Source organism: Novipirellula herctigrandis (assembly GCA_007859835.1).
Classification (GTDB): Bacteria; Planctomycetota; Planctomycetia; order Pirellulales; family Pirellulaceae; genus Novipirellula_A; species Novipirellula_A herctigrandis.
In genome coordinates this window covers 1,487,095-1,544,765 of record SJPJ01000001.1, presented here as the reverse complement: position 1 = coordinate 1,544,765, position 57,671 = coordinate 1,487,095, and the positions used below count along the sequence as shown (strand labels likewise).

The window sequence follows — 57,671 nt, the reverse complement described above, 5'->3', positions numbered from 1 at the left end:
TGAGGTCACCCCTTTTTGCATTGAACCCGCGCCGTCAATAGGTTGCTTGGTGCTTTGCAATCACAGCCCGCTCAGTTCGTCCTCACATAGGTCGAGCAATCCGATGGGATTTCTTGTTGGATGTCGCGTCGAAAACGTTTAGACGCATCTGCGACAGAGATCGCACTGCAATGGGCACAGCATACTTTAGTTTCGTCCCACTCGGCGCGAATGCGCATCGGTCGGCCACACGTCGGGCACGGTTGGTCAAAATAATCGGTGGAAAAATACTCGCCGGAAACTCCCATCTCAATCCGCCTTTTTGGTTTCAATATTCTTTATTGGATTTCGATCTACCCCTACGGCGCAACGAAAGGCCAGTCAGATCCAAGTGCCGTGTAGAAAACTCGGTTGGCAAAGTGACTCCTTACTGAAAATCCACCGTGGCCACGTGAAATCCACTGCGCCCACGTGTTTGCTATAGGGACAAAGTAGGCCCTAGGAAGGTTCGTCCGATTCGTTCTGGCGTCTTTTCGCGTCTCAATTCCGGATTTTCGTTGTAATCGGAACGGTCCCCTTGAATCGTTACACTTTTGCCTTAACGCAAACTAGCCTTAGTCAGATAAGTCGCCGATAAGTCGTGTGTTGCAATGAAGACCGCGACCTTTATCTGAATCGGTCGTTCTGCGTTTATTGGTTCCGAGTTGCATTTCTCACCCATTTATACCACCAAGGGAATCGCTGTTTTGCCGGATGCAAAATGATGATGACCTTAGTCGCCCCCGCTTGCGACTTATAGCGGACGACTCACGGGCTGCCCCATCGTAGCGTACACGCTCGGTGAATCGTCGCATTTAATCAGGAGGATTAATCATGAAGATTCAGCTATCCAAACGAATTCGTCGTTTCGTCCTTTCATGTCTGATCGCCGGCACGGCGAGTTACATTCCCGCTACCGGTCTCGCAACCGATATTGATAGCGACGCCAATATGGGAGTCTATGCAATTTTAGATTCCCAAACATTGAGTGGTTTCGATCAATGGTGCGAGTGGGAATCATACAATGCCCACAGGCTCGAAAACCCGACGCAAACGCTGCCTTCCCAATCCGAAGTTAGCGTGAAGGACGAGACACCAAACGACGAGACACCGTTCGTTTCGGATAGTGAATTGAAAGATGAGTCAGCAAGTGAAGAGTTGGTAAGTGATGAGTTGGCCAGTGATGAGTTGGCCAGTGATGAGTTGGCCAGTGATGAGTTGGCCAGTGATGAGTTGGCCAGTGATGAGTTGGTAAGTGAAGAGTTGGTAAGTGAAGAGTTGGTAAGTGAAGAGTTGGTAAGTGAAGAGTTGGTAAGTGAAGAGTTGGTAAGTGATGAGTTGGCCAGTGACGATTTGGCCAGTGACGATTTGGAAGTCGATCGGATCGAAGAGGGCGTTTGTGAGGAGGAGGGGTTAGCTTCGGTTGTCGATGAAGCATTAGCCGAGGAGGCTAGTGAAGAAGAATGGATCGATCCCTATGGTGATTTCTATGACACGTGGTATGCCGAAGCAGTGTCGGAAGAGACGGCCGAGATCCATGAGACTGAAATGGTGGATTCCAGCGAAGCAGAAGTAGCGTCGGTAGAAGTTGCACAGGAAGTGACGGGTGAGGGGGAACCGGTTAGCTCGGCTCTGTTCGCGATTGCTGAAACAATTTGCCGGCGAGTTGGTGTTTCGGTCCAGCAAGTGACAGAGCCTTTTGCGATGGTGACACCCTACGCAAAAAGTACACTTGAAGAGATCGCGGAACTACAAGGTCAATTGGCTGCTGCTGATGATGATGCCGGTTCAGACGCCGTTGTCACCGTCGTTGAATCCGAGATGCCACAAGGCGATTCGGTTCCAGTTGAGAGTATTCGTGAAGAACTTGACTCGCTCGCTACTGCCGAAAAACCAGAGAATGTGATCGACCACTCACCTCATGGGCAAAGCGTCTTGGTGATTGAACCCATTGATACAGTTACCGGACCGGAGCGCCCCAGCAGTGACGCATTGGTCGGAAGCTCGGCTGTTATCGCGACGATCGAAGACGCCTACTGGCCATACGATTTAGCCGCCAGTGATATTCAGATCTGGAATTTCTTTGCAACCGATTCAAGACCGTATTGCATTGTCGATCGCAACAACCAAGTCGAAATGTGGAAAGAAGCACCGGATTTGGATGAGTCTCTGATCGTTGCGGAAGTGGAATCAGTGGTTGTCGCTGAGGCAGTAGAAACGATCGCCGAAAAGCCGTCCCAGGAAAGCGACTTAAACGAAATGGTTTGCAAATTGCAGGCGATCTCAACAAAACTATCGCCGATCGTAAATGACGTTGCCAATCAGCTCACAGGCCAAACCGTAGGAATGGAACTCGGTAGATTTCTTAGCCAAAGCCTCAACAGCACCGACCAGGCGGTCGTTGTGATTTCGAAACAAATCGCTAGTCCAGAACCAGTGGCGGATGTTTCTGACGGAGAATTTGAGTCGAACGCGGAAGAAGCCGCTGTCGAACAGATCGCCGAAGTACCTTCGGAAACCGAAATCAAATAGACAAAGAGATCGGTTGCAATTTTCCACGTCAAAGGACTCCAACAACGGTTGGGGTTCTTTTCGTTTGTCGCCCCATACAACGCTCCAAAGAAATGTTGGTTGCTGCTGTCGCAATCAATACCGGACGCGGATACGCCCAAGTGTTTCCAGGAAAAGTGCTTCACGAAGGTGACGACTGTCGAAGGGACCAGCCGACATGCAGGCAATGTGCTGTTCACATCGATGAGGATGCGTTGCCGGTAGAGTTGGTGGCGAGGCGATCGTTTGTGGTTGTGGGAGTGGCAATCCGCAGCATCTAAATCTAAAACTTCATACTTGCGTGAACATGTTTCCCTCGTTTCTTTGACCGAGCTCGGTCGTGGCACGTGCTGGTATCGGACTGCTCGGTATGCATTTGTTCGGTATGCATTTGACACCGAATCTCTGCGAAAGGGACGCGGTTCGCTTCTGAAAGAAACATCTTGTACGTTTCTAGGTTGAATGGAGGCATTTCGGCTTGAATGGAGGCCAGGACCTGTATTGTCATAGCGGTGTCGGGCCCGGTTTTGGCCTGTGACAACCGCACCTCGATGAGGGTAATGCTCTTACCAAAGACGATTGCTTGGCCCGCAAAAGTGTCCCATGGATGCCTAAATGTCGTACCGCAAATTGGCATGATGTCAAAATGCAACATCTGTAGCGTCAAATAAACAGGCTTGGAAGATTGGTTAACCTACGAGGGTGAACTTGAATGAAAAGTGGCTTTTTTTCGAGGTTTCCCCTACTTTTTCTTCAAGGGCTGCCTAATCTTAAAGATGCAGCGAAATCCTCAATTGCTGCCGTGGTCGGTGATGGAACCGACCTGCTTTTGTTCAGCAGTCCCTCGGATGACAAACACGATGAATCGCCCCAAACACTCTCTGCTAGCTGGCATTGTTGTTCTAGTTTTTGCAACTGTCCTCAGCGGAACTTCCTTTTCGCAGGACGCGTGTTGTTTCGAACCCACTTATCGCCTCCAGTGCGAGACGGTGCTACAGCCTGAAACTGTCCAACGGATGCGTTTGACGTACGAAACCGAATACGTAGAAGAGGAAGTGACGAGTTATCGGCCGGTCCTCAAGACGCGTACGGAAGAAAAAGAATATAAAGTCGCTCGACCTGTGGTTGAAACCTCGTTCCGCGAAGAACGCTATACCGTTTGGAAACCGGTGGTTGAAACTGCCTATCGCGATGAAACGGTAACGCAGACTCGCTATGTTACCGAGACTGCGATGCGAGAAGAGCAATACACGACATTCAAGCCAGTGGTCGAGACTCAGTACTACGAACAACAATACGCCGTCGCACGGCCAGTGGTCGAAACGCAGTACCAACAGCAACAATATGCGGTGCAACGTCCCGTTGTGGAAACACAATACCAAACTCAACAGTACACCACGCTCAAACCGGTAACGACTTACAAATCGCAAACCGTTGACGCGGGCGGTTATGTTCCGCAACAAGTCGTCACGCCTGGGCAAATGCAATATCGGGCACAATACGTTCGCAACGCGTATGCAACACCAGGGCCTTTGGGAATCTTTGCACGAGTTCGCGGTGCGTATGCGGTTACGCCACAATTGACGCCGCCAACGGTCCAAACCCAAATGGCTTATCGCCCGAACTACATTCAACAACAAGTTGCTCAGACGAGCTACATGCCGGAAGTGAAACAAGTTCAGGTTCCGGTTCAAGTTCAAAAGATGCAAACCGAGTTGAGGACGCAAACGGTACCAGTTCAAGTCCAACGGATGGTGACCGAAACCATGACCCAGAAGGTGCCGGTTCAAACCACACGCATGATCCCGACCACCGAAGTCCGCAAGGTACCCTATGTCGTCCAGCGTCCTGTGACCGAGACATTGACCCGAAAGGTGCCTGTTCAACAACAACGATGGGTGACGGAAGAGCAAGTTCGCAAGGTTCCCGTACAATCGACGCGAATGGTTTACGAAACCAAAAAAGAACCTGTACAGGTCCAATATTACGAGCAGGAAGCAATCACACGGAAAGTAATGCGCCCGGTGACTCGTCAAAAGTACGTTCCCTACACGGAAACGAAAATGGTACCCAAGCAAGTGGTCCAGCGAGTCCCTTTGTCTTACTATGATCCGTTCAGTCCGGCGATTGTCAGTGGCTATTCCTCGTTCTCAAACCCAACGACTTCCTCGCCAATTGCCAGTTCGCCAATTGCCAGTTCCCCGATTGTTAGTTCCCCGATCATCAGTTCGCCAATCGTTTCGCAAAGTGCCGAATCGGGTCATTCGGTGTTGATGCCACCGGCGGTTTACGACGGTGAGCCTCAAACAAAATTGAAGGGCGTCGAGATTGATCCGCCAGCGAATGCACCATCAGACGATGATGCCGACACGCCAGCAATCGATCCCGAAGACGAAGAGCCTCTCCCAAAACCGACGCTCAACAGTGCAACCGAGGCGAGTTGGGGATCACACAAGTCGACATCGAGTGTCACCGAAGCGGGCCATCGAATTCGATGGAACCCGATGTTTGCCCGAGAAATATAGAGCATGATTCAAATTGAGGGCACGATTTAAACTTAGGGCACGACCGTCGTATCACTTCGGTCGTATCACTTCGGTCTGGTCACACGATTGGTGATCGGTCACAATTCAATCTCATGAATGGTGCCCGAATTCTATGCCGAAGTGCTCTCTCCGATGACCAAACGACGCTCAAAAAGCAAGCCTGCCCCCACCGCATCGCCGACTCCGGCGCCGCCTGGCCCTCCCGCCCCGCCACCCATTTTCGCCTCCGCTGATACGACGAAGAAACCGCTCTTTACGCGGCTGCCCTCGCTTTCGCGTATTTTGTCAGTCTTGATGCTGCTGCTTGGCATCGTTGCGGTCGGCGCTCTGTTTTACAAAGTCATGGTTGGGTTCTTCGTCCCGCTGTTCTTGGCCGCACTGTTGGTCGTCATTTTTCACCCCGTTTACGATTGGCTCTACAACCGGATCGGCAAGAAGAAGCACGTGGCTGCTGCCGGGACGACATTCATTATTCTGACCTTAGTTTTGATGCCGATGGTGGTCGTGTTGTCGGTCGCGACCAGCCAATTCACATCGATGGTCAGCCAGATGAATTTTTTCGATGTTACTGACGCGCTCGAGCGAGCCCGAAAACAAGTCGGCATTTCACTTCCACAGGCTGAAAAATTCCGCCGGCTCGACGAATTGACCGACTCGCTGAACACGTCGACTCTCTCTGCCAAGGAGTTTGGCGAAATCGATCAGGAAACCTCGCTCTCTGAATTCTTTACGATATTGTCCGCAGTCCTGAATGATCCAGACAATCGAGCTGAAATTAGCAACAACATTGACGAATCGATTGCCTTGATCGCATTCTTGCAAGATAAAGTGGAAGGTCCTGTTACCGCCGAAGCCTTTGCCGAAACAGCGACAAGTCATCTGCAAGGTCTGCAGAAGTTGGTCAAGTCGCAGCATGTTGTGGGAGACCCCGAATTGCAATCGGAATCCCAAACGGTCCAACGTGATGCGCCCCAGAGTACGGCGGGGATCGCAACCGAAGATGCATCCGAAGACGCAACCGAAGACGCAACCGAAGACGCAACCGAAGACGCAACCGAAGACGCAACCGAGGACGCATCCGAAGACGCAGCCGAAGACGCAGCCGAGAGTGAAACCGTTGCACAATTAAGCGCAGAGGAACGGTTTCACGAAAAGAGTGTCGTGGCATCGGCGGCGATCCGTTCATGGATGAAAACGCTTTTGGGCGGGACGTTTCTCAGTCAAGTGAAATTGGTCGCCAACCCCAGTGCCGAGGACTATAAGGGGTTGCTTTCGCATGCACGCGAATCGTTGCAGCCACGGTTTGTAAGTCTAACCAGCGCGACGGGGAGCTTTTTTTTGCAGGCCGTGATTGGGCTGATTGTTTTGATGATTGCGGTTTATTTTTTCTTGGTCGACGGCGCCGGTATGATTCGCACGCTGATGCGTCTGAGTCCGCTCGACGACAATTATGAACGCCGTTTGCTGCTTGAATTCGATCGCACCAGTCGCGCTGTGGTTTTGGCGAGCGTTCTCAGTGCCGTAGTGCAAGGGATTTTGGCCATCTTGGGATACTGGGTTCTCGGTTTTGAATCACTGGTGCTTCTGTTTTTGGCAACGACGCTAATGGCGTTGGTGCCGTTTCTGGGTGCCGCGTCGGTTTGGGTGCCCTGCGTGATTTGGCTCGGGATGGTCGATCAACGGTGGACCGCCGCGATTCTATTAGCCATTTATGGTGTGGTCGCAATCTCATCGGTCGACAACGTGATCAAGATGTATGTATTGCATGGTCGTTCTCAATTGCATCCGCTCTTTGCACTATTGAGTGTGCTTGGTGGCGTCAAGGTTTTCGGGCCGATCGGGATCTTAGTCGGCCCGATGGTGGTTGTTTTCCTTCAAACGCTTTTGGAAATTCTTAACCACGAGTTAGACAATGGACCGGATGAATTAGAAGAGACCGTTGGTTAGAACTTTCGGGTCCAGGGTTTGTTGACGAGCCTATTGGCGTACCGACATTCGGCCTAATTCACGTGGGCCTTCTCATGCTTGGACTAGGAATGGCGGTGCACCAACATTCAAGCCGATGGGGTTGAGCCTATATGCCTATTGGGTAGGTATCATCAAATAGAACTAGATTCGCGGCTTGCAGTAACGTCCCTTTTTCGAATTGAACATTCTTAGCTGCAATTGTGTATTCCGTGAGTGACAAGAAGTAGCGGCTTTGTGCTTCACTGACCCGCCGTTGTGCGTCCAACAGTTGTTCCAAGTTCACCGGCATCCCTGCTTCGCGACTCGTTTCTAGTACTTCGAGCGCATCGCTGGCGGCCAGGTAACGGTTCATGTTTGTCTCCATCTGCGTGAAGGCACGGTCACTCTCGCCCACCACGGCTGCTAAATCGTGCAGCACTTGGCGCTCTTGCTCTTGCAACACCGCTCGATCGCGAACCATTTGCGTCTTGGCATGCCGAACGGCCAAGTATCCTTGGCGAAGTCCAACGGGCAACTTGAATTCCAAGCTGGCTTCGTATTCTTGGAAATCAAACGTTCCAAGTTGCTTTAATGCCGAACCGTCACCCGCTAAATCCTGATCCAAGCCGCGAACACGGTAGATTGTCACTAAATCAAGAGATGGCATCAAATAGTTTTTTGCAGCGAGCGTTTCCATTTCGCGTCGTTTGACAAGCAATCGTTGTTGCTGCAACTCGCTTCGCAAACGGATTGCTTCGACGGAGATTGAATCCCAATCGAATGTCATCGGAGCAATCAGTGGTTCATCCATTGGGCGGAGCAACGATCCGTCTGCTATCGGCAATCCGACCAGTAAACGCAAACGACGTTCAGCCGCCAGGACTCCGCCGAGTCCGGCAAACGTCCCGCCAGAAGTGGAATTGTTAACCTGAGTCCGTTGGATCAATTTCCCTGCGACGGCATCTTGTAGTTCGCTTTGGAATCGGAAGTATTGCTCGCGAGCGAGTGCTTCGGCTGCCCCTGATTTGCGATTGCTCGATTTTTGCGCTTCGTAGCTTTGCCATGTTTGGCGGCTTCGTTCGAGTGCTTCGCGTTTTGCGTCTAAGTCGCGGTAGGCAAAGTACAAATCCCAATAAGCGTTGATCACGTTGCTGACGTAGTCGCGAGTCCCTTGGCGGAATTTGGCATTTGTGATGTCGTTGTTGACTTTCGCAACTAAAACACCGTTGTAAATGCCCGGTTGAGACGCGGGGCCTGCGATTCGGTTGAATTGCAGACCGCCACCTTGCATTAGCGGTTGACGGATCTCGGCATGCAATTGACTCTGCCATGCACTGTTGGTGATGTTGCCGGTTGCGTTGTTCGCGTCGTAATCGGTGACGCTCCGTACTGCAAGTTCAGCACCGGTCGCGGTGCGTTTTGATAATTGGGCAACATAGTCGTGCGAATCTTGTTTGAAGGCGTTTGCACCGCCACCGAAAAACCGGTTATTGAATCGACGGTCATTGTTTTGGAATTTGCCCATCGCGTAGAGTTGGGCGTCAAAGGCGGACAAAGCGGACTCGATACTGGTTTGCGGGTCGAGTTCCGCGAGCGATTTGGTTTGTTGTGTCGTTAGCGTTTGCGGAGCCCGTAGAACGGTCGCACCGAGGTCTCGCATGACTTCGGAATGTTGAAGCGCCGTTTGGATCGTTTCATCGAGCGTCAGGTCACAGTAAGCCACAGCATCAAAATCTTCGATCGTTCTAATGGTGATCGGCGGGATCGTTGTGTCGAGGATCGTCTTTGCCGGCGCCCCAGCGTCGACATGTTGCATGATGGTGTCGATGCACGCAGTGTCGTTGCAGACTGTTTCCGTGAAATTGTGATGACTTCGGCATCCCGTTACCGTCGCTACGGTGATTGCGCACGCCAAAACCGCATGGACGCACGCGCGAAGTCTTCGGTGCCGTCGATGTGTCGAGGAATCGTAGGATTGGTAGGTGCGTGAGGGCACGTTGGCAACAGCTGTCGTTGATGGAGTCGGTGCGCGGAACAACCGCAGGACCGGTACAATCCGTATCCTTTCTCTTATTCGTAAATTTGGAACATGCGGGATCAATCAAATCGCTGCGATTCATCCAACCCAGCCAAGAAGTAGCGTGAAACAGCGGAATGCTCGGCGGAAACATCCGTTTTTTCGTATAAAATGGGTGTTTTCGTTGAAGTTTGAGTCATGAGCCCAACCCCCGCACCCGACGACGTTTGGAAAGACGCCACCGCATTGGTTGACAAAATCGACCAGATGTCGCGGTCGCCGCTGCCTGTTTTGGGAGTGGATGAGGACGACTTCTTTGACTCTTTCGCGAAACAACTGCGGCAAACTGCTTCGGCTCGCTCGGTTGTCGTGCGAGCCAGTGAAACGTTCTCCGGGGAATCTCGCGATATCGAATTGGCGCGTGATGGTATCGAGGTGATTTCACAACCGAGCGAACGGCATTCTGGTGACCCGAAAACACCAACGTGGCGAGATGATCGGCATCTGGTGGCCTGTGTTACGATTGATGAAGAGTCCGAATTTCAAGTCGACGTTCGATGGGGCGAGGCGGTTGCCTTAGCTAGGCATGAACCGTTCGCTCAGATGACGCAAGCCACCGCGGAAATCGCCGCGACAGTCTATCTAAAGCGTGAAGTGTCACGGCTTCGCGGCAAACAGAGTCGCCGGGTCGACCGTGATTCAATCGTATGCAATATGAATCGTGGATCTGGGCTTGCGGATTCATTCCGCCATATTGCACAGACAATCTCGACGTATGTTGATGCTGATCGCGTCTGTTTGCTGAAGCAACATAGCGAAAGCACCTTTTGCCTGATCGCGACGAGTACGTCGACCAGCGTTGACACGCGCACACGGCTTGGCCGCCGAGTGCAAGAGCTCGCCAGTGTGATCGATTCAAGTGACTCTGATTTTGAATTCACCGTCGGCAATGCTGAGGATGTCCCGGCTGCAATCAAAAAGTCTCTCGACCCCTACTTGGTCGAATCCGGCTCGCGTCAAGTCGCTGTATCGAGAGTGGAGTGCGACGGGGATCATCGAGACATCATCGTCATGTTAGAGCGATTCTCGCATCCCAAGCGTCCGGGAATGCTCCAGCGGCTGTCCGAAATACACTTGCTTGTTGATACAGCGATTGCCAACGCTCTCGAACGAGATATCAGCGGTATGCGAGTATTCGTCGATAAAATGTTGCAGTTGCGCACGGCGAAACGTGTAGGGTTGTTCGCTGGTTTGGTCGCGGTTGGCGTGATTGCCATGTCAATCATCCCGATTGACTTTTACGTTCCTGCGGAAGGTCGAGTGGTCGCGGCCGTTCGTCGGAGCATTTTTGCACCAACCAATGGCACTGTGTTAGCTTTGTCGGTCGACAACGGCGACGTAGTTAAGCCCGGCGATTCAATCGTGGTGATACGAAACCGAGAATTGGAGACGCGGATTCAGCAACTTGAAGGTGGGAAGGCGAGGGTGAAAGCGAGTCTCGCGTCCGCACAACGGTCTCGTGCGTCTGGGAACGGGGCGGCTGATTTTTCGGCGTCTGCAACCGAGCAAGTGCTCAAGTCACAACTCAAGGGACTCGATGGGCAACTCTCGCTGCTTCGTCATCAGCAAGCCGAATTGAATGTGACCAGTCCGATCGCGGGCAAGATCGATCATTGGGATATGCGGCAAAGGTTGTCAAATCGACCAATCGAGCGAGGTCAATTTATTGCGGATGTGATTGACCCTGAATCGGGATGGAAGTTGGAAATTGAAATCGATGATTCGGATAGTGGTTACGTTTTGTCTCAACAACATACGAAGCCCTGTCTAATTCGGTTTTCATTGCGTTCACATTCCGATCAAACGTATGAAGCGGTTCTAAGCAATGTTGACGAAGTTACGCATCAAAATGCTCGTGGCGATTGGGTCGTCAAAGGAATGGTCAATTGCCCGGTGGACTTTTCCAAGGGTAATGATTTTGCGGCAAACGACAAAGGTTTACGAGCTGGAGCGACCGCGAAAGTTGAGGTTTTTGCTGGTAGACGGGCCATCGGTTTTGTATGGTTTCGTGGTTTGATCGAGTGGATTCGGGCAAAGGTATAAAATCATGATTCGCTTTTGGACTTATCATCTGCTTGTCATCCTTGCGGGATTGGTTGCTGCGGCCGCGCAAGGTGAAGAGCCATTTAGTGGACTCGACGATCTCATTGTCACCGCGATCGATTCTGCTCAGGTGCCAGCGATGGAAACCGGTATGATTTGCGACGTGGTCGTGCGCGAAGGGGACTCGGTAAAAGTAAGTGACTTGCTCGCGCGGCTGGATGATCGTCAGGCGACGATTGAGCGACAAATTGCAGCCACTCAAGTGACAATTGCGGATGAGAACAGCCGCGACAAGACCGAGGTCGCTCTTGCCGAAAAAGCTTCTACGCGGCAACAACAATTGGCCAAACAGAGACAGATAGAACTGGATATCGCGGTTCAAAACGCGAAAAACAATCTTCGAGTTCTGGCAGCATCCAAATTCGAAAGCGTCGCCAAGAACGAGTTACAGCGGGCTGTTGATGCCAGGAATAAGTATGTCGATAGCGTGTCGGGCTCTGAAATCGAGTCGCTAACGTTAGCGTATGAGCGGTCTAAACTGGAAACTCAGCAAGCCCGGTTCGAGCAACAGGTTGGCGCATTGAACGCTCGGGCGGAACAACAAGCCGTGGCCGTGCAGAAGATCGCCATCGACGAGTCGATCGTTGCCGTGGACCAAGCAGAGTACAAGCAACGGGTCGATCGGCTACAAGCCGAACTGCATTCGCACCGAAAATCGCTTGCCGAGCTGACCGTTTCTCGGCATCAGATTCTGGCTCCTTTTGACGGTGTCGTGGTTGAGGTGATGCGGCGCAAGGGAGAATGGGTCAAAGCCGGTGATCCGGTCGCACGGGTCGTCCGACTCGATCGACTGCGAGCCGAGGGGTACGTTGATGCGATGTTTCGTAATCGTTTGCTAAATAAAAAAGTTTTGCGATTATCCCTCAGCGGTGAAGCAGGAGAGAATGCTTCTTTTCGGGGGACCGATCTTTTTGTGAGTCCCGAGATCGATCCCGTAAACAACCAAATCCGCTTTTGGGTTGAATTCGACAATCCTGGGCAACAGGTGCTACCGGGGATGCGAATGAAGATGATCGCAGGTGGCTCATGAGCTTGCCACGGCTTCGGCCTGATTTGACATGGCGTCAAATTGCGATGGGTAAGGCTACGGTTTGGATTCTCCGTGATCCACTTACGAGTGACTACTTCTATGTGAGCGATCGCGAACGGGCGATCCTCGAACTTGCCGATGGTGACCGCAGCGTTGAGGAAATTGTAAGCGCCTGTTCGCAGCGTTTCGCACCGGACTATGTTGCATCCGAATCGATTGTGCGATTCCTCGGCGATGCCGATCGATCGGGTTTGCTTTGTGCTCGGTTACTCGATCAGCGTCTAGAGCCAAATTCACTCGAAGAGCCGATTCCTGCAAAACCCAAACCATGGAGCCAACCGTTGGCGATACGGCTTCCTGGGGTCGCTGTGGGCCAATGGCTCGATGGTTTGATGCCACGGATTCGGCCGTTTTTGCAAATGCCATTCGCCATCGTAGCGTTATTGTTGATCGTAATCGCGATTGCCATTGGTTTGTTTCAGTTTGACAAGATCGCCGAGCATGTTTCAGTGGTTGCAAGCCGTCGCGTCAGCGATTTGGCAATCTTGCTCTTTTTGGCAATTTCGGCAACGAAACTGGTCCACGAATTGGCTCATGCAATTGCATGCCGTGCGTTTGGTGCTGAATGCCGACAAATCGGAGTGATGCTGCTGTTTGGTATGCCGGTTCTTTATTGCGATGTGTCGGATGCTTGGTTGCTTCCCGAAAGATGGAAACGTATCGTTGTTTCCGCAGCGGGAATGTTGGCCGAGTTGGTGATTGCTGCAGTCGCGACATTGATATGGATATTTATCGACGACTCGTCGGTGCGTGATGTTTGTGTGGTAGTGATGGTGGTTTGTAGTGTCAGTACTATCCTATTTAACGGCAATCCACTTTTGCGATACGATGGCTACTACATCTTTTCGGACTTGATCGGCGTCCCGAACTTGGGCGGCGAAGCGTCGGCGATGATTCGTCGGGGACTAAGGCGTTGGGTTTGGGGTGATGCTGCGGCGAGCCGCTTGATCGATCAAGGACCGAAATTCCAACGCAAAACGTCGAAGCTTTTCTTAGCAACCTACTGGCTTTCCAGTACGATCTATCGCGGGATGGTGTATTTCGCGATTGGCATGATTGCTTTTGGAGCAGCCGAGGCTGCAAATGTGGATGGTTTCGTCAGTGTCGTAATTATGGGGCTCTTGATTACGGCTGTGGTTCGATTTGCCAAACCGATTTTGGAAAAGCCAGCTGGCGTACGACGCGGCGGTTATCAACCGCTTGGAAGTCGGCGTCGGTTTTTTGTCACGGCAATCGGTTCCATCATTGGCGTAGTCGGTTTGTTTTTGCCGTTACCTCGTTCCGTGACTGGGCCTATGTCGGTGGTGCCTCGCGAGGCGAGCGAAGTCTTTGTGACGGTTGCGGGGCGGATCGATGCTTCGGCAACAGACGGGGATCGGGTTAAAGCGGGCGAACCAATTGCCCGGCTTTCCAATGCGGATATGCAACGGGAGCGGATCAAAGCGGAATCGGATTTAGCTAGCCGCCGAGTGGAATTGGCATCCATTGAAAGTCAATTGCGTGGCCAGTTTCGCCAATCCGAAAAATTGCCGGTGCTGCTTGAGTCCATTGAAAGTCTAGAACGACGCATCGAGTTGTTACATCAAGATGCTGAGCGGCTAACAATACATGCACCCACGGCGGGGAGGATCTATTGCACCGAGTCGCGTGTGCGGATGGTCGGATCACGAAATCATCGAGAGCAAATGATGCCAACGTGGTACGCCACACCGATGGCCGCAGAGAATCGCGGTGCTTGGCTCGAAACAGGAACGACCTTGTGTACGATCGGTTCGCCCGACCACTACGACGGAATCACGCTCATCTCGGAAAAGCAAATTGCTTGGGTGCGCCCGGGCCAGGATGTGAAAGTTCGTATGCACGACCGACAACTCGGGGCGGTCAAGGGAACAGTCGTCGAGGTGGCTTCGTCACCGATTGAGCGATTACCGGACGAGTTTGCCAAAGACGGGACGCTGAGTTCGCGTTTTCGTAGGTCGAATGAGTCCTATTATCAGGTGCGGATTCGACTTGATCGTCGCGGCTTTTCCAGTAACGAAAGTGATTCTTCTATTGCGCCGCTTGTCATTCGCTCGACAGCGATGATCGCTATCGAAGTCGACAAGGCGTCGATCTGGCAACGACTATTTTCGTCGGAACGATTTGGCGTCGATCGTTTTTGACTTTCCGCTTGCGCTGGAATTTGGTCGGGGTGACCTTGGTGTGGGGCCAAAACGATCGCTATCGGGTGCTGGATAGGTTGAATCCGTATGCGTTCGCGATTCGAATCCCGATGTTGACGCGGTTGTATTGACGTGGACGTCGACTGCACGGATGTAGCGGCTCAAGACGTACTTTCGGATCAAAGTTCGCCCTGTAGGTATTAGCAGGATGAAACCGAGAGAGTCGGTTAGCAACCCAGGTGTCAGAAGAAGAGCAGCTGCAAAAACGACCATCAAGCCATCTTGGATTTCTTGACTCGGCATGCGGCCTTCGGCTAGCGCACTACGGAAACGGTACCATGCCAACACCCCTTCGCGACGCGCCAACGCTGATCCGATCACGCCCGTGATGATCACGATCGCAAGCGTTGTCATCACGCTAGTGGCATCCGCCAAACGGAGTAACAGAACCAATTCGACGAGCGGGACGACGATAAAAGCGACAAGCAAACGAAAAAACATCACCAAATCCAATTGAGACGTGTACCGATTCTTCCAATGCGGAAAACCGCCAATCTGGCATCGAACAGCTAGGTCATGGTTGATGGTTGCAGTTTCCGTGCCAAGCGTAGAATCAAGCGTTGCATTTCGCCGGACGAATAGCATCATCTCTTAACGCATTGGGCAATTTTACCAATTTCGTCTCCTTTGCATCCATGAAAAGCTGGAAAAGAACGGGGACGAACACCAAGGTAAAAAAGGTCGATACCAGAAGGCCGCCTAGTAGGACGCTGCCGAGACCTCGGTACAATTCGCTGCCGCTGCCTGGAAACAGCACCAACGGGCAAAGCCCCAAAATCGTTGTTGCCGTGGTCATCAGGATTGGTCGAACCCGGGTTCGCACGCTTTCCAAAATAGCGTTTCGCGATGTGTAGTTTTCTTCACGCATCAGATTTAACGACTGATGCACAATCAAGATTGCGTTGTTTACGACCGTCCCAATCAAAATCACGAAACCGAGCATCGTTAGGACGTCGAGCGGCTGTGGCGTTAACCCTTGCCAACTCAAATAGAGGCCCAACAATCGCAATCCAAGAATTCCTCCGACGGCCCCAAGCGGCACACTCATGATGATCACCAGCGGATAGATCCAACTTTCGAACAATGCAGCCATCAATAGATAAGTGATCAATAGTGCTAACAATACATTCCACCGGAGAGCCAACCACGTGTCACGCAGTTTATCAGCGGTTCCGGATAGGCCAATCTGGTAACCGCCAGCAAGTTGACCTGATTTGCGCATCGGATCGATGATTTGCGTCTCGATTCGCTCCAGGGCATCTTCCAACGCTATGTCGGCCGGCGGTGACACTTCAATCGTGATCGCTCGTTGCCGTTCCCGGTGATTCACTTGTTCCGGCCCGCTCGATAAGTCGATATCGGCCAATGACAGTAGTGGAACCAATTGACCACCAGGCGTGGCGATTGGAAGCGACATTAAGTCTTGTGATGAACTCGCTTGTTCGGGATTGCCCACGATCGTCAAGTCGATCTTGTCACCGCCAATATAGTAGTCGGCGGCGAATGCACCGTCGACCAAAGCGTTCACGGCGTATCCCAAGCTTGTCGCGTTGACTCCCATTTCTTCGGCTTGCATGAGTCGCGGCACAATGTGAACTTCGGGATTGCTTAGGTCAAGGCTTGGTATGGGGCGGGCCTGCGCATCAGGAACGACTGGTTCACCACGCGCGCCAACGACTTGGCCAAGTACTTGACCTCCCAAAGCAACCAATTTTTCAAGTTCCGGTCCGGTGATTTCCACATCAATCGTTCGCCCTGCTGTTAAGCCTTGCTCGAACAGACTCGACTGTTTGGCGATCACGAATGTGCCAGGCAATTTAGAGCTAACACTTTGGATCAGCGGGACGAGTTCGCCGCTTCGTTGCGGGTCGACGGATCGAACGCCAAGGAAAACTTGGCGACCACGGGCTACGTAAAAGAAGTCGTAGATCGCAGGATATTTTAATTCTTCGGCATTCGCGTTTTGGGGGTCGATATCCCAGTAGGGTTTCAAATGCTCTTCGACCACTTCGCCAAGACGCGATAATTCGTCGAGGTTGTATCCGGGCGGCGGTAACACGATTCCAAAGACCAAGTTGCGGTTTCCAGTCGGCAGGTATTCGACCTTAGGCCATAACGCATAGCTAACGCATGCTGTTACGGCTAGCAAAACAACGACCATCGCCAATCGGCGGAGAAGGCTTTTTTGAAAGAATCGGTTGGTCGCGACAACGGCACTCACGAACCGCGACGAAAACGCGACCAGCGATTTAACGATACCATTGGCCAATCCAACATGCTTTGTTGAAGATTCAATTTTGGACGGGTCGGGATTGGATGGATCTCTGCTCGGTTTCAACCCGTGAGGTTTCAATAATCGTGCCGTCGCCGTTGGGATCAACGTGATACTGACGATAAGCGACAATCCAACTGCCGCACTAATAGCGAGTGCAATATCACGAAACAATTGGCCCGCTTCTTCTTCGACAAATAAGACCGGCAAGAAAACGGCCAGGGTCGTCAAGGTCGACGCCAACACGGCTCCCCAAACTTCTTTCGTGCCTCGGATTGCCGCTTCGAATGGTTCGTCGCCTTGTTGGTAGTGACGGAAAATATTTTCGAGCACCACGACGGCGTTGTCGACCAACATTCCCACAGCGAACGCCATTCCCGCCAAACTGATCACGTTGAGTGAGCGTCCCCACAAATTCAATAGCAAGAACGTTCCGATGATACTAATGGGAATCGCCAATCCGACGACTAAGGCACCGCGTGCGAACCAGAAACCAGCGAGCAGGATGAGGCCAAGCGTGACGAGTCCAAACCAAGGACTGATTAGAAGCGCGGCGATTGTTGCGCCGACAATCATGGGGACGAATAGAATTGTGCGGATTTGGAGATGCAAAAACAGCATCAATACCAACATCGTGAGTGTTCCACCAACAACGATGTTTTGGTTGACCAATGCGACCGACGCGTCAATGTATTCCGTTTCGTCGTAGACCTGCAAAAGTTGCAGTTTTTTGTCCCGGAGTATGTCGTTGTTCAATTCGCTGACGGCGGTTTTTAGACCGTCCATCACATCGAGCACGTTCGCGCCGGTTTCCCGCAGGGCATTGACTGCGATCGCGGATTCGCCGAAACGTCGAACCAAGCCATCGGGCTTTTTGTACCCAAGCTGCACTGAGGCTACGTCGCGGATGAAGACCGGGACTCCGTCGCGAACCGTAATGACTTGCTTTTCCACTTGTTCGGGATCACGGAATTGGTTCAGCGTTCGAACGACCCAGCGGCGTTTGCCTTCCCAATAATCGCCGCCAGACGTGTCTCGGTTTTGGTTTCGCAAAACGCGCCGAATATCGTCAATCGTTAAGTTTCGTGCGGCCAATCGTTGGGGGTCGACAATGACTTGCATCTCATCGGTCAATCCGCCGAGCACGTTCGCGTTGGAGACGCCGTTGACGCGTTCGAGTTTTGCTTCGATGGAATCTTCTGCAAACCGCCGCATCTGTGGGACGTTCAAATCCGGCGGCAGTAGCGGATGGAGTTCGGGATGCGCTATCGCGATGTCTCGTAATCGCAATAACCGGACGCCGGGGTTGCCAGCCCGGAGAACGGGGGCGAGTGCTTCTTTGGTTTGGGGGTGCTCGTTGGCGAACGCTTCGATTTGTTCGTGCGTCGGTTGTAATGCGCTAAGGATAAACCATGCGATTGGCCGGTCAGATGAATTGCTTGTTGAAATGACTGGCTCGTCCGACTCTTCGGGGTATTCCGGAACCTGCTGCAGTCGGCTGTTGACCTTCAGCAACGCTTCCTCCATGTTGGTCCCGACAAGAAACTCCATCGAAATCGAACCGCTGGAGTCCATCGATTCGCTGGTCATCTTGGTGACCCCTTCGACGCTTTTTAGTTGTTCCTCCTGTTCTTGAATGATTTCTCGTTCGACTTCCTGTGGGCTTGCTCCGGGCCAACGGGTTGAAATAGTTAGTGTTGGCGTTTGGACTTCTGGTGTTAGCTGCATCGGCATTCGCACCAGTGCGATGGTGCCAAACAGAATGAGCAGAAGCGCACCAACAGCGACTTTGACAGGATTGCGAACGCAAGCTTCGATCGGATGCATGGAGGGATATTTGAAAGGTGAAAGGGGATGTCGCGTTTGGAGAGGTTGATAGCCGACAGTGGAGGCTAGTTCGCTAAGGCGGGTTGTTGTTCGTTGATCACGACATCTTGGCCGGGACGTATCCGCTCGTTGCCTCGCGTGATTACCAGGTCGCCTTTGTTTAATTGATTACTAAGTTGTGGCGAAACCGAAATCCAACTTTTCAGCGCTGGCCCGACCTTGACTGGCACAGCCATCGCCTTGTTCTCAACAACCTTAAATACCACGGTGCTGGCTCCACCGAATTGCAGTGCGTCTTTGGGGACCAACAGTCTTGGCTCGAGCGTTCCTGCTGGTAAGGTGACGCGCGCGAGCATTCCGGGCAGTAGCCGATGACGGCCATTTTGTTTCGCATTGGCAACTCGGACACGTACCGGAAAGGATCTTGCGCGATTGTCGGCTAGCGGTACGATGCGTTCAATGGTTCCTTCGAAGGTTTGGTCGGGAAATGCCTCGACCGAGACATTGACTTTTCCGCCAAGTGTGACAAACCGAATTGCCGCTTCCGGAACGTAGACTTCGATTTCCACCGGATCGATCTCGACCACATTCGCGATCGGGTCGGCTTGCCGAACCCATGCACCGGTTTGCGTCATTTCGGCTGATACGAATCCGTTGAAAGGCGCCCGTGCCGTGTACTTTTCCAAGCGGTCCTTTAGCCCTTCGAGAAGTTGTTTTTGGACTTCCACACGCGCAACGGCTTGTTCGATTTTCTCTTTTCGAGGTCCTTCTTTTACGAGACGAAAAGAACTGTTCGCTTCGGCTACCCTGGCCGCTGCGACTAAGGCTTCGGCGCGGGCCGATTCGTATTCGTCTTGTGACATACTGGTAGATTGGTTGAATAGCGTTTTGGCGCGTTCAAGTTTCGCCTTGGCATATTGGCTATTGGCTGCTGCGACTTCGGTCAATGCTTCGGAAAGGGCAAGTTCGTCCGGTCGCGATCCGTTTCGTTGTTCCTCCAGTTCGGCTTGCCGCAGGGTCAATTCGGCTTGGGCGCCAGCGATTTCGATCTCAATCGTTTTTGTGCGAAGCTGAGAAAGGGGCTGACCTTTTTCGATTTCTTGGCCCGCTTTGACCAAAAATTCGAGCACGCGGCCATCGACGGCACTGCCGACTGTCACGCTTCGCCACGGTTTTACATTCGCCACGAAAGCCTGCTCCGCAGAAATATCTCGCTCGATGACGGGAGCTGCCACGACACTGGCGGGGCCACCGGGTTGGGCATTGGATGTCGAGGACAAGGTTATCAAACAAATGATTGGCAAACAGCAATTCAGAATTCGGCTGAACATTGGGTCAAGTAGATTGGGGGATTTGGTGGGGATCGCAGCGGTGATCTTACACCGGATGACATCAATCCGTTAGCTAGTTTATTTTGACTTCTAGAAATCGCAAAAAAACTTGTCGGAAAGCAAAAAAAAAGCGGCCGCGAGATTTCCGAGGAAGTCTCACGACCGCTTTGTTTATAAACCCGCGAGAGAAGTTCCTCGTTTTCACTTTGGCAGCAAACCCACATAAGCTGCCGCGTGTCCTGAGGTACCGCTCGTCTTCTAGCATCGGGTCGTCCACTTGGTTGACCCATGCCGGCAGTAATAGGAATCGACCGGATCGTGCTGATACTTCGGATCGTTCCGCTTCTTTGACGAGGAAAGCGTCATCGAGGTTGAAACAGTAACGATTATGCCGATTGATGCCGACCAAATCAGGTGGCTGTCATCGACCGGAGATTGGGGGGGCGGGAAGTCGGTCGGCGAGCCATCCTCTTTTCAAATTCCGTAGCGGTCAGCCAAACAATTTCGATGCGTTTTAGCTAAAGTGCTTCGCGCTGTTTGATTGGCAAATTTGGTCGCCTCGACAATCTCATCGATCAGCGGCCCGTATTGATCGATCGAATCGATGCCCAAATCCCAACCGGCTTGCATCAGACACTCAATCGACTTTGCAGCCTCATTGGAACGCTCGGCTTGTTTCGCTTGGTTGACCCAATAATCGAAGACACCTTGATGCGAGTGATTGGATTCGCCGCATCTTAACAGCGACAAATAGGGAGAGCGTTTTATGAAGTCCGAATCAAGTTTTTCCATCCGAGCAACTGAAAATTTAGCCGCATTCATTTGCGTCCAATGCGTATGCATGCGGACCGATTGATCGGTAAACGTCGAACGCATTGCACCCTGTTGGTAATAGGTGATCGCATCATGTTCGTTTCCTTGGCGTTCATGGCCGTAACCAACCAAATCCCAAGGCCATGTCAGCTCCGGTGCAAGTTCTCGGCACATCTGACTATGCGCCATGATCGTTTCCCAATCTTGTTTCTTGAAGAAGATGTCGGGAAGCTTTAGCTGTTTTTGGATTTTTTCGCGTGCCTGTTTGGGCATTCGTTTGCCATCAAACATCCATTCGACGATTTGATTCCACGCAAACCCCATTTCGCTAGCGATCTTTTTGTCGATTTTTTCAGCCCATGGTTGATCCATTGCGGCATGAATCAATTCGCATCGCACAGCAATCTCGGCCACCTGATGCGACAATAATGTCTTAGCCAAGCTCTCATCGTTAGGGGCCTCGTCGAGTAATCTGCGGACCGGCTCGGCTTGATGTTCAAATGCCCAACGAACAAGTGGGTCTTCATGGGGACGGAAACCTTCTTTGGCGTCTTCGGCAGGGATCGCCAATCGTCGATGTTTTCCCGGTAATTTGTCGACAAAGGTTTCAAAAACAATCGCATCGGCAAGACGGTTGCCCCATGGCATCCAATCGCCACCGCCATGGTACCACTGCACAATCTGGTTGGCGGCGTTATCTTGGCCGACGCGGAGGCAAAGCCAATTGCCAGCTGAATCGCCAAGAATCGGCAGCATGTCGCACTGCATCAGCCCAGGCCAAATTGCATCGGGCGATTCGCTAAGAAGGTCTTCCGGCGAAACCGGCCGATCGTATTCACTCGTCCCTTCAAGCTTCCAAATCTCGCGGTCAAACCAATCCACCAAATCGTCCGGTAGTACACATTCGTACCGCTCGGAGATCGATGAAGACCATCGTTTCGGCGTGGAATGCGAGCGGGACGTGGTAAGCGACAATGGAGTGTTAGTGTTGGGGGATCGGTGTCAGAGTGGCGTAGGTTAATGAATTGGTCTTGTCGTTCACAAGAGGAATGGGCGCAACGGGAATGGTCACACGCGGAATGAAGCCGTGTTTGCCCCTAAACGACAGTGAATTCACTGTCGCTCCGTCCGTAATTCTAGCGGATTCACTTTCACGCCGGGTCTCGCCGTTGTGAACTTTTTCAGCTGTTCGACGCTGACTTTAGTCCTTTGCACGTCAACAGCCTGTAAATTTGGCAACGACTCGATCGCGTCCATCGTTCGGTCGGAGATGTGTGTGCCAGTGAGCCAGAGCGTTTGGAGTTTTTGAAATTTACCGATTACCGTTGCCAACTCATCGTCAACGGGCGTGAAACTGAGGTCAATTTCCTCAAGGTCCACCCCGGCGGAAATCCAATCGACAATCCGACCGTCCACTGCGGTCGCTTCGAGGCTGAGTTGTTTGAGCGAGTTAACGATCGGAACCAGCCGAATGACCTCATCGCTACCGACCTTTAGCCGCGACAAATCAAGCCACTGCAACTCTTGCTGAGCCGGAATCGATCTGAGTCCCTTCTCGGTCACTTCACAACCGGCCAAACAGAGCCTCGTGATTGGCATTGTGATTGTATTGTCAAGCAAGTGTTGATCGGTGACCGATAGAAAGCCACGCAGCTGAGCGACAGTCACTTCCTGTTCGTTCGGACCGTCCATTGAGCTTTCGATTCCGTAGATCTCTGCCAATCGATGGTAAACCCACTTGCGATTCGAAGGCTTGCCGCCATCGAGCAGGAAATGAGTATGGGTAATCGCATGAGCGTACCAACGAGCTAAGTCGGAGCGTTGCTGCGCGTCGACCCGACCATCGCGTTCTAATTCGTCGAGTGGCATAAAATCGTTTCCGACCAAGATCCGATAACGTGCGTACGCCAATCGTGATGAATCCCAGCCGCCCAACGTGGCAACTCCGTCGCAGACGCCGCTAGGCCTGCCGACTGACATTGATTCAAAGTAACCTGCGATACCTTCGACGAGCCAAAATCCAGAATCCTCGCCTGGCATCTTTTGCCTCGTTGATCGAGACCGGGTTGGGCGAGTTGCTTCGCGGAATAATTGGTGAGTCAATTCGTGTCGTCGCGTCGCCACTGTCTCTTCGTGACCGGCGAAAAGAAAGATCGTTCGATTCTCGTCGCTATAAAAACCTGTCGACCGCTCCACACCGGGCATGTCGCGGCCTAGCGTTGCGATGTATTCCTTTGCATCACGCAAAAGAACCACCTGCATCTTTTTCCGTGCCGACAAGCGACTCGGTCGATGTTCGAGAAATTCGGCGATCGATTGATTGGGATCATAATCGGCCATCGTTACCGCGACTTGTTGGTTCCCTTCCCAGAGAGGGAAAAACATCTGAGTCCAAATCCAGTAACACTGTTCCATGTCTTCGGCGACACTTCGCGTTTCTTGGTCCGCGGCACGACTATAGATCACAAAGTGTGGCGTCTCGAACTCTACATAGCTGGCCCGTCGCCAACGCAGAAACGAAGGTGCCGATCGTCCGGCCGACCTTTTAATTTGGACTTTGCCTTCGAGCGGTAAACCAAAGTACCGCCGAATTGCTTTGTTGGATGGGGCGGCGTAGTGGGCTTTCCACAACCGAATGTAGGCTTGCCAAGACTTGGACAACTTCCCGTCCGAAAGCCCATCGCCAGTGATTTCATCTGCGAATCGGGCGTTGGTCACCGTTTCGACGTTACTCGATCGATTTTCTATCGGTATCACAAACGTGGTGCGGTCCGTTGCCAACGCCGACGAGCACACCAGCGTGAGAACCAGTAACTGCAAAATCGTTCGGTTGCGTGATACCGCGTTGGCCATGCTTTGGTGGATCCATTAGAATTGAAAAACGGACTTTCACTCATTATAGCCATCCCGCCTCCAACCCACCCTTAAAACGAGCGACCCACAATGCGAACATCCAAAACGAATCGGTTTTTAATCATTTTGATCTTTTTGACATGTTTAGGCTGGCTGGGGCACGTCGATGCCGCCGAGCGAAATGTGTTGTTTATTATCACCGACGATGAAAGCCCAACATTGGGGTGCTATGGCGACACGGTTGCTGCGTCCCCTTCCATTGATGCAATCGCTGCAGACGGATTGATTTTTCGCAACGCCTTTGCCACGACCGCCTCATGCAGTGCGAGCCGAAGTGTGGTGATGAGCGGCGTTCATAATCATCGCAATGGGCAATTTGGTCACCAACATCATTACCATAAATTTTCGTCGTTCCATGATGTCGTCACGTTGTCGTTGCCGCGAGTGATGGCTCGAGCGGGCTACCGAACGGCTCAAATCGGCAAATACCATGTTGCGCCGGAAAAGGTCTACCACTATGACACGTACCTCAAAGGCGATACCAGGAACGCCGTGACAATGGCTGAGGCTAGTCGAGAATTTTTGACCGACAAGGACGATCCGCGACCCTTCTTTCTCTATTTCGCAACTTCGGATCCGCATCGCGGCGGAGGTGTCGATAAGCGATCGACTAGCGAGCTGAAGCCGGACCTGTTCGGTAACAAGCCCGAAAGGAAATCTCACGAAAGCGTAAACGAAGTTTTTTTTGATCCCGATGATGTGATTGTTCCCGCGTTCCTGCCCGATACACGCGAAACTCGCGAGGAGCTTGCTCAGTATTACCAATCCTGTGCCCGGATCGATCAAGGTGTTGGACGTTTGATTGAAATTCTCAAAGAAGCGGACCTGTACGATAAGACGTTGATTGTCTTTACCAGCGACCACGGAATGGCATTTTCCGGCGGAAAGACGACGGTCTACGAAGCTGGCTTGCGAGTGCCGATGGTGGTCCGTGATCCGTATCAAACCGAACGAGGCGTCGAGTCAAACGCTTTGATCAGTCACGTTGATATCACGCCGACGCTGCTTGACTACGCAGGAGGGTTGAATGACAAGACAAACGGTCCTACGAATCCGCTCAAGCCAGGAACCTTTTGGATGGAGGAAGATGAGGCCGTTCGCGATAACCGAAATGGAGGAATGCCATTCACAAATTACCAAGGCAAATCTTGGCTTCACTGTTTAGCGAATCCTACTGAAAAGCATCACGACACGATCTTTGCATCGCATACTTTCCACGAAATCCAAATGTATTATCCGATGCGAGTCGTACGGGACGATCATTACAAGTTGATTTGGAATATCGCCCATCCACTGCCCTATCCGTTTGCGTCCGATTTATGGGTTGCCAGTAGCTGGCAGGCTCAATTCCAAAAAGGCCCTGACGCGCCGTATGGGAACAAAACGGTTGATACCTACATCCATCGGCCTGCATTCGAGTTGTATGATATTCAAGCGGACCCCAACGAGATGACGAATTTAGCGGAAAGTACGGGGCACGCGGATTTGCTGAAGAAATACCAGGATAAAATGAAGGCGATGCAAAAGGATTTGCAGGACCCCTGGCTCATCAAATGGACTTACGAGTAGTCGTCGTTCTACTTTAAGTGCTCATCCAAGAATCGCAGCATCCGTTCGCGTAAGTGACGCTTGGTCCCCTTCCGCTCTTTGATCGAATGCGAGCGATTTGGGTACGCCATCATGTCGAACGGTTTGTTCTTTGCCACCAATTCGTCGATCAACATTTCGACGGTCTGATAGTGACAATTGTCGTCGCCGGTTCCATGGATGATTAACAAATCGCCCTTCAAACCGTCGGCAAAATTGATCGGTGAACCTTCGCGATAGCCATCGACGTTCGACTGGGGCAATCCCATGTATCGCTCTTGGTAGATCGTGTCGTAGTAACGCTGGTTTGGTACCGGTGCAACAGCGATGCCGGTTTTATAAACGTCGGGATATTTGAACATCGCATGGAGTGTCGATGATCCACCGCCGCTCCATCCCCAAATGCCAACGCGTTGTGGGTCTAAATAGGGGCGATCGGCAAGGACTTGGCGAACCGCGTCGGCTTGGTCTTTTGGTCCGATGCTGCCAATTTTGCCGTAGACACTTTTGCGGAATTCACGGCCACGAGGGACCTTCGCACCCCGATTATCGAAACTCATCACCACATATCCTCGCTCGGCCAACATGCGGTGCCATAAATAAGTGCTGCCGCCCCATTGGTTTGTCACCGTCGACCCAGCGGGTTCACCATAGACATAAACGAGCAAGGGGTACGTTTTCGATGGGTCAAAACTCGCTGGCTTCATACACCACGCGTCTAGTTGCACATCGTCATTGACTGTGACTCGAAAGAACTCTGTATCGATTGATGGTAGCGCCGCCACGTTTTCGCGTGCTTTGGTATTTTCTTCTAGGACCCGAATCGAATTGTGTGTTGGCAATGAAACGAGATCGACCACCGGCGGTGATCCCGTGCGGCTGAAAGTATGGACGGCAAACTTTCCATCTTGGGCAATGTCGTAGGAATGGGTGCCGTCGGCATCAGCGGGACTGATTCGTTTTAAGCCATCACCACCGAATTTGACTCCGTACAAGTAACGCTCGGTCGCGTTGTTTGGCGAGGCGATGAAATAGAGCCGTTTGTTTTCCTCGTCCACGTGCAGCAATTGGATCACGTCCAAGTCGCCCGGCGGCGTCCATGTTGAAATGCCTGAGGACGCATCGACGATACAAATTTTACGCCAACCGCTGCGTTCACCGACCCAAGTGAATTGTTTTCCCGAATCAAACCAAAGCAATTCGTCGTGAACATCGACCCACGCGTCGTCGGTTTCGGTCATCAAGAGCTTTGTGGAACCCGAATTTGCGTCCGCGATGAATAGTTTGTTCGTATTTTGAAGCCGGTTGAGTTGTTGGATCAGCAGTTGGCTCGAATTTGCGGTTTTCTCGTCGTTTCCAGATTCCGTCGGCATCCAATCGATCCACGGGACATAGTGATCGCGATTGTCCCCCGGCAGATCCATCCATATGGTCGCTTTTGATTCAAGCGAAACGACACCGACGCGGCAAATAGGGTTCCGTGTTCCTGCTTTTGGATAAGCGAACCAAGTGACTCTGGGGTATAGCGAATCCGTGTTGTTGACGAGCGGAAACTTTTCGACGCCTTCGGTGTTGATTTGCCAAAACGCGATTCGCTTTCCATCAGGACTCCACTGAAACGCATCGCGAAGCCGGAACTCTTCTTCGTAAACCCAGTCGGTCGTCCCATTGATGATGGTGTCGGAATCTGTGAAGGTCAATGGCGTGATAGTGTCGTCCAGCAAGTCTTCGACATAGAGATTTCGGTCGCGAACAAATGTCACTTGTTTCCCGGATGGTGAAAGTTTGGCAAACATCATCGAAGATTCACTCCCTTCGCTGCCGCCGAGTTTACGAAGTTGGCGGCTGGATCGATCGAGCAACCAATAGTCGCCTCGTGAATTGACTCGCCACACTCGCTTGGAATTCGTAAAAATCAACAACAAATTTTGATCCGCGGTCCAAGCGTAGTCGTCGATCGAAAGAGGGTCCGATTCGCCTGAAGGAACGAGCTCCGCTGCGGCAACCATCACTTGCGTTTCACCCGTCGCAGCATCATGGCGAATGATGTCGTTGAATTTTGGATAGGCTTCGGAGGGTTTCAGCGTGGTGAACGCGGTCGGTCGCCCGTCGTTTTCTAGCCAACGAACGGAGTAGCTTTGCGCCGAAAATTCGCTGCCTTCAAAAATCGTTTCGATGGAAAGCGACGGTTTTGTCTGTACCGCGTCGGGGGCTTCTTGAGCGATCGCGGGGAAACAGGCCAACAAGCCTGCGAAGAAAGAAAAACAATCAATGCGAATCATGGTGCAGACGTCGAGTTCAGAGGTCAAAGTGGAGCAACTAATAATGCGGTGGCTTTTCGTCAAGCGGATCGCTGGCAGGCTCTTTGTCCGCTTTCATGTGTTTGATCTTTTCTTGCAATTGCGTGACCGTAATTTGCAGCCGATCTTGCCGCAGGGCTTGCTCGGTGACGACTTGGTTCAATTGGTCGATAACGCGTTGTAAGTGCGCAATGTGAATCTCTAATTCAATCAACCGAGCATCAAGATCAGGCTGTGGGGGCATTGAAGATTACAATTCCTGGGCTTGAAACGTGTCGCCTTGGTTAATGTCGCCCGTTTGTAGTCCCTTCATGAACCAAGTCAGCCGCTGTTCGCTGGTTCCATGGGTGAAGGATTCCGGAACGACATAACCTTGGCTTCGTTGTTGCAAGCGGTCGTCACCAATCGCCGCAGCCGCACGTAACCCCTCTTCGATATCCCCCGGTTCGAGGATCTGTTTGGTCAATTGGGCATGGTGGAACATCACACCTGCGAGAAAGTCGGCTTGAAGTTCCAATCGAACGGACGCTTCATTTGCTTCGGTTTTGCTTCGCGTTCGGCGAACCTCTTCGACATATTGGGTATGCCCCATTAAGTTCTGCACGTGATGACCAACTTCGTGTGCGATCACGTAGGCTTGTGCAAAGTCGCCGGGGGCACCAAGTTCCTTGGCCATTTGATCAAAGAACGATGTGTCGAGATAGAGCTTGCGGTCCGCCGGGCAATAGAATGGTCCTGATGCACTCGAAGCAAAACCGCACGCCGATTTAACTTTGCCACTAAATAGTACCATGGTGGGGGGCGGGTAAGCCTTGCCAAATTGTTCCTTGAAGATAGCGTTCCAGACGTCTTCGGTATCGGCCAAAACCGTTTTCGAAAACTCGCCTGCTTCGATTTCCTTTTCGGACAACTCTGCTTGGCCGCCAGCTTGAGCAGCCGGGGCTCCTTGCTGAGCCTGTTGCATCACTTTGTTCGGATCGCCGCCAAGGAAGGCGACAAACAAAGCCATAATCATCAGACCGATTCCGCCACCGACCACGGCCGGCCCGCCTACTCCACGGCGATCTTCCACATTCTCACTCTGACGACGACCACGCCAACGCATCAGCCACTCCAAATTTACAAAGAAAAGTTCTAAAAAAGTATCGCGCGCGGGTACACTCGCGTCATGATCTTAAATTAAGTTTTGCTCGTAGTATACTATTTTCGACAAGTCTATCCGCTGCATTGTAACGACCTTGATCGTTTTGGCGAGCGAGTTGTCCGTCAAAGTCTGGATTTATGGTTCCCCACGAAACACTGTCCTTTTCGCTTTATGACCGACCCCAAATCCAAAGTTTCCGTTTCCCAATCTCCCCTGCGGGCGAGTGCCGCGGGGTTTGCCTTCGGGGGTCTGTTGAATCTCGTTTTTGCCTTAGGAACGTGGGGCTACAACGGTGCTGAAATGGCGGCGGGGTGTGCGACCGACTTGGTGATGCCCGTGGGGTTGATCTGGACGTTTTCACTGATCGCAATGATCACCTTCTATGGTTGCGGAAATCGACGATCTGCAATCGCAATGGCAGGTTTGTTTTCGCTAGTCACGCTGACAGGAAACGGATCGGTTGCTTCCATGATGATCGGCTCGGTCGAAATGCCACGCAATTCGTTGTCGGCTACCGATGTACCGCTTCGATCGTTGGTGGTTTTGGGTGGAGCGATCTCGATTGCGTATGATGATGTGCCGGAACTTGGCCGTGCTGGGCAACGCATGTTCTCGACTGCCGAGTATTGGTTTTCCGATCAAACGCAAAGCATTATTTGCACCGGCACCTCGCCGGTCAGCGAATTGGGGCCGTCAAAAGCGGGCCGCATGATGCTCGAATCATTGAAAATTCCTTCAGCGGCAATCTTTGAAGTGCCCGGACATAACACGACGCAAGAAATGGAAAACTTGGCTGTATTTTTCCATTCGCCGCCCGAAGACTTTCCTTCCAAAGGAAAGATTGGTTTGGTTACCAGTGCGTTCCACATGCGGCGAGCGATGCGGTTAGCTGAAGCACAGGGGCTTGATTTTATCCCGCTGCCGTGCGGCTACGATTCGCCGGCATCGTACGAGTGGACGCCCCGTGCACTCGTCCCTAAAGCAGACGCGATGGGGGTTTTTTCAAGAGCGTTAAAAGAACGGTTGGCAAAAATCGTTGGTCGATAGAGATCGGCTTTCTCGTTGAACCCATTTGCCGATTCAGCACCGTTGCTGGTAAACCTCGTTGTTGCATGTTGCTCTGCGAGGGCTCCAGCAAAAAAAGCCACCGGAGTGATCCGGTGGCTTTCATGCGATTTTCCATTAGCCAATTGCGAGTTAGCTGCAGCCCATGCTATTGCCACAGTTGTGGCAAAGGTAACAGTTGCCATTGCGGACAGTGATGGATCCGCAATTGTCACATGACGGTGCATCCATTTGGAACCGAGCGAATTGTTCGCCTTGCGAGGTGACCGATGGATCGTTGTCCTCTAACGCTCGGCTATGTCCGTTGGTGGCGGCATGCCCATTGTTATTGCCGTTGCTGATCGACTCTGGCAAACTTGCTAAAAAAGTTGCACGTTCAGCGATCGCAACCGCAGCACCGGCGTCTTCTTTTAGCCCTTCGATCACTCGGTTGGTTGTTGGAGCCACAGGACCGTTGCCGGACTTTTCGGGTGAACTAGCCGAAGGCGAGTAATCGCCACTGCCGCTCATGAACGTCAATCCCAACCAACGCGCGATGTAGTCGACAACGCTCTTCGCAATGCGGATGTCCTTGTTGCTCGTCATCCCCATTGGTTCAAATCGAGTGTGGCTGAATTTGTTAACAAGTACTTCGAGTGGTACGCCGTATTGAAGGGCGATCGAAAGTGCCGTCCCAAAGCTGTCCATGATCCCGCCGATCGTCGACCCTTCTTTGGCCATCGTGATGAACATTTCGCCTGGACGTCCATCAGGATAGAGTCCAACACACAAGTAACCTTCGTGCCCTGAAATGCTGAACTTATGGGTCAAGCTTTGACGCGTGTCGGGCAAACGTTCGCGGCGAGGTTTGTAGACGACCTTTTCAACCACCTTGGTCGTTGTGCCGGCCGATGCCTTCTCATCTTCTTGGTCGTCTTGCTTCGTATTGAGCGGTTGTGATTGCTTGCTGCCGTCGCGGTAAATGGCAATCGCCTTCAAGCCAAGTTCCCAACCCCAATAATAAGCGTCAGCGATGTCTTTTGGTGTGACATCATTGGGCATGTTGACGGTCTTGCTAATCGCACCGGACAAAAACGGCTGTGCCGCCGCCATCATCGATACGTGAGCTTGCCATGCGATACTACGAACGCCGTTGGCAGGTTTGAAGGCACAATCGAACACCTTCAAGTGCTCGGGGTCCAAATCCGGTGCCCCTTCGATCGTGTCATGTTCATCGATGAATGCCAAAATACCTTCGATTTGAGCTTCGTCGTAACCGAGTTTCTTTAGTCCCAATTTCACGGTTTGGTTGACGATCTTTAGCATCCCGCCGCCGGCGAGCTGCTTGTATTTGACCAATGCGATATCCGGCTCGATGCCAGTCGTGTCACAGTCCATCATGAAGCTGATTGTGCCGGTCGGTGCTAGCACGGTCGCTTGTGCGTTACGGAAACCGTATTTTTCGCCAATTTTGAGCACTTCATCCCAAAGGTCTTGAGCGGCCTGTTTCAGTTCCGCAGGGCCCTCGTCGTTGATGGAATCGCATGCATCGCGGTGCATCTGCATCACGTTCAACATCGGCACTTCGTTTTCCGCGTAGCCATCGAATGGACGGACAACACCGGCGATTTCGGCACTGGTTCGGTTCGCTTCGCCATGAAGTAGTGCAGTTAGCGAACCACACATACCGCGAGCAGAATCGGAATCGTAAGCCAATCCGGCCGTCATCATCAAACTGCCTAGATTCGAATAGCCAAGCCCAAGAGGACGGAATTTGTGGCTATTGCGAGCGATCGGCTCAGTTGGATAGCTGGCGTGGTCGACCAAGATTTCTTGCGCGATAAAGAACAATCGAGATGCAGCGCGGAATCGCTCGACATTGAATTTGCCGCTTTTATCGACGAATTTCATCAAATTGATCGAAGCTAGGTTACAAGCGGTGTCGTCGAGGAACATGTACTCGCTACACGGATTACTCGCGTTGATCGAACCGCTGTTGGGGCAGGTATGCCACTTGTTGATCGTCGTGTCGTACTGAACGCCCGGGTCGCCACAATGCCATGCACATTCGGCCATCTTATTGAGCAGTTCTCGAGCGTCGTATTGTGGCGCTTCGCCGACGGTTTTTGAATCAATCCATCGAGTTTGGAACGTCTTTTTGTCACGGACCGTTTCCATGAAATCGTCCGTCACACGCACCGACAAGTTGGCGTTTTGGAAACAAACGCTGCTGTAAGCTTCGCCGTTGAAGTTCGACTCGTAGCCTTCGCGGATCAAAGCGTGAGCCTTCTTTTCTTCATTCCATTTGCACTCAATAAATTCAAGCACATCGGGATGCCACACTTTCAGCGACTGCATCTTCGCGGCACGGCGAGTCTTGCCGCCACTTTTAACAACGCCAGCGATCGAATCGTAAACACGCATGAACGAAAGCGGGCCCGACGGTGTGCCACCACCGGACAATAATTCGCGTTGCGACCGAATCGTTGACAAGTCGGTACCCGTCCCCGAGCCGAATTTGAACAACATCGCTTCGCTGCAAGCTAACCGCATGATGTCTTCCATGTTGTCGTCCACCGATTGGATGAAACATGCTGACCCTTGCGGATACTCGTAGGGGTTTTCGGGTTGAGCGGTCGTTTGCTCGGCTTCGTTCCAGTGCCAATTGCACTTGTCGCCGGTGACACCGTATTGAGTATGCAGCCCGACGTTGAACCAAACGGGACTGTTGAAGGCACCATGTTGGTGCAAACATAGCCACGTCAGGTCACGGTAAAAATTTTCGCCGTCTTCAGGTGATTCGAAGTAGCCGTCTTGGAGTCCCCAATCGGTGATCGTGCGAGTAACCCGGTGGATCAATTGACGAACACTTCGCTCACGCTCCTCCGTGTTACTAGGGTCGCCGTAGAAGTACTTTGATACAACGACATTCGTCGCTAATTGGGTCCAAAACGCGGGGACTTCGCAGTTGTTTTGCTCGAACAGAGCCTTGCCTGATTCGTCCTTGATCGAGGCGCTTCGCTGATCCCATTTGGTCGTTGCGAACGGCGTCTTGCCATCATCGGGACAAAACTTCGTTTCGATCTTCAAACCGCTTTCGGTGCGGCCTAACTTATTGCCGAACTGGGTTCTTGCGTACTCGACACCGTGTTGCGCGTTCACTCGTTCAAGCGCGGGGTCGGATGTGGGGCTATCGGGGGTGGTTGCTGACAATACCGTGGCCATACCTTTAAGACTCCTGAAGGGGGTTCGTCCGTGGGGCGCGTGTCGGGTGCCAAAGCGTTTTTTCGCGTTCCTCGCGAAGCACCGGAGACTCACCAGTCATAACAATAATTTATAAACATTTGTCCACTATTCGTGGCAAGTGTGGCTCGGCGTGGCTTCTGAGAATCCTGGTGAATAGTAGGACGAATCCGTTCTCACGACTCAGAGCGAAGGGTTTCCCTAATCGCCAATGCCATCACTACCGGTAGTGGTGATTCGCTCGCGAACGCACTACATGTGGACAACGAGGGGAATCTTAGAGATTCACAGGCGTGTGTCAAACCAAATTTTTCATGGCTCGTTAAGTCGTTGTATTCGCTCACTTTAGGAAAAACCTTTTGATGGTGGTCAACATGTCACAATCGACCGATGAGCTTCCTAAGTCATTGCCATGTTAAGAGTTAGTGAATTTTGATAGCAAATCACTAGGCAAGGTGGAAAAGTTGTCGGAATCTGGAAAAATCTCCGGCCAAGCAGGCCACTTTGGTAAAGTGGGAGTTTTGGGTTGAGTTGGCTGTGGCCGGTTGTAGTGGAAACAATGAATGCGGAAGATTTGGCGTCGTGGAAGCTATTGCAGCTTGTCGATTACATCGGGTCTGACGCGGCTGACATCGTTGTGGTCTTCGACGTCGTCTGGCTTCAGAAATAGCGGTGTCTTGCCATCGTTTTGCTGGACCATGTACCACCGCGATGTCGTGACAGCGTACTCACCATCGCTGGACGACGTTTCCACTCGCGGCACATATTCGTCATCCCTTTTGGGCCACTGTGCCGGATCGATAATCGCGCGATTCGAATCGACCATGTCGGCTAAAATCTTTGCAATGTCGGTCGCGCAAGTAAGGCTTCCGTTTCGGATCGGAGCACCGCGACCGATGATCAGTGGTAATCGATGATGGCAACTTCTTAGCGGTCCAGCACGATGGCCGATCCATCCGTTTTGGCCCAAGCTCATTCCGCTGGTCCCCAGCAGGACGACGGTGATGCCAAGTGGTTCGGCAACGTCCATCAGCAGCCCGATCATCTGGTCAAACAATTGCACTTGGCATCCGTAGGTTCGCATCCACGAAACGATCGCATCGGGATGTTCGTTCGAAGCTAGCTGCAACATCGGCGGCGTGACTTGATTGTGAATCCATGGCGGCGGTGCAGTCGAATCAGACGCTTCAACAGCAGAGGGGTCAGGCAAATACGCTGTTTCCTCTGATGGTTCTTCCTCGTCAATGTCCTGTTCTTCGTCGGGGATGAGCCACCGCGGGGCGTCCCAAACAGTAGCGAGCGATTGCGTGTGCAGCCAAATCGCACTCCAAGGCGACTCGCCTTCAATACGGTCCAAAAGTGACGCAAACAACTCGGCGAGCAGCGTTTCTTCGATCTCTTCACACGGCGGATCGCTGGCCGTCGGCGGCTCACGACGAACGAATAACGCGGTATCGAACGCACGAGTGAATCGATTGTCATTCAGCCGCAGGTTGTCCGACATAAGTTCAACCGGGCCGTTTGCTCGCCAAGCATCGAGCCAAGTGGGGGATGCATCATCATTGGCCCAAATTTGTCGAACGACTTCCACCGGATCATCGCGGGTGGCGATCAACCGGTCCCACAGTACACCCTCGGCCGCGATCGCATCGATCGCGGGAGTTGGGTTCCACGAAGATCCGTAGCAGCCGAGTGCTGCGGTTGCGAGTCCTTCGGCCGAGATTACGATCAGTTTGCGGTTGGTCATGGTCGAAAGTTATAACCCGTGGGACGTTTCGTCGTCACCTCCCAGCGTATGAGCTTGACTCATTCAATTGCTCGCTTTTGTGCGTGTTAAACGGTGAGGCATCGTTTGATCGGTTCCGATGGCCATCACTCGACAGCCAACAACCCGATGGCTGCCAACAACCCGATGGCTGCCAACAACCCGTGGCCGTGGGGGCTTTCGAGAGTGCGCTCATGAGCTCGTAGTGGAATTTATTCGCCCAGGACGATCGCAATCGTCTCGACACGGAACGTGCCTGCTCGGTTGGTCTGGCTGATCAGGAAAGTGTTGGAGCGACGCTGGTGAGTTTTGACGACAGCCGCTTTGCCGGCATATCGATCGCTACGCCTGCTACAATTCGCACAATCGTTGCGACGCGGAAACCTTTAGGTAGGTATGCCACTGAGTGTGTCACTTTCTTGGCCTGCGCTGCACTCTTTTGTAACCTAGACTCTAGGTGCCAGGGGTACACTCGTTTTCCTTTATCCTGATGATGATCCAAGATGAATCTAACTTCGTCGCCCGTTGCTATTTTCGAGGTCGAGCCAGCTATGTCTTCTGAAGAGCCAGCTATGTCTTCTGAAGAGCCAGCAATGTCTTCTGAAGAAATTGCGTCCTCCGAAGAAACTGCTGCTATGGATGCAACCAAGAGCCGGCCGACAGTATTGGCTCCTAGATCGTCAGCGCGGAGCTGGGTTTGGGATGTTCCGTTTGATCCATTGACGCTTAGTGGGTCCGTCGATCGGATTGAACAGATGATCCAATACGGGATGGACACTGGTACGCCAAGTTATGTGATTACAGCGAACTTGAACTATTGCATGTTGCACCATCAAGAACCGGAACTGCATCAAATCACCAACGATTGTGGTTTGATTTTGGCCGACGGGCATCCGATCGTTGTTCGCAGTCGACTCAGTGGCAAGCGGTTGCCCGAACGAGTCGCCGGTAGCGAACTGATTTATGATTTGGCCGAACGTTGTGGCGAGCGTGGGTGGGGGATCTATTTTCTTGGCGGCGAGCCAGGCGTTGCTCAGCAGTGTGCCGATAAGTTGGCGGCGGACTATCAAGGACTAAGAATCGCGGGCGTCGAATCGCCACCATTCCGAGTGCTCACCGAGCGAGAGCAACGCGAACAAGATGCTCGGATCATGAATTCCGGTGCCCAAGTGTTGCTTGTCGCATTCGGTCAGCCGAAAGGCGAAAAGTGGATTCACGCCAACTACAAACGGCTCGGTATTCCCGTGAGCATCCAGCTAGGTGCCTCGTTCGATTTTGTCGCTGGGAAATCCAGCCGCGCTCCCGATATTTGGCAAAAGCTAGGCTTGGAATGGATGCACCGAATGATGAGTGATCCCAAGCGATTGGGGCCACGCTACGCTGCCAATGCCATGTTCCTCTGCGGCAGATTGGTCGAAGATTGGAAGCGATTGGTCACCCGATGGGGGATGGGCGATTGGAGCGACCAGAGAAGAGGCTAGAGCGAACAGGCAGAACATGGACGTTCGCAATTAGGCCCGAATGGCGTCCGCGATGGTCCGGATGGTGCCCGATCGCACCATGTGGAGGACTTTCATGGAGAATGGTGCTGAATAGCAACAGGCTGGGTACCAACAGGCTGGGTACCAACAGGCTGGGCATGAGCGCCAAGCCTACCGGTTCTTCTTCGCCAAGCCTTAGCCAGCGACGACGTTGATTCGGCGTCCTTCGCGATCAAACATGACTTTGCCGTCGACGAGGGCGAACAGGGTGTAGTCGTTGCCTTGTCCGACACCTTTTCCAGGATGAAACTTAGTACCAACTTGGCGTACCAAAATATTGCCTGCGGTGACGGCTTCGCCGCCGAATTTCTTTACGCCACGGCGTTGTGCGTTCGAATCGCGACCGTTTCGGCTCGAACCTTGCCCTTTCTTATGTGCCATTTGTACTGCCTTTTATCAAAATTGCTGGATTTTTCTGAATTGGTTGGTTTTGGAAGCCACGAAATGTAGCGACTTGGTCCCGTTTGTTCAAGTCGGCACGCATTCGATCCTGGGCGAATCTGTTATACCCAATTATGCAAATTTGCCGTTTTCAGTTCGACCACAATCCTCTGGTGACCGCGAGCTAACGCTCGTTTGGGGGAGCGATTAAGAATAGGATTACCATTAAGATGATGGCTCAGGGGTAGAGATAGCGACAAGATTTGACCATTTTTGGGCTTTTTGAGACACCGTTTTAGGGCTTTTGAGACACAGTGCCGATCCTCACGATTGAATCGACTTGCGACGAGACGGCTGCCGCCGTGATGGATGACCAATGCCGTGTTTTGGGCGAGTGTATTGCCACTCAAGAAGCCCTTCACGAGCGATTTGGCGGGGTTGTGCCAGAAGTCGCCGCTCGGGCCCATTTGGAAAGAATCCTGCCGGTCATTGATACAGCGATTCGGCAAGCGGGCATTTCACCCGGGGCTATCGAAGCGATTGCGGTTGCGGATCGTCCAGGCCTTGCCGGATCGCTTTTGGTCGGCGTCATTGCGGCCAAGACACTCGCAATTGCTTGGGAAAAACCGCTCGTCGCGATCAACCATTTGCATGCACATTTATACGCCTGTCAATTGGCCAGCGACGAAGTCGTCTATCCTTGTATCGGACTGGTTGTCAGCGGCGGGCACACATCGCTTTATCATTGCACCAGCCCTCTCGATTTGGAGTACCTTGGTGGTACGATCGACGACGCTGCGGGCGAGGCGTTTGATAAGGTCGCCACGATGCTAAGTCTCGGTTTCCCAGGCGGACCGGCAGTCGCCAAGTTGGCCGAGACAGGAAACCGATCTGCCTATCGATTCCCGCGATCGATGATTCACGAGGATCATTTTAACTTCAGTTTCAGCGGGCTCAAAACAGCCGTCCGGTATGCGATTGTCGGTCCTGGGCAACAGGATTTTTCTGCTTTGAAAATCGCTGAATCGGTCAAAGCCGACATTTCGGCTTCCTTTGAAGCTGCCGTCATTGATGTGTTGGTCAACAAAAGTCGACGCGCGATTGCCAAATACGGTTGCCCCTATTTGATCGTCGGTGGCGGAGTGGCAGCAAACAAACACCTAAGAGAAAAGTTGCTTCAGGCCGCTGCGGAAGATGGGTTTCGCGTCACCATCGCGCCGATAAATCTGTGTACCGATAACGCTGTGATGGGAGCGATTGCATGGGAAAAAATTCGCCGCAGTGACTTCGCTGCGCTCGATCTCGACATCACCCCAGGGTTGCAGCGAGGTTTCTAGTTCTCGCTAGTCGCAAACGCGAATTGCAAAGCAATCCACGGCGTTATTCCACCGTATACAATCTTGCGAAACGCGATGGACGTTTCACGCCGTGGCGGTGCATGCGTTCGATCAGGCTTCCCTGTGATTGGCCCGTTTGCAGGACCGACAACGCATCTTCGGCTGCTAATTGATAGGGCCGTAAATGTTGGGCCTTGGCAAGGGCAATCGCTTCAACAAATAGGGACTCCGTTTGATTCCGCGACGCCTGGTCCGGTTGCGTCATCGTTAACAACAACCCACCGTAGAGCAGCGATAACGTATCGGCAAACGCATTTTGTTCACGTTTCAATTGCTCGATATGTTTTTTGGCAAGTTTGCTCCACTTCTCATCGGAGGTAGTCTTAAGCAAGTGCAGACATAGAAGCGCGCCGAGCGAAGCGGTTAAGACTCGCCACAATTGGAACCGCGAAAACGGCAGCTTCTTCAGTTGCGGAGCTAGTATCTTAAATTCATCCCATCCGGATTCAAAATCGCCTTGGTAAAGTTTCAAGTGAATTTTGGCGATCCATTCTGTGAAATCGAACGCTTGAACATTCGGGTTCGATTGAAGCGATTTCGCGTTTTCGTCTCGGATTCGAGAACACTCACTCGCTTGGTCTCGCACCAACCAAGCTGATGCTCCCATCGCGCCGCTGACCATCAACCATTCCAACAAATCGTTTCTTTGCTTCGCATCGTCTTGCATTTCCGACGACGCTTCGACCATTTGGTGCCAACGGCCGGTGTGCCATAAGGCCCAGGGTTGGAACCATCGCGTGTGCAAGATTTCGAAACTGAGCGGGTCGCTTGGGGCGCGGTAATGTTGCAAGCACGTTTCGAGTGCCGCACCGACCCGTTGCCAACGCATCGAGAACACGTGAGAAAAAGTCACACCGGCCCAAACGTCACCGATCGTTTTTGACGAACCAAGTGCGTTGGCTCTGGAAAGCAATTCCTGCAAAGCGATTTCGCTTCGGACGCGAACCATCCCACGGTCGTAGCATCCAAAGACCGTTTCGCCGATCTCCGCCAAAATCCGTTGGCTCTCGGTTCCGTATCGCAACGCGTCAATGGCGCCGCGGCTATTCAGTTCGGCGGCATAGAGGTTGTCGAATGCGCTAAGCGGCCGCGCAATTGCCAAGCACAACTGCAATCGTTGACGCTCCCTCAACGAGCCCGCTTTTGCTTTGGTTTGTTTTCGACGCAGCGTCTTGCACACTGAAAGTTGAATCCAAAGTCTCAGTAGATTCAGTTTGCCAAGCCAATCCGGTTTCGACAAAGGAGCGCCGACGAGTCGGGCGAGCGAACGGAGTTGGTCTTGCGCGGCTGGGAAACGACCGCTTCGAATCAAAAGTGCGGTTGCAACCAATTGGTGTTCAATACTCTCGTCGGCGTCCACTTCCGAGGCCAACATTTGATAGTACTCGGCGGCTTCGGTCGGCCGGTCCGCTTCGGCAAACGTCATCGCCGCTTGCCGAATTCGTTCGATCCGTTCTTCGCCACTAAGGAAAGGGATCACGCGGGCGTGCCAGCGAGCAGCTTCGGTTTTCGCTACGTATCGCTCGGCATCTTCCGCAGCCATGATCGCGTAGGATACGGCTCGGCTTGGTTCTTCGGCAGCAAAGAAGTGGCCTGCGATTCGTGCGGCGAATTGATCGCTGCCGTTTTGCCGCGACAAATAGTTCCCCCAATCCGAATGGCATTGTCGCCGTTCTTCTTCACTAAACGCCTCTAATAGACCGTCACCCATCCGGTCGTGAATGATCGAAATGCATTCGGCCCCGGTCGCCTCGTCGCGGATCAAACGCTGTTGAGACAATTCGGAGACCGCAACATCAACGTTCTCTCCTAATTTTGTCAATTGGCTAAGTTGATACATCGAGACTTGTCGATCAGCTGTTGCGATATACGCCAACACTGTTTTCGCTTCTTCACTAAGCCGATTCATTCGCATTCGCCAAACTTGGTCAATGCTTGTGATCGTGATTGGCTCGTTGGGTTCGATTTTTCCTGCATCGCTGTCGCTGCGTTGATGGAGTACGCCGCCAACGCGAAACTCCTCCGAAAAATCAATTAGCCGAAATGGATTACCCGATGCCGCTTGAATGAGCTCTTGAACGAGCGATTCGTTGATCGTGGCGTGATAACGTCGCGAGGCGTTCACTAACAAGGCTCGAGCCGCCGTCTCCGAAATCGCGTTTAGGGATAGAGTCGCCGTTGGTGGAGAAATTTGTCGGTCTCCCGCCACGTGACTGGCGGTAATGATCCCGAGCATACCGCCCGAAACACTCTGCAATCGATCGAGTACGTTCAGGCTATCGCGGTCCGCCCACTGGGAATCGTCGATGATCAACACCAACGGTCCCACGATTCGCAATTCCTCGCTTAGTCTGGCCCCCGCTTCGAGAGCGTCAAGTCGTTCGGACACCTTTCGCGCCGGGTCCGCCGACATGCTGGCTCGTACGGCGTTGTGCAGTACAGGAAAAACGCGGTGAAGAATCTCGGCACTGACCGGGTCGACTTCCATCTTCTCGCGATCACTTTTCATGTACCGTGTCGCGATAGCGTCACAGATTTGATCAAACGCTTGCAACGGATGATCTTCGCCACGCCGACATTTGGCGCGAAAAACTTGGCCCCATCGTTTGCCTTTAACGTAGTTTTCGAGTTCATCAAGGAGTCGCGATTTGCCGATTCCCGGTGGCCCTTCAACGTGAAGTCGGCCTACGTTACCGTCGAAAATTTTGTCGATCCATTGTTGCCCGGCAATTAGTTCTTCTTCACGTCCAACGATTGGCGTTTCAATCCACAAGAAACTCGGTGCCTCGGAGGAACCCAGTCGCGTGATTTCGGCCGCCGACGGGCGATCACCGGGATCTTGTTGTAGCATCTCTTCACAGGCTTCACGCAAGATGGTGGGCACGTCGGAGCTCAACTCCGAAAATGCCTCGTGGATCATGTGTTGGTCATCGCTACGGTCTTCTTGGGATCGGATGATGGGCGAGTCATACGGTTTTGAGTTTTGTGCGATAATTCGAAGCGTTTCGAGCACCAACAACCCCAAACTGAAGATGTCGCTAGCAGGCAAATAGAACTGGTCCCAAAGCGTCTCGGGTGCAAAGTAATGTCGCGGTCCTACGAGATAGTCGCGATGACCGCGCGGGTCGCTATCGACATCGATCGTGCCAACCAAGCCATAGTCGATCACCCGACCGTTCCCCTTTTCGTCGACCATCAAGTTAAGGGGCTTGATGTCTCGGTGAACGAGTCCATGCGCGTGCATCATCGCTAGAGCCGATGCATATTGGCGAGTCAGCGAGAGGAGATCCGCATAGACGTTTTTCGTCGCGGGGTTGGTCGCGTTCTTCTTGCACCAACCTGCAAACGTTACACCGTGAATCTCTTCCATTGAAAAAGCGGTATAGTTCTTTAGATGATGAATCCGGTCGATGTGCATCAGGGCCGGGTGCCGAAGTGCAATCATGCGACGGAAACCAAGTTTGTTGCGGACCAAGTCTTCCGTCTTAGTCGGTAGCAACAGTTTTAACGCGCAACGCTTTTGCGTGTCTCGGTTGAGGGCCCGATAGACGTAACCGCTGGATCCTCTGCCAAGCAAGCGTTCGAGATCAAACGGCCCCAGCGAATCGCCTTCGCTCCATGGTGGAGTGGGACGGTCCGACGATGAATCCGATTGGTAGGTATCGCGATCGTTTTGACCGCGCACCTTCGTATCCGAAGATGGACTGAAGGACGACAACCCGTCATCATCGTTTTGATTGAACATGATTGCTTTTTGCCCCGCGGAGACCCACGCCAATCAGGAAATGGAAAGAAGATAATCAGAACGGCATCGATTATAGGCGGATTTGGAGCTGTCGCGAGTGAGTATTTTCTACGTTATGAGACAAAAATGGGCGAATGCGGCGTTCGCGGGTGCCTCTCAAACTCTGTGCCAGCGTTCAGCGTTGGTAGGCCCCAACCGTCGTTGATGATTCGAGTTCAACGGTGTTCGGCAAGCAAAGAGCGGGGACGCCATCGCATCGCAACTCGACGTTTTGTGGGGGCAAACACGTCCTCTCAGCACAGTGCTTGTCGCTATCGAGTGTTGTCGCTATCGAGTGTTGCCAAGCTGAATCGCCTTGCCGAGCTGAATCGCCTTGCCAAGCTGAATCGCCTTGCCGAGCTGAATCGCCTTGCCGAGCTGAATCGTACGAGCTTAAGTGATTCCCGATAGGAACCCAGGGAGTTTGCTGCGGCTGTATCAGTGGAAAACCTCGCACAAACCCTTTGGCCAGCGCCGTCGGCTCACTTGGTTCGCGCCATTACCAATCGAAAGAATATTGGTGCCTAGCCCAATGATCGGACAACTTCTGCGACGCTCGTGGCTTCGATCTCTTGAAGTGCTGCAGGTAATTCGTCGATCAAACGTGTTGAAACGGTGGGGTCGTAGTAATTCGCTGTGCCAATTTGAACGGCACTCGCACCGGCGACGAAGAATTCCATCACATCATCGATCGTGGCAATTCCGCCGATTCCAATGATTGCGATATCAACGGCCGACGCTACTTGATGGACACAGCGCAACGCGATTGGCTTGATCGCTGGGCCACTGAGTCCCCCCATGCCGTTACCGAGCATTGTTTTTTTACGTCGCCAATCAATCGCCATCCCTAAGACAGTGTTGATTAAACAGACGGCATCGGCACCTCCATCGGCTGCACCTTGTGCGATCTCGGCGATCCGCGTGACGTTCGGAGTGAGTTTCGCAAGTACAGGAACTTTGCATCGGTCGCGAGTGGATTGGACGACTTCGCGACACGAGTTTGCGTTGGTACCAAAGTCGATGCCGCCACTTACGTTGGGGCATGACAAATTCAATTCGATCGCCGAAACACCTTCTTCGTTTCCTACTCGTTCCGCTAACGACACGAATTCGTCGGTTGTCCGTCCTGCGACGCTGACGACAATCGAAGTTCCAAGGGATCGTAGATAGGGTAAGTGGTTTTCGAGGAAGGCATCGACGCCGTCATTGTCCAATCCAATTGCGTTGAGTAACCCCGCCGAGGTTTCAACGGTTCGCCACGGAGCATTGCCGACCCGCGGCTCCGCGGTGATCGTTTTGGGTAGGACCGCGCCAAGTCGTGGAACATCGACTACCTCTTGCATTTCGCGTGCATACCCGAAGGTGCCCGAGGCGACCATAATGGGGTTTTTTAGGGTCAGACGCCCGAGCGTGGTGGAGAGTGACGTGGTATTGGGCATGATTGGCGTTTCGGCTTTGAAATGTCTTGGGACGCCTTTGGTTTGCGTGAAAGGGCGTGAATTCGAGAACGCGTATTTCGAGAGAGAGAGAACGCGTATTTCGAGAGAGAGAACGTCCGGCCACAAAAAAGGCAATGTTATTGAATGAACTTCGTGATTTTCTTGAGTAGTTTTCGGGCGACGATTTCTTTGTTTCCGTGGATCGCAGCGATGACGTTTCCAGCGCCATCGAGTAGCTCAACGTCGTTTTGGTCTGAATCGATCGCTTGCGGGCCATTGCTGACGATTAGGTCGCAAAGCTTTTTTTCCAATTTCACGGTCGCTCGGAAACGACGGTCTTGGGTTTCCAGGGCAAATCCAACCACCCATTGGCCGCGTCGTTTTTGTTGTCCAAGTGTCGCGACAATATCAGGTGTTTCGACCAATTCCAATTGCAGCGGTTCGCCTGTCTTTGCGATTTTCTGCTTTTGAATGAATCGCGGCATGTAGTCGCACGGCGCGGCAGCTCCGATTGCTCCGTCGCATTTCGCAAACGTCTCGGTCGCGGCCTCAAGCATCTCGTCGGTCGTCACGACGTTGATCAATTTGGCTCGCAACGGATACTCGACCGAAACAGGCCCGGACACGATCACCACCTCGTGCCCCTCATTAATCGCAGCGCTGGCCAAAGCCGCACCCATCCGTCCGCTTGAGGCATTGGTCAGGTAACGAACTGGATCAAGGTATTGCCGGGTCGGACCGGACGTAATCAGAATTCGGGCCACGACGGATGCGCTACCAAAAGAGTTAAGAGACGTGCGTGTTATTTGGAGTTAAGCGTCTTGTCGATGATGCGATCAACATCTTCGCGTGACAAGTCCATCATCACGGCCGCCAATGCAAACAGCCGTTTTTCGGATTCTTCCAAATGAGCGTCTGCGGCCATCACTCGTATCAACTCGCTCAGCAAGGCTTCGCGTTCGCTAGGGGCCACAGGCAATTCGAGTGCAGCATCATCACCTAGCCCAAACTCGACTGCTTTTTCCAATTCCGTCTCGTCTAGCCCCAACGCAATACAACGATCCGCAACCAAGTTCACTTCGCGTTCGCCCAGCGATCCATCCGCTAGCGCCATCACGACAAGGTTGCGCAACAGTCGTCGTCGTTTGTTGAGTGTGTCTTCGCTCATAGCCTTGATGGTACCCCGCCTGGAATTGCCGCGAAAGCCCCACTACATGCTGTCGATCCACTCTTTGTTGAGCCAGCGGATTTCAGTAGCGACATCATCGGCTAAGCCTCGTTTGCGCATTGCCTCGGGCAACACGGTCCAGGCATACGTTTCGATTTCGAAATGGCCGGTGAAATCAATCGTCGGCGTTGCCAATGCGGCGTCATCATGAAGAGCTTTCAGGCACTTTAGGATCTCGGATTGACTGGTCGAAAGCCGCCCGAATCGTTCCAAGAAAATGGGAACATGAAAATGGACCACCCAACGCATGTCCCCTTGTGCTGGGTCACCCGAGGCTTGTGCGGGGTCACCCGAGGTAGGGGTCTGCGAGAGCAGCTGTGGTAAATCCTCAACCAAGGTAAACGATCCGTCAGCGGCCATTCGACCGGTTTGATGCAAATATCGGTCTTCCGCGAATTGGGCCAATTGCTCGATTGCCTCTTGGCGGCGATGAATCGCCATGGAATCCCAATCAGCGACGACCGCACTGCTGACTTGAACCTTGCCAATTCCGATTCCTGCAGCTGCGTAACGGCTGAGCACCTCCTGCTGCGGTTCCATCATCACTGCGCTATGGCAAATGTCATGGCAAACTTGGATGTAGCGTCGATGGACCGAATTGGGAAGTTGTTTTTCAAACCACTGGATCAAGTCCGTGGCCGAATCCAGAATGCATCCTGGCTCCGGTTCGATCGCCACCACGATTCGCCGGCCCGATCGCGCTTCCAAAGCCGCGAGGAAGTCGGCCAAATCACGCAACTGGGTACCAGCCAAGTCAAGTTCCTTGGATTTGGCCAATCCCAAATGAATCGAATCGGTTGGCCATCCAATCGGCAACGTACTGATCGATCCGACCTTCTGGGATTCCGGCAGTAGAGATGTCATCACGTGCGCGAGCTGTTTCGTATAAACCAACCGCCGCGGGTCCCACCATGCTGGTTCGTAAACCTGATGTTTCACGATATCTTGGTGAAAATTGTCGTAAGGAAATCCGTTGATGGTGAACGCTTCCAAGTGCCGTTGATCTAGAAATGCCCGGAATTCTCGCATCTCCTCGTCGCTGGCGGCCAGCTGCGAAGCCGCTTTTTGGGGAAGCCACAAGCCGACTCCGAGGGGGGCGTCGCCTGTCAAGTTGCGATGGACATCCACTGCGTATCGCTGCAAATTGTCGCGAATGGTATCGAGGTCAGTTCCCGCATGGACGTTCGTGCAATAGCCAATCGTAGAAATCATCCGATCATTCCCTGACGCGGAGAAAAATGAAAATGGAAAAGGAGCGTGGTTACGCCTGAAGCGTGGTTACGCCTGTGTAGTGTAGAAAAAAACACTCTACCGCGTCAGCACCTTAATTTATGGGGTGGCCCAGGACGCTTTTGGGGGTGTCTAACGCAACTGTGCTCAAATAGCTATACTCTCGACCCTTTGCTGAGGAATTGTCCGAAATTCAAATTCCCGCCCGACCGAATGCAATCCGAAAATTGCAGTTTTTTCCCACTAAAAGCTCGTATGACAGACACTAATCTGGTTCCCGGAAACACAACACGGGACGCCTCGACAACGGATTTGAAAGAAGGCCACACCAGCCCAATCGCCACAAGAGGCCGGATGGGTAAAATCGCTGGCGTCCAGATCGCGGGGATCGGCACCTACGTGCCTGAGAAGATCGTCACCAACGAAGACCTGGCGGCTCTCGGTTGTGATAGCGAATGGATTATCCGCCGAACGGGTATTAAAGAGCGACGACACGCGGCCCCCGATCAAGTCACGAGTGACTTGGCTTACGAAGCGGCTCTCAAAACGCTCAAATCCGCTGGCCGCACCGCTGACGAAGTCGACTTGATTATTGTCGCCACGATGACCCCCGACCATCCATCACCCTCAACTGCGTGCTACTTGCAAGGCCGCCTTGGCTCGGTCGCTCCGGCGATGGACGTCAGTGCTGCCTGTGCCGGATTCATGTACGCAATGTTGACGGCGGGACAATTTGTTGCCACCGGGAACAGTAAGTGTGCCTTGGTGGTCGGTTCCGATTTGATGAGCCGGTCGGTCGACCCCAAAGACGTGAAGACATTCCCCCTGTTCGGTGACGGCGCCGGCGCAGCGATCCTAACCCCAACCGAGAAAACGGAATCCTCGGGAATCTTGTCATACCAATTATGCAGCGAAGGTTGGGGAGCCGATTTGCTTCGCATCCCTGCCGGAGGAACGCGTCGCCAATTGACCCCGGAAGCATTTGGCAATGGAGAGCATTTTTTGGCGATGGACGGTCGTGGCGTCTTCAAATGGGCGGTAAGAGTCATCGATGAGAGCATCGAACAAGTGCTTGCGGATGCTAATGTGACGGCTGACGAATTGAAGTTGGTCGTGATGCATCAAGCGAATGAACGAATCATCGATTCCGCAGTCGCGGGCCTAAAGCTTGCACCCGAGAAGGTGCTGATGAATTTGGATCGCTACGGCAATACATCAGCAGCCAGCATCCCACTCGTGCTGGATGACGCGATTGCTCAAGGGCGTCTCGAACGAGGTGATTTGGTTTTGCTCTGCGGCTTCGGGGCTGGTTTATCGTGGGGAACGGCACTGATGCGATGGTAGGATTCGCGTGACGCTGAGCGCTACTACGAGCTACTATTTCACCGCTAGCATCCGCTCCAATGCAATCAGACTCCACTTCGAAGTCTCTTCCTCGACTTCGATTTTGTTAACCACAACGCCATCGCGAAGGTTTTCAAGCGTCCAACACAGGTGTGGCAAATCAATCCGGTACATCGTCGCACACATGCATACCACCGGACTGAGGAAATGAATCTCCTGCTCCGGATGCTCGGCCTTTAACCGGTTCACCAAATGCAACTCCGTTCCAATCGCCCATTTTGTCCCGGCGGGGCTGTTGCGAACCGTTTGGATAATCTTGCCAGTGCTTCCCGAAACATCTGCGAGATCATTCACTTCTCGCGGGCATTCGGGGTGAACGAGGATTTTGATTCCGGGATACTGTTTGCGGAATCCTGCGACATGCTCTGCGCGAAACATTTGATGGACGCTGCAGTGCCCTTTCCACAAAATCACTCGGCTGTGTTCGATCGCCTCATCCGAGTTTCCGCCTAACTCTAATTGGTAGGGATCCCAAACGGGCATTTCCGATTCCTCGATCCCCATTTTTAAAGCCGTGTTGCGGCCGAGATGTTGATCGGGGAAAAAGAACACTCGATCACCTCGTTCAAACGCCCACTCCAAAACCGCCTGGGCGTTGCTACTCGTACAAACAATTCCTCCGTGTCGACCACAGAAAGCTTTCAAGCTTGCGGCGCTATTGATATAGGTCACTGGAATGACTCGCTCGGTATCGATCACTTCGGACATGTCGGCCCAAGCCGCTTCCACTTGGCGGATGCCAGCCATGTCTGCCATGGAGCAGCCTGCGGCCATGTCGGGCAATGTCACGGTGATCCGACGGCCCTCTCGTTCAGCCAATTTTTGGGGTCGGTTGGCCAATATGTCGGCCGTTTCGGCCATGAAATGGACACCACAAAAAACAATCGTCTCGCACGCTGTGCTACTCGCCGCTCGTTCGCTGAGTTGATAGCTATCGCCACGAAGATCCGAATGCTCGATCACCTCGTCTTGTTGGTAATGATGGCCAAGAATCAACAGCCGATCGCCAAAGTGTTTCCGCACCGCTTCGATACGCGACTGTAGTTCGTCGGCTTCGAGCGATTTATAAGGTTTTAGCGAATGGAGTGCACCGGAATCCGCAGGAGCGGCAATCACGGGAATATTAAGAGCGTTCTTTTCGTTCGAAACGGGTTTCAAAGTCATTTCCTGTTGGAGGCAATCAAGCAGCGATCATGAATTATAGAGCGCCACGGTCAAGCCACCAACCGATCCTCGTTTCCCGGTCGCTGCGCTGCGAGCAAATCGGGACGTGAAAAATCAAGGAGGATGTTACTCTTCCTCGCGCAGAATTTCGCGGATTCGCAACCCGAACTTGTCGCCGATTTTAACTGTCTCCCCTTTTGCTATCGGACATTCCCCGACTTCTAGCGTCAACGGTTCGTCACAATGCGAATCAAATGTCAGCATTGAACCAGGGACCAAATCGATGATCCGGCTCAGTGGGACTTGTTGTCTTGCTAGCGTAACGCTGACCGTCGTTTGGATGCCGAGAACCGCTTGCGAATAGCTGTTGGAGTTTGGGATTTCCATGGAAAGAGTGTTCGTTTGTTCGGTGTTTGGGGTCGAAAAGCATGCTGATTTCCCCTTCTATCGTCCGAAACGATCGCCAAAGATTGCCCAGAGTTCGGCTAGGCGACTTGAAAGCACCTTAATTAGGCGTTTTTTTATGCGAACCACCCGCCGGGGGGTGTAGGTCGAGTCCAAGCGTAGATACATTATTGCCTGTTGGAGCAAAACGACCCTTTGACAAAGTCTTGGATGTTTGCTTTAGCCGGAGAATTTTCACTCAACCGATCTTTGAAAAGAAAGCTGCGAAATGTGCTTATTGGCCGTTCAGTATCGCTTGGTACCCGAAAGTCCCATTTTGGTCGCTGCCAATCGCGAAGAATACTACAGCCGCTCGAGTTTGTCACCGTCGATCCAATCTGGCAAGCCTCGCGTTTTGTGCGGGATTGACCAGAAGGCGGGCGGCACATGGCTCGGAGTGAACCAGAACGGCGTTTTTGTCGGCCTTTGTAACCGTGCGACAACGATGCCACTTTTTGGGCAACGATCGCGAGGGCTGCTCGCTCTTGACCTGCTCCGTTGCACCAGCGCCGACAAGGCACTCGACAAAGCACACGCCGAATTCGCAAAAACTCGCTACGAAGGCTGCAACATCATTGTTGCTGACGCGAAGAGTGGTTATGCAATTCATGCGGACGAGCGTCAAGAGGTCGTCGAATTGCACGACGGTTTGAACATCATTGGTGCGCGCAACTTAAACGACCCCGAAGATCAACGTGTGCGAATGGCTCGCCGCTTGTTGACTTTGCAAACGCTCGACTCACCAGTGAAATTCTTGGCGGTTGCAAGCAAGGTATTCGCGCGAGCCCCCGTCGGACCGGGGCGTCCGAGCATGGTGATTCGCAACAACGACTATGGAACGCTCTGTAGCACATTGATTGCATTGGGTGTCAAACCACGCGACGCGATCTACCAATTCAGCAACGGGGCGCCAGACGAAGCGAAATACGAAGATTATTCGCCCATGCTACGTGATATCCTCAGTCGCGGCCTTCGCGAGGCTCGCACCAAAGCAAAAACGACTAATTCTGAAGCCTAAGACTGTAAGGCGTTTACGATTCAGAGCTGGTCCCTATGGGATCAGCTCTTTCTATATTGCCCTCGCTTTTCTTTGATTGCGTCTTCTGTTTCTTTGGTAGCATCTCTTGAAGCACGGCTAGGTTTATCCGCTTAGGGCTCCGTCGCGCTGGAAAATCTTTAACTGCTCTTCACGCAACCAAGCTTTTTTTGGTAACGACATCATCTAGCCGCTGGATTAGGCTAGTTTTCTCGCGAAGGAATGCGACCGATGAAACCGTTTGGTGTTCGACTTGCTGCAGGTGCTGTTACCATTTTGCTTGGTGCCCTGGCAGCTGCTCAAGCTCAAAAAGACCGTAGTGACGACAACGAATCAAGCTGGACCTTGAACGCGTCGACCAATCTCAGCCAACCACCGACTCCGATTTCCGGGATCGATACTGAGATGCGTCAGTCGTTTGCCAATGTCCCGCCAGCCTTTCCCGCTCCAATTGTTGCGCCGGACATGGGGGCGGTCGAACAGGTCCAGTACATTGAGCCTGTGGAGGCACCCACGCCAGCGCCGATGGAAGGTAGCAGTGGCACGCCCTCGCTGCGTCTCCCTGGCGGCTTCCAGGATGATGCCCAAGTCAACGCGAATGCTCTCACGAACGATTCGGCTTCTGCAGCCGAGGCACCATCGATGGCAATGCCGTTTGCGGGTATGCCAACACCTGGTTTGCCCGAGTCAGAACCGAACTTGCCATCTTCCGCAATGCCATCCGCGATGCCCGGCGCAATGCCATCCGCGATGCCCGGTGCAATGCCATCCGCGATGCCCGGCGCAATGCCATCCGCGATGCCCGGTGCGATGCCATCCGCGACGACCGTGCCCCCCTCGTTGGCAGTCGAATCAAATCCGATGGAAACACTTCCTGTGGCAGAAGTCCCAGGATGGGGACTGCCTAACAACGACCTACCCAACAACGAATTGCCTAACAACGAACTGCCTAACAACGACCTACCCAACAACAAAATCGCTCGCGAGGCTCCGCCCGTAGGCTATGCTCATTCCGAACAGCCAAGCAACATGCTTCGTGGCGAAGAGCCGTTGCCCGGACTTGAGGCATTGCCTAGTCCCGATGTTGCGGTCGAGCCCATGCCTGCACTCGACATGAACCAGTATTCGGTGCCTCCGTTTGAGCCCGCCCCCCAGCCCGCGCCGCAAAGCTACCAAGCATTGGCCGCTCAGCCGCCAGCGATACCACAGCCACAAGCGATACCACAGCCTAATTCGTCGATTGCCGACGAGCGTGTTGCGTCGCGAACAATCCAACCGAACATGGTGCCTGCCGCGACGATACCTACCGCAGCAGTGCCTGTTGCAGTCGATGCAAGCGAAACGCTTGCATCGCCCGGTGATCGACGGTTGGAGGGAATTCAATCGCCCAGTATTGTGATTCAAAAGCGTGCACCAGCGGAAGTAAAAGTTGGCAAACCTGCGTCGTTTGTCATTCATGTTCAAAACGTTGGCTCGGTTGAAGCATTGGACGTTCAAGTTCATGATCGCATTCCACTAGGAATGCGGTTGGTTGATGTGTCGCCAAGTCCCGTCCAGCAAGGTGACTTGTTGGTTTGGGCACTCGGAGCGATGCCGGCCGGAGATGAACGAACGGTGACGCTTCAGTTAATTCCTGAACAAGAGGGCGAACTTGGTAGCGTTGCTCGGGTAACATTCGAAGCGGCGGCCTCGGTTCGCACCGTAAGTACACGGCCGGAATTGAAGGTTGTCCAACGTGCTCCTGAGCAAGTTTTGATCGGTCAACAATTGGAAATCGAAGTGGAAGTCTCTAATCCGGGAACCGGTTCGGCTACGGGGGTCGTCGTTCAAGAAGACGTCCCCGATGGCTTAGAGCATCCCAAAGGCAAACAGCTTGACAACATGTTGGGTGATTTGGCCCCAGGGGAAGTGCGTCATCAAGTGCTACGCCTGCGTGCGGTTGAACCCGGTATGATCCAAAACGTCATTCGCTTAGCGTCCGACGACGGAGTCACGGCGGAGCACGCGGTGAATGTTGAGGTGGTTGCACCTGAGTTACAGGTCGGATTGTCGGGACCGTCAAGGCGGTTCCTTGAACGACAAGCGACCTACCAACTTGACGTTGGCAATGCGGGAACAGCGGACGCGACGAATGTTGAGATCGTGGCCCAGCTTGATCGCGGCTTTACGTTTGTAAGTACTGATTATGAAGGCCAATACGATCCAACAAGACACGCCGTTTACTGGTCGCTGAAAAATTTACCCAAAGGCAAGAACGGCCAAGTGCCGCTGACATTATTGCCAGTTGAAGAAGGAAATCGAAAAATTATGATTGAAGCAACAGCCGACCTCGGAACGGTCGCCAAGAGTGAAAGCCTTGTTACGGTTGAGTCGTTAGCAGAACTCACATTCCAAATTACCGATTCATCCGATCCGATCGAGGTCGGTGGCGAAACGGTTTACGAAATCAAACTGGCCAATAGTGGTTCGCGGAATGACTCCAACGTGCGACTGCAATTGCAATTGCCGCCTGGGATCGAGCGGATTAGTGCCGACGGAGATGCTCAAGAGGATGGACGTGGCGGAATTTTCTTTCCACCGAAACCTGAATTGGCAGCCAACAGCGATTTGGTTTACCGAGTCCGTGTTCGTGGCACGGCCCCAGGAACGCATGTGGTCAAGGCGATCGTGATGAGCGACCAGTCGACCGTTCCTGTGACCAAAGAAGAGAGCACGATGGTTTACTCAGACCGTTAGGCGATTGGACTAAAAGTCGGGACATAAGTCGCAGCATCGAATTGCCGCGATGGTCGGACTTAGAGCATTTCTAAGTTGGACGGCGATGGTCCCAAGTCAATTATTGAAATGCACCCGCATCGTACTGCGAAGATGTCATTTAGGTTCTTCGCATTCGATTCTACGATTCTTCGGCGAACCCTCTTCAAGTTCCTGACGCCCGTTCCTGATGGGATCGGTCGGTTTGCATGCCAGTCTAAGTCTTGAGTTCTGGGGCCTTTGTTTCTGGGGCGTAGATCGCGTCACAAGCGAGGCAAAAATAGAAGTCCCCATTTGCAGTGAAGGCAAGGGTGGCTGTGCGGTAAACTGCATCAACGATGTTGGGATCTACTTCTGACGTGGGGTGGGGGCGTGTTCCCGTCGGGCACAAAGGGGCTGTTCTTGTTGTTCGAACGCAAATGGATCGATTATTCTTGCTTGGTTTTGCCAAGAAGAACGGCCACTCAGTGATTTTCGAGTAAGTTTGAAGTAAGCTGGAACCGCCGGAGAGATGTCACCATGGTTTCCGAATAGACGCATCCGATAGGGGATGGGTTGGTCCGGAATTATAGGGGGGCTCCTTGCGAGTTTATTCTCTTGCATGCTGTTATTGCTTCCTGGATTTATGAAAAGAGAAACCAATGAAAAGGCGACTGTGCTTGTCACTTGTTGCGGCGGTGGCAACGTTTGCGATGGCTGGGAGTGTTACCCAAGCGGCTGAAGTGGTCGCGTTTTGGGGATTTGCGAATGATTACGATTTCGATCCCACTCCACCGGCACTAGCTCCAACGAAAATGGATTTCGCTGCTGATTTCGATAACACCGCCAGTGGAAACGCGAATATGCAAGCGTTTATTGGCGATGGAGCGAATTTTGATTTGAATGGTGGAGGCGGTAAGATTGGCTACACGTCTCCCACTAGCGGCGTCGTTTACAGCCCGACGCGCACGCTGAAATGGGACGATCTAAAGGGTGGTGGTAGTGACTTTGATATCGGTGGAATCAGTTTATTTGATGTCGATCGGAAAGATGGAAATCCGGTTACAGTCGGTGATGATTTTGGCAACGATGCGTTGATGTACATTACTGTCGACGGCACTGGTTTTGAAGATCTGGAATTTCGCTTTGACATCGAAGCGACCCCAACAAGTTTGCCGCCAAGCTTTGACGTGTTCTACCGAACCGGTGGAAGTGGAACGTGGTTTCGAGAGCTGAGCCAAAACAACATTCCGTTAGTGTTTCAGGATTACGATCCGGTAGATCTTGACAATCAATTTGGCCAAAGCGGCGAGATTGAACTTTCATCGAGTTTGGACAACCAAGCGATGATTGAACTCATCATCGCTGACTTTGCAAGCGGTGCAGGCAACAGTGAGATGGAGATTGACAATTTCGAGCTTGTCGGGACACCCATCGCCGTTCCGGAGCCAAGTTTTGTCGCATTGCTCCTAGGTGCAACCGGTTGTGGTCTTGTCAGTCGTCGCCGGCGGAAAAAATAGGACGCAATCGTGTCCAAGTTTCACCTAGCCGAGTGTTTGACTCGGCCTAGGTTGTGGGCATCCAAGGGATTTCGTTAGAACCTCGCCAAGCCGGTAGAACCTCGCCAAGCCGGTAGAACCTCGCCAAGCCGTTAGAACCTCGCCAAGCCGTTAGAACCTCGCCAAGCCGGTAGAACCTCGCCAAGTTCGATATCGAACTTGGCCTGGGCTATTTTGATGCCATGTCCACAATGGAAATGCGTAAATGTTAACCTACGCGCTTTTTGCCGCGTAGACTTCGGCATACTCGATGGCCCATGCATCGATCATTCGATCGAACGCATCTTCGCTTGCTTCCGCGATCGGAACAAAGTGATTGCGATTAAAAAGTTCGCGGTTCATCACCGTCGCCTTCCCTCGCAGTTCGAGCACTTGTAAATCGCTGTAGGAAGGAATTGCGATTTCCAGCCGGCTGTATTGGTTCGTTCGTCGGCCCGCTTTGAGACGCAAGTCATCGCGATAGCATGCCGCTCCCCAGCCACCTTCGCCGATCACCGATTCGGTACGAAAACCGGGGAAGTGATCCGCAACTTGGTGTACCGATTTTTCGATCCGTTCCGAGAGAGACAACCTCAGAGCGCTGTGCATTCGCTTGAGCTCCTCGGTCGTCAGTTCTTCCTGGCGTTCGGCCGATGCTTTCTGGGTCGCGCGATGTTTTCCTCGCTCGATCGCTGAGTTCAACCTTGCTTCAAAATCGTCCATGATGTCTAGGCTGGCGTGTCGGAGGATGTCGTAGTTTGGTCGTTTTCAGGCGAGTCGCTTGCGTTTGCCCCGTTGGTTTCATTGGGCGTGTCAACGCTGGCGGTCGTGATTTCCGGTGTGGTCGGTGTCTCGGGCGATGGAGCTTCGGCCTGTTTGGGTTGAGGTGCGGCTTCCATTGCAGCTTCAGACGCGGGGGCTTGTTGTGCCGGTTCCGGCTTGGCTTCCGGTGCTGGCTTGGCTTCCGGTGCTGGCTTGGCTTCCGGTGCTGGCTTGGCTTCCGGTGCTGGCTTGGCTTCTGGTGCCGGTTCCTTTTTTGGTTCAGGCTTGCTCATGAACTGCATCAAATCACCGAAGGATCGAAGCGGCTCGGCGCCTTTCTTCATCGCATCGGAAATTGGTTCGACTGGCTTGCTACTGACAATGCGATAGGATTCGGGTTGTTTGTCACGACCACGACCTCTTCCGCCACCGCGATTATCGCGACCGCGCCCATCACCGCCGCGTTTGGGTCCTCGGTCGCGTCCACCCGATGGTTTGCCGCCACCTGAGCGTCCACCGGCTGCGGGAGCTCCGCTGCGGGCGGGTTGGTTGCCGCGTTGTGTGTTGTCTTTCCCGCCACGTTGACCTTGGCCGCGTCCACCTTGGGGGCCACGTCCACCTTGAGATCCGCGTCCAAATCGTGGGCCAGCTTCGTTTCGGATTGCTTGAAGTTCTGCTTCTCGCTCAGGAGAAATCGCACTCAGCGCGACCCGGCGACGTTTTTCATCGATGCCGGTGACCCAGGTTGTGACGACATCGCCAACTTGGACGGCTTCATGCAAATCTTCGACAAACTTGTCCGACACCTTGCTAACGTGAATCAGTCCGCTGCAATCGGGGGCTAATTCAACGAAGACACCAAACGGCATGACGCCTACTGCAACCCCGATAACCTTGTCGCCGGGCTTCAGCTCTTTGATCGAAGGGACGCTCGTCAAGACGCCGTGCGCTTCCCCGTCATTTGATTCGGAATCGCCGAACGGATCGCACATCCATCGGACCAATTGGTACGCGCGACGGTAACCGATTTGCCATTCTTTGACGCACTTGTCCACCTTTTCCTTTGGTGGTTTGGTTTGTCGGCTCGTATCGACAACGGGCTCCGCTGCCGGTTCGCTGGTGTTTTCTGTGGAATCGACTTCGGCTTCGGCTTGCTCCGCTTGTGGGGTTTCTTCTTGCGGGCTTTCAGCGGCCGGTTCGGCCGACGCTTCTTCGGCCGACGGTACTTCGGTCGTCGGTACTTCGGTCGTCGGTACTTCGGTCGTCGGTACTTCGGGCGTCGGTACTTCGGCCGACGGTTCTTCGGCCGACGGTTCTTCGCTTGAGGCTTCAGCGGGTTTTTCCGCATCGGTTTCGGAGGACGCTTCTTCCGAAGTTAGCCCAAACGGCTTTTCGCTTTCGCCCTCTGCACCCGGCGCTGCCGGGATCTCGGTCACTACTGCCGATGGTGTTGTTTCCGCAGAATCGGATCCGTCGAGTGACTTGACCTTTTTGCGTTCGTCTTCCGTGAAATCAGGAGGCTCATATCCAGCGGGCGTCGCCGGTGGCATCTGAAGTTCAAGGGCGTTTGCCAGTTTCTTTGCCAGGGGATAATCGTCGGGATGGATCAGTGTGGCGTCAAGCGTTTCGTCGCTACCAAAAACTCGCAAGAACGGTAACGCTTGGCGAATCGATGCTGCATCCTGCCAACCTTCGAGATTGGCAATCTGTTCGCGCGAATTGAACAATGCTTCGCGACGCCGTGTGTCAATTGTGTTTGCAACCGATTCGGAAATGCCGGGTAAACGGCTCAGCCACGAAGCGGGCGCTGAATTCACATCCACGCCGCCTCGGGAAGCGCCACTGACGATTACGTCATCGAGCACTTCGAGCAGTGCCGAATCGGACAATTCCCTTTGGAACGAACCAAGACGGAGTTTTAACGGATCGACTTTTGCAATCGCTTGTGCAGGTTGGATCACCGAAAATGCAATCCACGCGGCAGCGCGGAACCGGCGCGGTGTCGACTTCATCTCGCGATCGGCGATCGAGCTGCCCGCGTATGTGTCAGCACCGCTGCGGTCGGCCAAGGTCCATCGAATTGAATTATCGGGCGACTGTTTGATCAATTCGCCCACGGCGACCAAGCAACCTCGTCGCGCCGGACCGTTGCTGATGACGATCAGGTCGACGTGATGAGTGTGGATCAATTCACCCATCCGTAAAACCGCTTGGGATCGCATTCCGGCGGACAGTTGGCAAGGCAAATCTTCGCAATGTAAGATGCGTCCGTCGCTGGAGACGATTGAAGCGGCAGCGGTTCGTGGGCCGACTGCGTCGATCGACAGAATGACTTTCGCTTCGACGCCACCGCGATTGACTTGCGAACGCAAGTGATCCGCTGCGATACCTAGCAGGCGGCCCGATGCACGTTCTTGCAATTCGTCCCACCATGCGGCTTCGGCTGCACCGCGAATATCCGATTCGTTCTCGACGACGACATGTTGCAGCGTGTCGGCAAGCTTTGCATTGATCCGGCCTGCGGCGTTTTGCAGTTCGGCGACCAATTTGTTCGCATCGTATTCGAACGAGCACTGTGCGACTTGGCTGCGGAGGGCGCGGGCCAGCATCACGGTTTGGAAAGAACTGAGCTTATTGGCTGCGATTCGTTTTCCTTCGAGCGGCTTCAAGACGCTCATCAACCAACGTCGCCGACGTTGACGAGGGGATACTTTCTTTTGCTTTTTCGGAGCTGGCGTCTTCGCCTTCGCTTCCTTTTTCTTTTGGCTGGGCTTCTTATCGCTACCCTGCTCGGTGAC

At 52.9% G+C, this 57,671-nt stretch carries 36 protein-coding genes; 14 read left to right on the top strand and 22 right to left on the bottom strand.

From position 1 onward, the window contains the following. Positions 1–1,016: 1,016 nt before the first annotated feature. A complete protein-coding gene (locus CA13_RS05505; RefSeq protein ID WP_419195083.1) occupies positions 1,017–1,364 on the bottom strand; it encodes a pentapeptide repeat-containing protein in 348 nt (115 codons plus the stop codon). Positions 1,365–2,642: 1,278 nt separating this feature from the next. Here CA13_RS05505 and CA13_RS05500 point away from each other — a divergent pair. The 3 genes from CA13_RS05500 (at position 2,643) to CA13_RS05490 (ending at position 7,061) form a co-directional block, all read left to right on the top strand. Beyond that, a complete protein-coding gene (locus tag CA13_RS05500; RefSeq protein WP_146394965.1) occupies positions 2,643–2,849 on the top strand; it encodes a hypothetical protein in 207 nt (68 codons plus the stop codon). A 579-nt stretch (positions 2,850–3,428) separates the two neighbouring features. Then, a complete protein-coding gene (locus CA13_RS05495) occupies positions 3,429–5,093 on the top strand; it encodes a hypothetical protein (RefSeq protein WP_419193974.1) in 1,665 nt (554 codons plus the stop codon). A 153-nt stretch (positions 5,094–5,246) separates the two neighbouring features. Continuing rightward, positions 5,247–7,061, top strand: a complete 1,815-nt coding sequence (locus CA13_RS05490) for an AI-2E family transporter (RefSeq protein WP_419193973.1) — start codon at positions 5,247–5,249, stop codon at positions 7,059–7,061. Positions 7,062–7,188: 127 nt separating this feature from the next. Here the strand turns inward: CA13_RS05490 and CA13_RS05485 are convergent, their stop codons facing one another. Beyond that, positions 7,189–8,877 (bottom strand): TolC family protein, encoded by a 1,689-nt coding sequence (locus CA13_RS05485; protein WP_419193972.1) that lies wholly within the window; start codon positions 8,875–8,877, stop codon positions 7,189–7,191. Between the two features lie 399 nt (positions 8,878–9,276). On the opposite strand from CA13_RS05485, the gene CA13_RS05480 reads away from it, so the two are divergent. Genes CA13_RS05480 through CA13_RS05470 form a run of 3 tightly spaced genes read left to right on the top strand, consistent with a single transcriptional unit; the run spans position 9,277 to position 14,493 of the window. Next, positions 9,277–11,181 (top strand): efflux RND transporter periplasmic adaptor subunit, encoded by a 1,905-nt coding sequence (locus tag CA13_RS05480; protein WP_146394963.1) that lies wholly within the window; start codon positions 9,277–9,279, stop codon positions 11,179–11,181. 4 nt (positions 11,182–11,185) lie between these two features. Continuing rightward, entirely contained in the window at positions 11,186–12,271 is a 1,086-nt protein-coding gene (locus CA13_RS05475; protein WP_146394962.1) for an HlyD family secretion protein, read from the top strand. Continuing rightward, on the top strand, positions 12,268–14,493 hold the full coding sequence (locus CA13_RS05470) for a site-2 protease family protein (RefSeq protein ID WP_146394961.1): 2,226 nt from the start codon (positions 12,268–12,270) through the stop codon (positions 14,491–14,493). Before CA13_RS05475 ends, CA13_RS05470 begins: the two co-directional genes overlap by 4 nt. On the opposite strand, the gene CA13_RS05465 is transcribed toward CA13_RS05470, so the two are convergent. The 5 genes from CA13_RS05465 to CA13_RS05445 form a co-directional block, all read right to left on the bottom strand. Further along, entirely contained in the window at positions 14,455–15,141 is a 687-nt protein-coding gene (locus CA13_RS05465) for an FxsA family protein (RefSeq protein ID WP_419193971.1), read from the bottom strand. The genes CA13_RS05470 and CA13_RS05465 overlap by 39 nt on opposite strands. Further along, entirely contained in the window at positions 15,107–18,652 is a 3,546-nt protein-coding gene (locus CA13_RS05460; protein ID WP_146394960.1) for an efflux RND transporter permease subunit, read from the bottom strand. Before CA13_RS05460 ends, CA13_RS05465 begins: the two co-directional genes overlap by 35 nt. A 65-nt stretch (positions 18,653–18,717) precedes the next feature. Continuing rightward, positions 18,718–19,932 carry an efflux RND transporter periplasmic adaptor subunit gene (locus CA13_RS05455; protein ID WP_419193970.1) on the bottom strand — a complete coding sequence of 405 codons (1,215 nt, stop codon included), beginning with the start codon at positions 19,930–19,932 and terminating at the stop codon, positions 18,718–18,720. A 525-nt stretch (positions 19,933–20,457) separates the two neighbouring features. Then, a complete protein-coding gene (locus CA13_RS05450; RefSeq protein ID WP_146394958.1) occupies positions 20,458–21,771 on the bottom strand; it encodes an SMI1/KNR4 family protein in 1,314 nt (437 codons plus the stop codon). Positions 21,772–21,909: 138 nt separating this feature from the next. Continuing rightward, positions 21,910–23,649, bottom strand: a complete 1,740-nt coding sequence (locus CA13_RS05445) for a leucine-rich repeat domain-containing protein (RefSeq protein WP_146394957.1) — start codon at positions 23,647–23,649, stop codon at positions 21,910–21,912. A 90-nt stretch (positions 23,650–23,739) separates the two neighbouring features. Here CA13_RS05445 and CA13_RS05440 point away from each other — a divergent pair, with 90 nt between their 5' ends. Next, positions 23,740–25,278, top strand: a complete 1,539-nt coding sequence (locus tag CA13_RS05440; protein ID WP_146394956.1) for a sulfatase family protein — start codon at positions 23,740–23,742, stop codon at positions 25,276–25,278. An 8-nt stretch (positions 25,279–25,286) separates the two neighbouring features. On the opposite strand, the gene CA13_RS05435 is transcribed toward CA13_RS05440, so the two are convergent. The 3 genes from CA13_RS05435 to ypfJ are packed head-to-tail and all read right to left on the bottom strand — an operon-like array spanning position 25,287 to position 28,701. Next, complete coding sequence (locus tag CA13_RS05435; protein ID WP_146394955.1) at positions 25,287–27,605, bottom strand: S9 family peptidase; 2,319 nt, start codon at positions 27,603–27,605, stop codon at positions 25,287–25,289. Positions 27,606–27,615: 10 nt separating this feature from the next. Continuing rightward, positions 27,616–27,840, bottom strand: a complete 225-nt coding sequence (locus tag CA13_RS05430) for a SlyX family protein (protein ID WP_146394954.1) — start codon at positions 27,838–27,840, stop codon at positions 27,616–27,618. Between the two features lie 6 nt (positions 27,841–27,846). After that, the gene (gene ypfJ, locus CA13_RS05425) at positions 27,847–28,701 is read right to left on the bottom strand and encodes a KPN_02809 family neutral zinc metallopeptidase (RefSeq protein WP_146394953.1); all 855 of its coding nucleotides are present in this window, start codon (positions 28,699–28,701) and stop codon (positions 27,847–27,849) included. A gap of 291 nt (positions 28,702–28,992) precedes the next feature. On the opposite strand from ypfJ, the gene CA13_RS05420 reads away from it, so the two are divergent. After that, complete coding sequence (locus CA13_RS05420; protein WP_419193969.1) at positions 28,993–29,787, top strand: YdcF family protein; 795 nt, start codon at positions 28,993–28,995, stop codon at positions 29,785–29,787. A 150-nt stretch (positions 29,788–29,937) separates the two neighbouring features. Here CA13_RS05420 and CA13_RS05415 read toward each other — a convergent pair whose 3' ends face one another. Further along, positions 29,938–33,009, bottom strand: a complete 3,072-nt coding sequence (locus CA13_RS05415; RefSeq protein WP_146394951.1) for a vitamin B12-dependent ribonucleotide reductase — start codon at positions 33,007–33,009, stop codon at positions 29,938–29,940. A gap of 607 nt (positions 33,010–33,616) precedes the next feature. Beyond that, positions 33,617–34,774 (bottom strand): alkaline phosphatase family protein, encoded by a 1,158-nt coding sequence (locus CA13_RS05410; protein ID WP_146394950.1) that lies wholly within the window; start codon positions 34,772–34,774, stop codon positions 33,617–33,619. A gap of 611 nt (positions 34,775–35,385) precedes the next feature. Between CA13_RS05410 and CA13_RS05405 the strand changes: the two genes are divergently transcribed. Then, complete coding sequence (locus CA13_RS05405) at positions 35,386–36,273, top strand: WecB/TagA/CpsF family glycosyltransferase (RefSeq protein WP_419193968.1); 888 nt, start codon at positions 35,386–35,388, stop codon at positions 36,271–36,273. A gap of 195 nt (positions 36,274–36,468) precedes the next feature. On the opposite strand, the gene rpmA is transcribed toward CA13_RS05405, so the two are convergent. After that, the gene (gene rpmA, locus CA13_RS05400) at positions 36,469–36,714 is read right to left on the bottom strand and encodes a 50S ribosomal protein L27 (RefSeq protein WP_146394948.1); all 246 of its coding nucleotides are present in this window, start codon (positions 36,712–36,714) and stop codon (positions 36,469–36,471) included. Positions 36,715–37,028: 314 nt separating this feature from the next. Here rpmA and tsaD point away from each other — a divergent pair, with 314 nt between their 5' ends. Next, positions 37,029–38,051, top strand: a complete 1,023-nt coding sequence (gene tsaD, locus CA13_RS05395) for a tRNA (adenosine(37)-N6)-threonylcarbamoyltransferase complex transferase subunit TsaD (RefSeq protein WP_419193967.1) — start codon at positions 37,029–37,031, stop codon at positions 38,049–38,051. A gap of 43 nt (positions 38,052–38,094) precedes the next feature. Here tsaD and CA13_RS05390 read toward each other — a convergent pair whose 3' ends face one another. From CA13_RS05390 to eboE, 5 genes are all read right to left on the bottom strand, one after another. Further along, positions 38,095–41,856: a serine/threonine-protein kinase gene (locus CA13_RS05390; protein WP_146394947.1), complete on the bottom strand. Its 3,762-nt coding sequence runs from the start codon at positions 41,854–41,856 to the stop codon at positions 38,095–38,097. Between the two features lie 563 nt (positions 41,857–42,419). Next, positions 42,420–43,334: a dihydroorotate dehydrogenase gene (locus CA13_RS05385; protein ID WP_146394946.1), complete on the bottom strand. Its 915-nt coding sequence runs from the start codon at positions 43,332–43,334 to the stop codon at positions 42,420–42,422. 137 nt (positions 43,335–43,471) lie between these two features. After that, entirely contained in the window at positions 43,472–44,098 is a 627-nt protein-coding gene (locus tag CA13_RS05380; protein WP_419193966.1) for a phosphopantothenoylcysteine decarboxylase domain-containing protein, read from the bottom strand. Between the two features lie 38 nt (positions 44,099–44,136). Further along, positions 44,137–44,502, bottom strand: coding sequence for a tellurite resistance TerB family protein (locus CA13_RS05375; protein ID WP_146394945.1), 366 nt, complete (start codon positions 44,500–44,502; stop codon positions 44,137–44,139). A 42-nt stretch (positions 44,503–44,544) separates the two neighbouring features. Further along, the gene (eboE, locus tag CA13_RS05370; RefSeq protein WP_146394944.1) at positions 44,545–45,774 is read right to left on the bottom strand and encodes a metabolite traffic protein EboE; all 1,230 of its coding nucleotides are present in this window, start codon (positions 45,772–45,774) and stop codon (positions 44,545–44,547) included. Positions 45,775–46,047: 273 nt separating this feature from the next. Between eboE and CA13_RS05365 the strand changes: the two genes are divergently transcribed. Then, complete coding sequence (locus CA13_RS05365; protein WP_473087442.1) at positions 46,048–47,136, top strand: beta-ketoacyl-ACP synthase III; 1,089 nt, start codon at positions 46,048–46,050, stop codon at positions 47,134–47,136. 33 nt (positions 47,137–47,169) lie between these two features. On the opposite strand, the gene nadA is transcribed toward CA13_RS05365, so the two are convergent. Both nadA and CA13_RS05355 read right to left on the bottom strand, forming a co-directional pair. Further along, the gene (gene nadA / locus CA13_RS05360; RefSeq protein WP_146394943.1) at positions 47,170–48,360 is read right to left on the bottom strand and encodes a quinolinate synthase NadA; all 1,191 of its coding nucleotides are present in this window, start codon (positions 48,358–48,360) and stop codon (positions 47,170–47,172) included. A 126-nt stretch (positions 48,361–48,486) separates the two neighbouring features. After that, positions 48,487–48,747, bottom strand: a complete 261-nt coding sequence (locus CA13_RS05355; RefSeq protein WP_146394942.1) for a FliM/FliN family flagellar motor switch protein — start codon at positions 48,745–48,747, stop codon at positions 48,487–48,489. Between the two features lie 286 nt (positions 48,748–49,033). On the opposite strand from CA13_RS05355, the gene CA13_RS05350 reads away from it, so the two are divergent. The 3 genes from CA13_RS05350 (at position 49,034) to CA13_RS05340 (ending at position 54,093) form a co-directional block, all read left to right on the top strand. Further along, positions 49,034–49,822 carry an NRDE family protein gene (locus CA13_RS05350; protein WP_146394941.1) on the top strand — a complete coding sequence of 263 codons (789 nt, stop codon included), beginning with the start codon at positions 49,034–49,036 and terminating at the stop codon, positions 49,820–49,822. 249 nt (positions 49,823–50,071) lie between these two features. Beyond that, positions 50,072–52,576 carry a hypothetical protein gene (locus CA13_RS05345; protein ID WP_419193965.1) on the top strand — a complete coding sequence of 835 codons (2,505 nt, stop codon included), beginning with the start codon at positions 50,072–50,074 and terminating at the stop codon, positions 52,574–52,576. Between the two features lie 659 nt (positions 52,577–53,235). After that, positions 53,236–54,093 carry a PEP-CTERM sorting domain-containing protein gene (locus CA13_RS05340; RefSeq protein WP_146394939.1) on the top strand — a complete coding sequence of 286 codons (858 nt, stop codon included), beginning with the start codon at positions 53,236–53,238 and terminating at the stop codon, positions 54,091–54,093. A 252-nt stretch (positions 54,094–54,345) separates the two neighbouring features. On the opposite strand, the gene CA13_RS05335 is transcribed toward CA13_RS05340, so the two are convergent. Both CA13_RS05335 and CA13_RS05330 read right to left on the bottom strand, forming a co-directional pair. Further along, positions 54,346–54,837 carry a hypothetical protein gene (locus CA13_RS05335; RefSeq protein ID WP_146394938.1) on the bottom strand — a complete coding sequence of 164 codons (492 nt, stop codon included), beginning with the start codon at positions 54,835–54,837 and terminating at the stop codon, positions 54,346–54,348. A gap of 2 nt (positions 54,838–54,839) precedes the next feature. Then, positions 54,840–57,671 (bottom strand): S1 RNA-binding domain-containing protein (locus CA13_RS05330; RefSeq protein ID WP_419193964.1); only part of this gene is annotated, 2,832 nt, incomplete at its 5' end.

Coding starts and splice junctions, on each gene's coding strand:
- CA13_RS05500 (WP_146394965.1), top strand. CDS start 2,643: ATGTTGGTTGCTGCTGTCGCAATCAATACCGGACGCGGATACGCCCAA.
- CA13_RS05495 (WP_419193974.1), top strand. CDS start 3,429: ATGAATCGCCCCAAACACTCTCTGCTAGCTGGCATTGTTGTTCTAGTT.
- CA13_RS05490 (WP_419193973.1), top strand. CDS start 5,247: ATGACCAAACGACGCTCAAAAAGCAAGCCTGCCCCCACCGCATCGCCG.
- CA13_RS05485 (WP_419193972.1), bottom strand. CDS start 8,877: ATGCAACATGTCGACGCTGGGGCGCCGGCAAAGACGATCCTCGACACA.
- CA13_RS05480 (WP_146394963.1), top strand. CDS start 9,277: ATGAGCCCAACCCCCGCACCCGACGACGTTTGGAAAGACGCCACCGCA.
- CA13_RS05475 (WP_146394962.1), top strand. CDS start 11,186: ATGATTCGCTTTTGGACTTATCATCTGCTTGTCATCCTTGCGGGATTG.
- CA13_RS05470 (WP_146394961.1), top strand. CDS start 12,268: ATGAGCTTGCCACGGCTTCGGCCTGATTTGACATGGCGTCAAATTGCG.
- CA13_RS05465 (WP_419193971.1), bottom strand. CDS start 15,141: ATGATGCTATTCGTCCGGCGAAATGCAACGCTTGATTCTACGCTTGGC.
- CA13_RS05460 (WP_146394960.1), bottom strand. CDS start 18,652: ATGCATCCGATCGAAGCTTGCGTTCGCAATCCTGTCAAAGTCGCTGTT.
- CA13_RS05445 (WP_146394957.1), bottom strand. CDS start 23,649: ATGGCCAACGCGGTATCACGCAACCGAACGATTTTGCAGTTACTGGTT.
- CA13_RS05440 (WP_146394956.1), top strand. CDS start 23,740: ATGCGAACATCCAAAACGAATCGGTTTTTAATCATTTTGATCTTTTTG.
- CA13_RS05430 (WP_146394954.1), bottom strand. CDS start 27,840: ATGCCCCCACAGCCTGATCTTGATGCTCGGTTGATTGAATTAGAGATT.
- ypfJ (WP_146394953.1), bottom strand. CDS start 28,701: ATGCGTTGGCGTGGTCGTCGTCAGAGTGAGAATGTGGAAGATCGCCGT.
- CA13_RS05415 (WP_146394951.1), bottom strand. CDS start 33,009: ATGGCCACGGTATTGTCAGCAACCACCCCCGATAGCCCCACATCCGAC.
- CA13_RS05410 (WP_146394950.1), bottom strand. CDS start 34,774: ATGACCAACCGCAAACTGATCGTAATCTCGGCCGAAGGACTCGCAACC.
- CA13_RS05405 (WP_419193968.1), top strand. CDS start 35,386: ATGTCTTCTGAAGAAATTGCGTCCTCCGAAGAAACTGCTGCTATGGAT.
- rpmA (WP_146394948.1), bottom strand. CDS start 36,714: ATGGCACATAAGAAAGGGCAAGGTTCGAGCCGAAACGGTCGCGATTCG.
- CA13_RS05390 (WP_146394947.1), bottom strand. CDS start 41,856: ATGTTCAATCAAAACGATGATGACGGGTTGTCGTCCTTCAGTCCATCT.
- CA13_RS05385 (WP_146394946.1), bottom strand. CDS start 43,334: ATGCCCAATACCACGTCACTCTCCACCACGCTCGGGCGTCTGACCCTA.
- CA13_RS05375 (WP_146394945.1), bottom strand. CDS start 44,502: ATGAGCGAAGACACACTCAACAAACGACGACGACTGTTGCGCAACCTT.
- eboE (WP_146394944.1), bottom strand. CDS start 45,774: ATGATTTCTACGATTGGCTATTGCACGAACGTCCATGCGGGAACTGAC.
- CA13_RS05365 (WP_473087442.1), top strand. CDS start 46,048: ATGACAGACACTAATCTGGTTCCCGGAAACACAACACGGGACGCCTCG.
- nadA (WP_146394943.1), bottom strand. CDS start 48,360: ATGACTTTGAAACCCGTTTCGAACGAAAAGAACGCTCTTAATATTCCC.
- CA13_RS05355 (WP_146394942.1), bottom strand. CDS start 48,747: ATGGAAATCCCAAACTCCAACAGCTATTCGCAAGCGGTTCTCGGCATC.
- CA13_RS05350 (WP_146394941.1), top strand. CDS start 49,034: ATGTGCTTATTGGCCGTTCAGTATCGCTTGGTACCCGAAAGTCCCATT.
- CA13_RS05345 (WP_419193965.1), top strand. CDS start 50,072: ATGAAACCGTTTGGTGTTCGACTTGCTGCAGGTGCTGTTACCATTTTG.
- CA13_RS05340 (WP_146394939.1), top strand. CDS start 53,236: ATGAAAAGGCGACTGTGCTTGTCACTTGTTGCGGCGGTGGCAACGTTT.